General features: G+C 42.8%; 38 protein-coding genes. 22 read left to right on the forward strand and 16 right to left on the reverse strand.

From position 1 onward, the window contains the following. Window positions 1-81 precede the first annotated feature (81 nt). Window positions 82-507 (reverse strand): SGNH/GDSL hydrolase family protein, encoded by a 426-nt coding sequence (locus F6K46_RS22200; protein WP_075896049.1) that lies wholly within the window; start codon window positions 505-507, stop codon window positions 82-84. A 361-nt stretch (window positions 508-868) separates the two neighbouring features. On the opposite strand from F6K46_RS22200, the gene F6K46_RS22205 reads away from it, so the two are divergent. The 7 genes from F6K46_RS22205 (at window position 869) to F6K46_RS22235 (ending at window position 9,516) form a co-directional block, all read left to right on the forward strand. Further along, window positions 869-1,117, forward strand: coding sequence for a hypothetical protein (locus tag F6K46_RS22205; protein WP_008191425.1), 249 nt, complete (start codon window positions 869-871; stop codon window positions 1,115-1,117). After that, window positions 1,114-3,183, forward strand: a complete 2,070-nt coding sequence (locus F6K46_RS22210; RefSeq protein ID WP_075896051.1) for an AAA family ATPase — start codon at window positions 1,114-1,116, stop codon at window positions 3,181-3,183. Before F6K46_RS22205 ends, F6K46_RS22210 begins: the two co-directional genes overlap by 4 nt. Before the next feature lie 479 nt (window positions 3,184-3,662). Beyond that, window positions 3,663-4,289 carry a hypothetical protein gene (locus tag F6K46_RS22215; RefSeq protein ID WP_075896053.1) on the forward strand — a complete coding sequence of 209 codons (627 nt, stop codon included), beginning with the start codon at window positions 3,663-3,665 and terminating at the stop codon, window positions 4,287-4,289. A 655-nt stretch (window positions 4,290-4,944) separates the two neighbouring features. Next, window positions 4,945-6,345 (forward strand): TldD/PmbA family protein, encoded by a 1,401-nt coding sequence (locus F6K46_RS22220; RefSeq protein ID WP_293051760.1) that lies wholly within the window; start codon window positions 4,945-4,947, stop codon window positions 6,343-6,345. Between the two features lie 147 nt (window positions 6,346-6,492). After that, window positions 6,493-7,260 (forward strand): 16S rRNA (uracil(1498)-N(3))-methyltransferase, encoded by a 768-nt coding sequence (locus F6K46_RS22225; protein ID WP_293051756.1) that lies wholly within the window; start codon window positions 6,493-6,495, stop codon window positions 7,258-7,260. 401 nt (window positions 7,261-7,661) lie between these two features. Next, window positions 7,662-8,096 (forward strand): helix-turn-helix domain-containing protein, encoded by a 435-nt coding sequence (locus F6K46_RS22230; protein WP_293051754.1) that lies wholly within the window; start codon window positions 7,662-7,664, stop codon window positions 8,094-8,096. Between the two features lie 400 nt (window positions 8,097-8,496). After that, a complete protein-coding gene (locus F6K46_RS22235; RefSeq protein WP_293051752.1) occupies window positions 8,497-9,516 on the forward strand; it encodes a right-handed parallel beta-helix repeat-containing protein in 1,020 nt (339 codons plus the stop codon). A gap of 284 nt (window positions 9,517-9,800) precedes the next feature. On the opposite strand, the gene F6K46_RS22240 is transcribed toward F6K46_RS22235, so the two are convergent. Continuing rightward, window positions 9,801-9,944, reverse strand: coding sequence for a hypothetical protein (locus F6K46_RS22240; protein WP_293046807.1), 144 nt, complete (start codon window positions 9,942-9,944; stop codon window positions 9,801-9,803). 453 nt (window positions 9,945-10,397) lie between these two features. Here F6K46_RS22240 and F6K46_RS22245 point away from each other — a divergent pair, with 453 nt between their 5' ends. Next, window positions 10,398-10,598, forward strand: a complete 201-nt coding sequence (locus tag F6K46_RS22245; RefSeq protein ID WP_293051749.1) for a hypothetical protein — start codon at window positions 10,398-10,400, stop codon at window positions 10,596-10,598. A 398-nt stretch (window positions 10,599-10,996) separates the two neighbouring features. Here the strand turns inward: F6K46_RS22245 and F6K46_RS22250 are convergent, their stop codons facing one another. Beyond that, entirely contained in the window at window positions 10,997-11,203 is a 207-nt protein-coding gene (locus F6K46_RS22250) for a hypothetical protein (RefSeq protein WP_293048364.1), read from the reverse strand. Window positions 11,204-12,012: 809 nt separating this feature from the next. On the opposite strand from F6K46_RS22250, the gene F6K46_RS22255 reads away from it, so the two are divergent. Next, entirely contained in the window at window positions 12,013-13,119 is a 1,107-nt protein-coding gene (locus tag F6K46_RS22255) for a tetratricopeptide repeat protein (RefSeq protein ID WP_293046800.1), read from the forward strand. Between the two features lie 11 nt (window positions 13,120-13,130). Here F6K46_RS22255 and F6K46_RS22260 read toward each other — a convergent pair whose 3' ends face one another. Next, window positions 13,131-13,565 carry a hypothetical protein gene (locus tag F6K46_RS22260; protein ID WP_293051746.1) on the reverse strand — a complete coding sequence of 145 codons (435 nt, stop codon included), beginning with the start codon at window positions 13,563-13,565 and terminating at the stop codon, window positions 13,131-13,133. Window positions 13,566-14,053: 488 nt separating this feature from the next. Between F6K46_RS22260 and F6K46_RS22265 the strand changes: the two genes are divergently transcribed. Genes F6K46_RS22265 through asnS form a run of 3 tightly spaced genes read left to right on the forward strand, consistent with a single transcriptional unit; the run spans window position 14,054 to window position 17,174 of the window. Next, on the forward strand, window positions 14,054-14,557 hold the full coding sequence (locus F6K46_RS22265; RefSeq protein WP_293051743.1) for an IS607 family transposase: 504 nt from the start codon (window positions 14,054-14,056) through the stop codon (window positions 14,555-14,557). Continuing rightward, the gene (locus tag F6K46_RS22270) at window positions 14,484-15,740 is read left to right on the forward strand and encodes a transposase (RefSeq protein ID WP_366510651.1); all 1,257 of its coding nucleotides are present in this window, start codon (window positions 14,484-14,486) and stop codon (window positions 15,738-15,740) included. The genes F6K46_RS22265 and F6K46_RS22270 overlap by 74 nt, the downstream gene beginning before the upstream one ends. 45 nt (window positions 15,741-15,785) lie before the next feature. Continuing rightward, complete coding sequence (gene asnS, locus F6K46_RS22275) at window positions 15,786-17,174, forward strand: asparagine--tRNA ligase (protein WP_293052186.1); 1,389 nt, start codon at window positions 15,786-15,788, stop codon at window positions 17,172-17,174. A 145-nt stretch (window positions 17,175-17,319) separates the two neighbouring features. On the opposite strand, the gene F6K46_RS22280 is transcribed toward asnS, so the two are convergent. From F6K46_RS22280 to F6K46_RS22295, 4 genes are all read right to left on the reverse strand, one after another. Beyond that, the gene (locus F6K46_RS22280; RefSeq protein WP_070390908.1) at window positions 17,320-17,520 is read right to left on the reverse strand and encodes a hypothetical protein; all 201 of its coding nucleotides are present in this window, start codon (window positions 17,518-17,520) and stop codon (window positions 17,320-17,322) included. 122 nt (window positions 17,521-17,642) lie between these two features. Further along, the gene (locus F6K46_RS22285) at window positions 17,643-18,734 is read right to left on the reverse strand and encodes a glycosyltransferase family 4 protein (RefSeq protein WP_293051740.1); all 1,092 of its coding nucleotides are present in this window, start codon (window positions 18,732-18,734) and stop codon (window positions 17,643-17,645) included. A gap of 227 nt (window positions 18,735-18,961) precedes the next feature. Continuing rightward, entirely contained in the window at window positions 18,962-20,266 is a 1,305-nt protein-coding gene (locus tag F6K46_RS22290; RefSeq protein ID WP_293051737.1) for a HEAT repeat domain-containing protein, read from the reverse strand. A gap of 217 nt (window positions 20,267-20,483) precedes the next feature. Next, complete coding sequence (locus F6K46_RS22295) at window positions 20,484-21,473, reverse strand: EamA family transporter (protein WP_075896073.1); 990 nt, start codon at window positions 21,471-21,473, stop codon at window positions 20,484-20,486. Between the two features lie 327 nt (window positions 21,474-21,800). Between F6K46_RS22295 and sppA the strand changes: the two genes are divergently transcribed. After that, the gene (gene sppA, locus F6K46_RS22300) at window positions 21,801-22,625 is read left to right on the forward strand and encodes a signal peptide peptidase SppA (RefSeq protein WP_293020347.1); all 825 of its coding nucleotides are present in this window, start codon (window positions 21,801-21,803) and stop codon (window positions 22,623-22,625) included. 75 nt (window positions 22,626-22,700) lie between these two features. Then, entirely contained in the window at window positions 22,701-23,087 is a 387-nt protein-coding gene (aroH, locus tag F6K46_RS22305) for a chorismate mutase (protein WP_075896076.1), read from the forward strand. 312 nt (window positions 23,088-23,399) lie between these two features. Here aroH and crtR read toward each other — a convergent pair whose 3' ends face one another. From crtR to F6K46_RS22325, 4 genes are all read right to left on the reverse strand, one after another. Further along, a complete protein-coding gene (gene crtR, locus F6K46_RS22310; RefSeq protein WP_075896078.1) occupies window positions 23,400-24,302 on the reverse strand; it encodes a beta-carotene hydroxylase in 903 nt (300 codons plus the stop codon). 218 nt (window positions 24,303-24,520) lie between these two features. Beyond that, window positions 24,521-24,688, reverse strand: a complete 168-nt coding sequence (locus tag F6K46_RS22315; protein ID WP_158069357.1) for a hypothetical protein — start codon at window positions 24,686-24,688, stop codon at window positions 24,521-24,523. A gap of 629 nt (window positions 24,689-25,317) precedes the next feature. Beyond that, complete coding sequence (locus F6K46_RS22320) at window positions 25,318-25,485, reverse strand: hypothetical protein (protein ID WP_158516943.1); 168 nt, start codon at window positions 25,483-25,485, stop codon at window positions 25,318-25,320. Between the two features lie 82 nt (window positions 25,486-25,567). After that, the gene (locus tag F6K46_RS22325; RefSeq protein ID WP_293051728.1) at window positions 25,568-25,789 is read right to left on the reverse strand and encodes a 1-acyl-sn-glycerol-3-phosphate acyltransferase; all 222 of its coding nucleotides are present in this window, start codon (window positions 25,787-25,789) and stop codon (window positions 25,568-25,570) included. Window positions 25,790-26,397: 608 nt separating this feature from the next. Here F6K46_RS22325 and metG point away from each other — a divergent pair. From metG to lptC, 3 genes are all read left to right on the forward strand, one after another. Further along, a complete protein-coding gene (gene metG / locus F6K46_RS22330) occupies window positions 26,398-28,014 on the forward strand; it encodes a methionine--tRNA ligase (RefSeq protein ID WP_293052183.1) in 1,617 nt (538 codons plus the stop codon). 106 nt (window positions 28,015-28,120) lie between these two features. Further along, complete coding sequence (locus F6K46_RS22335; RefSeq protein WP_008182130.1) at window positions 28,121-28,723, forward strand: NYN domain-containing protein; 603 nt, start codon at window positions 28,121-28,123, stop codon at window positions 28,721-28,723. 878 nt (window positions 28,724-29,601) lie between these two features. Beyond that, window positions 29,602-30,744, forward strand: coding sequence for an LPS export ABC transporter periplasmic protein LptC (lptC, locus tag F6K46_RS22340; protein WP_293051725.1), 1,143 nt, complete (start codon window positions 29,602-29,604; stop codon window positions 30,742-30,744). A 209-nt stretch (window positions 30,745-30,953) separates the two neighbouring features. Here lptC and F6K46_RS22345 read toward each other — a convergent pair whose 3' ends face one another. Next, complete coding sequence (locus F6K46_RS22345; protein WP_293051722.1) at window positions 30,954-32,285, reverse strand: D-alanyl-D-alanine carboxypeptidase; 1,332 nt, start codon at window positions 32,283-32,285, stop codon at window positions 30,954-30,956. Between the two features lie 295 nt (window positions 32,286-32,580). Here F6K46_RS22345 and plsX point away from each other — a divergent pair, with 295 nt between their 5' ends. Continuing rightward, entirely contained in the window at window positions 32,581-33,630 is a 1,050-nt protein-coding gene (plsX, locus tag F6K46_RS22350) for a phosphate acyltransferase PlsX (protein ID WP_293051719.1), read from the forward strand. A gap of 779 nt (window positions 33,631-34,409) precedes the next feature. Next, window positions 34,410-35,408 (forward strand): beta-ketoacyl-ACP synthase III, encoded by a 999-nt coding sequence (locus F6K46_RS22355; RefSeq protein ID WP_293051713.1) that lies wholly within the window; start codon window positions 34,410-34,412, stop codon window positions 35,406-35,408. A gap of 86 nt (window positions 35,409-35,494) precedes the next feature. Here F6K46_RS22355 and F6K46_RS22360 read toward each other — a convergent pair whose 3' ends face one another. Together F6K46_RS22360 and cbiQ are read right to left on the reverse strand one after the other, a co-directional pair. Beyond that, the gene (locus F6K46_RS22360; RefSeq protein ID WP_081431032.1) at window positions 35,495-36,301 is read right to left on the reverse strand and encodes an ABC transporter ATP-binding protein; all 807 of its coding nucleotides are present in this window, start codon (window positions 36,299-36,301) and stop codon (window positions 35,495-35,497) included. Between the two features lie 330 nt (window positions 36,302-36,631). Beyond that, window positions 36,632-37,549, reverse strand: a complete 918-nt coding sequence (cbiQ, locus tag F6K46_RS22365) for a cobalt ECF transporter T component CbiQ (RefSeq protein WP_293051707.1) — start codon at window positions 37,547-37,549, stop codon at window positions 36,632-36,634. 538 nt (window positions 37,550-38,087) lie between these two features. On the opposite strand from cbiQ, the gene F6K46_RS22370 reads away from it, so the two are divergent. Continuing rightward, window positions 38,088-38,714, forward strand: a complete 627-nt coding sequence (locus F6K46_RS22370; protein WP_293051704.1) for a helix-turn-helix domain-containing protein — start codon at window positions 38,088-38,090, stop codon at window positions 38,712-38,714. A 490-nt stretch (window positions 38,715-39,204) separates the two neighbouring features. Here the strand turns inward: F6K46_RS22370 and F6K46_RS22375 are convergent, their stop codons facing one another. Then, window positions 39,205-39,390, reverse strand: coding sequence for a hypothetical protein (locus F6K46_RS22375; RefSeq protein ID WP_293051701.1), 186 nt, complete (start codon window positions 39,388-39,390; stop codon window positions 39,205-39,207). 125 nt (window positions 39,391-39,515) lie between these two features. On the opposite strand from F6K46_RS22375, the gene F6K46_RS22380 reads away from it, so the two are divergent. Next, window positions 39,516-42,227, forward strand: coding sequence for a peptidase domain-containing ABC transporter (locus tag F6K46_RS22380; RefSeq protein ID WP_293051698.1), 2,712 nt, complete (start codon window positions 39,516-39,518; stop codon window positions 42,225-42,227). A gap of 265 nt (window positions 42,228-42,492) precedes the next feature. After that, a complete protein-coding gene (locus F6K46_RS22385; RefSeq protein WP_293051695.1) occupies window positions 42,493-44,013 on the forward strand; it encodes an HlyD family efflux transporter periplasmic adaptor subunit in 1,521 nt (506 codons plus the stop codon). Window positions 44,014-44,142: the final 129 nt, after the last annotated feature.

Raw genomic sequence — 44,142 nt, forward strand, 5'->3', positions numbered from 1 at the left:
AACTTTTTTCAGAAACTTAAGCAATACAGGGCAATAGCAACTCGCGCTTGATAAAACTGCTCGTAATTTTTTGGGAGCCATTCATCTCGCCGCTTCTGTCATCTGGCTTAACTGACGACATGCCCTAGTAGTCCCACCATTGAAGAAAAAACTCACTCTAGGGCCATCGGGAGTGATAGTGATTGGAGAAAGTATCGGCGAATCTGGTAACACCACAGACAAGTCAGTAGATCGCTTGAGCTCTATTTCCAGAGAATCTGCTAGATAATCTACCCAGATCGGACCATTGCTAAAACGTCCCTGAAAGTAGGGTGGACTCTGGGGGGTGAGGGGAATGGTGGGATCTACCTGATTGCCTGCTTTACTGCTATTGAACACATTGCCAGGATCCGATAGGCTATCACCAAACACATAAAGATTACTGAAATCTAAATCATATGCCCTAGCTTCAGAGGGCAACATTAAAGTTAATAGAGAAAATCCGAAGGCCGTAATTGCGTTTTTCATTTTTGATTGTCTGTGATTGTGGGCAGGTTTCAATCGAAAACTAAAAACCTACAGAGATAGAGTACTGGTTTGGGTCACCCTCTTTATTAAGATATTGCAAAATTTTTGGGTTATAGTATAAATAAACAATAAAGTCTTACAATAAATTTAATCAGGCTATATATGGTATCATGTCCGGAAACATCGATAGTGTAAAGCGTGGGTAATTGATAATTGGTAATAGGGAATTGGTAAGTGTGATTAGTACTAAGCTATTCCCTATTAACCATTCCCGATTACCAAAACAAACAATAACAAAGAACACTACCTAAACAACCGGATACGATCTGACAGGTTAGTCGCTTTTTTCAAAAATACGGTTATGACATTTAGATACTCTACCAGTGGTGCTACATCAGTCATTTCCAGAAGAGTAGCTGAAAAATCTTCTACTTATTCTCCTAGCAAAAATGAACTCCATGATGTCCAGGAGCCGATTATCACTGCTCCCCTAGAAGTGCGCCGAATTATAGAGCGAGTATTGCAAGCAGAAAAGGATAAACTCTATATGAAAACTCCCCGTAATATTAATGATGATATCTTGAGAATTGTCAAGGAAGAAGTGCAATGAAGCTGTTATCGATTCAGCTATGTAATTTTCGTCAGTTTTATGGTAAAACTCCCGTGATTGTGTTAGCCAGTGGTGAGCAAAACACTACGATTATTCATGGGAATAATGGTGCTGGTAAGACTACCATACTAAATGCTTTTTCGTGGGTACTCTATGAAAAGTTTAGTGCTGCTTTTGCCTCAGAAGACCAACTGCTGAATAAGCGAGCTCTTGCTGAAGCTCAGTTCAATAAACCAGTAGACTGTTGGGTAGAAGTGGCATTTGAACACAATAATAAACGCTACCAAGTCAAACGTCTATGTCGTACTTACAAAACTGAGGTAGGAGTTGAGCAAAGTAACACGGAACTGTATCTCCAAATTGCTGGAGATGATGGACGCTGGTTATTGCCTCAACAACTACCTGAGGATATTATTGGTCAAATTTTACCAGCTAGTTTGCACCAATACTTCTTTTTTGATGGGGAACGAATTGAACAACTGGTACGCTCGGATAAAAAGTCGGAAGTTGCGGAAGCAACCAAGACCTTGCTAGGGGTAGAAGTTTTAAATCGCTCCATTAAACATTTAAGGGAAGCGAAAAAAACCTTAGACTATGAATTGTCTTTAATTGGCGACTCAGAAACTAAGCAATTGCTTAAACAACAGAGAAAATCGGAAAAGACGAGCCAGAGTCTACTAAAGCGTCAAAGGGAAATCAAGCAGGAGTTAGAGGATCAAGATCAGCTAAAGAAGACAATTGGTCAACGCTTATTAGAACTCGGTGGCGCTCAGGAGTTACAACAGCTGCGAGATGAACTAGAAGCTAGGGAAAAGTTAATTAGAGAACAGCTAAAACAAAGCCAACATATTTTGAAACGAGCTATATCAACTCGTGGCTATACGGTGCTGCTCTCAGAGGTAAGCTCAACTTTTCAAGAAATTGTCAAAGATTTAATCACCGAAAGAGGAGAATTACCTGTTGGGATTAAGCGGCAATTTGTTGGGGATTTACTCAAACACAAGCGCTGTATCTGTGGTGTAGAATTAACTGAGGGAACTCATGCTCATCAGCAAGTAGCAGCCTGGATGGATAAAGCCGGAATGGCTGAAGTGGAAGAAACCGCAATAAGGATGGGTTCCCAGGTTGATGAAATTAGCCAACAGGTGCCTGAGTTTTGGCAAGATGTTGACCAACAACAAGATACTATTGCTCAGGGAAGAACTGAGCTTTCTAGAATTGAGACCCAACTAGATGATATCAAGAAAAAGTTACGTAACTTTCCCGATGAGGATATCAGTCTGCTCCAACAACAGTTGGATGAGATAGATACTAGGATTCGGGAGCTAACTCTAGAACAAGGAGGGAATCAACAACAACTTGAACAGTTGGATACAGACATTGACTTAAAGGATAAGCAGATTGCTAAGCACAAAATGAATGAAAGTAAGCAGGCGTTGATACAGCGACGGATTGCTGCTGCTCAAGATTCTATTGAACGTTTAATTGAAGTTAGGGAACGTTTGGAAACTCAGTTTCGGACTTCTTTGGAAAAGCGGGTCCAGGAGATATTTATCTCAATTTCCTTTACACCCTACATTCCTAAGTTGAGTGATAAGTATGAGTTAACCTTAGTAGAAAGTACTCTTGGGGCAGAAAACCTAGTTGCTGCGTCTACGGGAGAAAATCAGATTCTAAGTTTATCCTTTATCGGGGGAATTATTGACCGAGTTAGGGATTGGAGTCAAGAGCATTCTCTGATGGGACCTGATAGTAGTACTTTTCCTATTGTAATGGATTCTCCCTTTGGAAGCTTGGATGAAATCTATCGTCGGCGAATTGCTCATATCTTGCCTAGACTAGCGAATCAATTAGTAGTTTTAGTGACTCAGACTCAGTGGCGAGGAGAAGTGGCTGATGAGATACTTCCTTTTCTTGGTAAAGAGTATGTGTTGACTTACAATTCTCCTAAGTCTGATTGTGAAGAAGATATTATTGAGCTAGCTGGAAATCGTTATGATTTGGTAAGGCGTAGTCCAAATCAGTTTGAATATACTGAGATTATCGAGGTCGATTATGATAGCTAGTTTGTTGAAGCTTCATGGTTGATTACCCAAGTAAGTGGGGAGTTGAGCGTGAATTAGACTGTGCGTTAAGGTGATACCGTTTTTTTTAACTAATTCTCCCTCTACCTATTTGGTATTATTCCGGTAATCCTTAAGCCAGTCTTATAAAGAGATAATTTTTGCTCTATGACCAACTAATGTTGATGCTACCATAATTAGTGACTATTTTGTTAGTATATAAAGTGAGTGTGATGCTCTTTAAGAGCCGCTACGCGATTGGCCGTAGGCCACGCTACGCGAACGCATAAAGTAATCCCATCTAGTAATCCGATTTGTTTTGTCAATAATACTACCCTTGACAATAGGTCAAATTTATGAAATATGAATCCTGACTCCCTACTCCCTACTCCCTACTCCCTACTCCCTAAAAACCATAAGCCATAACTTTCTGCATCAACCGATAACAAACAGCTATATATAGATATATATAAGCTAATAAAATGTCTTACAGTGAATTTACTCTAGATACACTTAAACATCAATTTAACTTATCGATTCAAGAACGAGTTAACTTGTTTGAATCAGTTGAAGCAGTTACTCCTAGCCCTTTATTAAAAGAGATTCTAGCAGAAAACCTACCTCTAGGATTGGAAATCGATACCGAAAAAGCCCGCTCTGAATTGATTGTTGCTCCTATTTTAGTGGAAATTCGCAAGCAATTTAACCGTCAAATCAGCCTTTTCTCTGGGACAGAGTTTACTATTGATAAAAGTAAAGGGCTAAACGGTAGGTGTGATTTTATGATTAGTCATTCTCCTGAACAGTTGGATGTTACTGCTCCCATTGCTATTCTAGTTGAAGCAAAAAACGATAACCTTAAATCCGCTATCCCTCAGTGTATTGCTGAAATGGTTGCTGCTCAACTTTTTAATGAGCAAAAAAATAATCCTATTCCGTTTATCTATGGTGGAGTTACAACTGGCAGCCTCTGGAAATTTATGAAATTAGTCAAAAATTCGGTTTCTATTGAGTCAGAAGAACACTTTATTGGTAATTTAGAGGCTCTGCTCGGTATTATGTCACATATTATTAATAGCACTCGCCCTCAATCTCTTGCTGAAAGTTAGTGATAATTATGGGATAGTGGCCAGAAAAGTCGGCAAGTATACTAGACACTACATCAAGAAGTAAGCAATAATATTATTGGTTTTAGATATTTAATTATGGTTATGATAATCAAAATATAAAGGATAATTATCCATTGAGAGGTAGATGATAATTATGTATAATAGAGCTGGGGGGGTGACATGCAAGCTAAAATCCTTACTGGGTAAGATATTCAGCTCATCTGTTACAAAAAGATACATGCTGTTTTGGACCGACCTTGGACGTAGTTATAAGGGTTTGAGCGTCCAGAACATCAAAGAAGGGTCAATTTGGGAGTTTATCTTTCCTGAAATAATTGGCATCAAAGCCTTACCTAGTAAGCTTTTCAGGGCTCATGTCACCCCCTCAGATAATAGAGTTAATTGTTAGAAGTAGTCAATCTTATTGAAGCGCTTAGGGTTGAGCGTTATCTGGCTGCTTATGTTGACTAATTTATAGTGTAAGTCTTAATATTATATCACGTAAAACTTACAACCTAAGCTGATAGGTAATAGCTGATAGCTGATAGCTGATAGCTGATGGCTGATGACTGATGGCTGATGGCTGATAGCTTACAATAGCGCTCGATACCCTAATCATTGCACAATAGAATAGTTCCTTGCTCTTTCCCCTACTATGTCCATTGTCCTAACCGATACCAAAAACTTACTCTGTGACCTAATTGCTCAATATGGCTCCCGTGTCGATTACTTAGCCATTCGCTTAGAAGAAGCGGAAGGAACTAGCATTTTATTGCGGGGCGACAAGATCGAAACCCTTAGTGAAGGTCTGTCTATCGGTGGACAAGTAAGAGCATGTTATAAGGGAGGATGGGGGTTTTCGAGTTTTAACCAGCTTAGTGCTATTAAAGAACGAGTCGAAGATGCGATCGCAGCAGCTCGGATTGTGGGTAATGAAGAAACCACCCTTGCTCCCATTGAACCAAGACAGGATGTTTGCCAGTTACCCCTGACTGGTACAGACCCTAGACAAATTCCCTTGGCGCAGAAGAAAGCATTATGCGATCACTACAATCAAATTCTCAGAAGTTATGACAATAGCATTGCTACTACTTCTGTCCGGTATGGGGATGTTAACCAGCGCATCATCATTGCTACTTCCGAAGGTACCTTGATAGAGCAGTCTTGGGCTGATATCGAAATGCGTTTTGCTGCTACTGCTCGTAATGGTGATACTGTTCATACTGGTAGAGAAACCATTGGCTCTCGCCAAGGCTATGAAGACCTGACCAATCTTGATCAACAAGTCCATGGAGCAGCTCAACGTGCTATAGATGCTCTGTTATTACCACCAGTTACGGGTGGTAATTATACAGTAGTCATTGACCCCATCCTGACTGGTTTGTTTGTCCACGAAGCCTTTGGACACCTATCTGAAGCGGACATGGCTTATGAAAATCCTGACTTACTAGAAGTGATGAGTATAGGGCGTCGTTTTGGCCCAAAAGAATTACAAATCTTTGATGGAGCTGCTCCCCAAGGACACCGGGGTAGCTATTTCTACGATGATGAAGGCACTCCAGCCACTACCACTCAGTTGATTAAAGATGGTGTATTAGTTGGACGTCTTCACTCCCGTGAAACTGCTGGTAGATTAGGGGAAACTCCTACTGGTAATGCTCGTTGTCTCAATTACCACTATCCCCCGATTGTTCGGATGACTAATACTTGGATAGGACCTGGAGCTACTCCAGTAGCACAGTTGTTCGATGATATCACAGTAGGAGTTTATGCTCGCAATTGGCTAGGAGGTATGACTAATGGCGAAATGTTTACCTTTAGCGCTGGAGAAGCTTGGATGATTCGCAATGGTCAAATTGCTGAACCTGTGCGAGATGTCACCCTTTCTGGTAACGTGTTCAAGACCTTAGCTGATATTGAAGCTATTGGTGATGATTTCTATTGGGATGAATCCGGTGGCTGTGGTAAAGGTGGACAAAGTGGCTTAGCTGTAGGTTGTGCAGGACCAAGTTTAAGGATTCGGAATGTGGTAGTTGGTGGAGAAGTTGAAGGTTGAAGGTTGTCTGTTAGAATGAAGAATTTAGAATTTAGAATTGAGAATGAAGAATAATACATTCTCGTTCTTCCGTGCTTATTATCCTAAATAAACAGTCTGTTAAGAGGGAAAAGCGGCTCTGGAAATAACAGTAGTCAGAGAATCAGTATGCAACGGTTGGTGATATCACCTACACAGTGTCAAGACCAAGGGATTGTTTTAACTGATGCCCAACAGCATTATCTAATTAGAGTGTTGCGGCTGAGAAAAGGCGATCGCTTTATTGCTATGGATGGAGAGGGTGGCTGGTACGTTAGCGAGCTAGAAGGTGATTTGACTCAAGCTAAAATTGTCGCATCTGAGCACATTCAAACGGAATTGCCTAAACAGGTAACCTTGATGGCGGCTATGCCTAAAGGGAGTGGATTTGAGCAAATTTGTCTGATGGCAACGGAGTTGGGAGTGACTCGGATTGTGCCGTTGAAAAGCGATCGCACGTTACTCAATCCTAGCCCTCAAAAGCTCCAGAGGTGGCGACGGATTACCCAAGAAGCAGCTGAGCAATCAGAACGGGAAGTTGTTCCGAAAATTCTTGACCCTGTTGACTTTTTCGATAGTCTTCAGTTACCGGAAACCCTAGAAGCCTATCGCTATATTTGTGTAGCTCGGGGAAAGGCTCCCCATCTACTCAATTGCTTATTAGATTTACGATTAGGATTGGATACTGGTCAAACAGACCCTGCTCAACATCCTGGCATTGTCATTGCTACCGGACCGGAAGGTGGTTGGACAACTCAAGAGCTAGAACAAGCCACTGCTGCTGGATTTATCGCTGTTTCTCTAGGAAGTCGTATTCTCCGAGCTATCACTGCTCCTATTGTTAGCTTGTCTATAGTAGCAGCAGTGTTGGAATCATCAGTTAAGGCAAACGGTTAGGATTTTGCTTAAGCAATTAATAACATCCATCGGCATCGGACATCGCTTTTTGAAAACTATAGTGCTAATATAAATTACCTTAAACAAAAATAGCGCTAGATAATCTTTGATCTGGATAACTATAGCGCTATTTTAACAAGAAAGATTAAATCCAATTACTTTATATATCCCTTAAATCCTAAATAAAATTAGCGCTATAGTAAAGCTTCCATAAATCCCAAAATAAAATTAGCGCTATAGTATAGCCATCAACCCTAATCATCCCATATACTCTTTACAACCCCTAAAAGAGTAGCGCTATTTAAATTCCCGGCATCACTTTGTAAATTTTTGTAAAAATTTTGCAAATACAGAAATAATGTGTTATTCTAAGTATAGCGCTAATTAAAGGAGCAAAAAAAATGACAGTGGTCGGAACTACCCAAGCAGCTTTTCTTCTAGGGATTTGTGTCCAACGAGTCCGTCAACTTCTCAAAAATGGCAGAATTAAGGGCGCTCAAAAAGTTGGTAGATTTTGGCAAATTCCCCTATTTAATGGCTTGCCCAAGGTCAGTCCCGGTCGCCGTGGACCAAAGGGAACCTGGAGAAAAGGTTTCCAAAAGGTAGCCACTTACATCCATGTCAACCAGAACGTGATTAGGCAAAATAAAAAGAACAACACCTACGAGCCTGTCCTAACCGTCAAACAAGGTAATCGCAACACCTACGGTCATTATGTGGAAATCAAAGGACCGTCTCGGTTGGTTTATCAACCCAATTGTCCCAAGGATTGTGGAGCTACAGTGTGGCTGGAAGTTGATCCTTCTGTGGAAATTTTGACTAAACTTTTTGGCTAGTGGGACTTTACTATTTTTGGGTCTGTTTAGGGGAACTAGCAGTGAATCGTTCTCCCAATCTGGGGTGAGCGCTCATGTCAGTGTAAGCTTGTGTTAAATTTTATTGGCGCTGATTGCTTTTAAGACCTTCTTGCCTTGCTGCCCTCTGCCTTCTGCCTTAAAAAGATAAGCAAACTACTTCACCCAATTAAAAACTGCTATACTATTTATATATCTAAGTATACTTGTGGAATGTAGGATAGAGTTCCATCAGCAATCTTTATTTATATAAAAATTTATCAGAGCAGCTTCAATTTGGGATAGAATATTTGGTATAGAAAGGGTGAAGCTTCTTCTATCAATAAATTTGGAACTGGTTATAAAGTTATTTTTGTCGTTTTACTGAAAATACTTTTAGACTGTGACAAGTAATTTTTATTCAAAGAAAACCGTAGTTGTTGCTAAATCGGATCCGGCTGACTATACAACAATTGGCGAGGCGATTAAAAATGCCCAACCTGAAACCATAATTTTAGTAAAGCCAGGGATTTATAGAGAAAGCATTGTTATTGATAAATCCCTAGAAATTTTAGGAGATGGGAAAGTCTCCGATATTGTTATTGAGGGCACTAACCTGAACTGCATTCTGATGCAAACAGACTATGCAATAGTGCGAGGCTTAACTTTGCGAGAATGCACTGTAGGTGTGTGTGTCCCCAAGGGAGAGTTAATCCTTGAAGATTGTGATCTGACTGCCTATGACTGTGGTATAGTTATTTGTGGTTCTAAAGCAAATCCCATTATTCGTCGCTCCTGTATTCATGATGGAAAAGGTAGCGGGATTCAGATTAAAGATAATGGTCAAGGAGTAATAGAAGACTGCGACATCTATGGCAATACTGATACAGGAGTTGAGATCTCTAAAGGTAGCAATCCCACTATCCGTAACTGTCGGATTTATGATGGTAAAAGTTGCGGTATTTCGATTAAATATAATGGATTAGGAACTATAGAAGACTGCGACATATATGGCAATACTTATTCAGGAGTGTATATTGACAAAGTTGGCAATCCCACGATTGGTCGCTGTCGTATTTATGATGGAAAAAAAGACGGAATTTGGATTACAGACAATGGATTAGGAACCCTAGAAAACTGCGATATCTATGGCAATACTGCTCCAGGAGTTGATATCAGTAAAGGTAGCAATACCACTATCCGTAGCTGTCGGATTTATGATGGTAAAAAAACCGGGATTTTGATTACAAACAATGGATTAGGCACTATCGAAGATTGCGAAATCTATGGCAATGCTGCTCCAGAAGTTGAGATTGCTAAAGGTAGCAATCCCACTTTTCGTCGCTGTCAACTCGAAAACCATCCTTTTCCAGGAAGTAAAATTGAAAAAGGACGTAATCCATTCTTTCGTCTATTCTTATGACTAATAAACCCTTATAGTTAGGAATTGCTGGTATACTAGGTCTTTCTATTGCCTTATGCCCTAAATTTTGAGGCATGATCAGTTTGAAAGAGTGGGCAATTCTCAATAATGAGAGGTTAATGACATAAGGTTGGGATAACTTTTTCAGTCCAATTCGTTGACTGTCGGAAATTTCAGCAATTTTGGATGATTGTGCGTACGCCTTCAGCCGTGTTGATCGCCCTATCATTCACATTGGCAAGCTTAAGCTGTGGATAACTATAACAGTAGTTAAATTTTTCCACTCAATCCTCTGACTGTCGTAAATTCCAGCAATTTGGGATAATCGCGATCGCGTAGCGTGACTGCATGTCAATCGCACTAGCAACAGCAACAAAGCCGTGAAAATCCTTGGATTGTCGGAAATTACAGCAATTTGGGATAATCACGATAGCTCCTTGTTGAGCAACGCGCGATAGTTATCGAAAATTACAGCAATTTGGGATAATCACGATAGCACCTTGTTGAGCAACAAAGGGTGAAAATCCTTTACTGTCGGAATTTACAGCAATTTTGGATAATCGCGATAGCGCTAACTTGAGCAACGCGCGATAGTTATCGAAAATTCCAGCAATTTGGGCTAATAACAATAGCGCTAGCTTAATCAACGCACGATAGTTATCGAAAATTACAACAATTTCGGATGATCACGATAGCGCTAGCAACAGCAACAAAGGGTGAAAATCCTTTACTGTCGGAATTTACAGCAATTTTGGATAATCGCGATCGCGTTAGCTTGAACAACGCGCGATAGTTATCGAAAATTCCAGCAATTTGGGCTAATAACGATAGCGCTAGCTTAATCAACGCGCGATAGTTATCGAAAATTACAACAATTTCGGATGATCACGATAGCGCTAGCAACAGCAACAAAGGGTGAAAATCCTTTACTGTCGAAAATTTCAGCAATTCGCGATCGCATAAGCGCGGAAGCTGAGCCCTTGGCCTTTGGGCCACGCTACGCGAATGGCCACGCTTTGCGTTCGCGTAGCGTCGGCTTTGCCGAAACGCGTGACTCGCGTAGCGTGACTGCATGTCAATAGCGCTAGCTTAATCAACGCGCGATAGTTATCGAAAATTCCAGCAATTTTGGATAATCACGATATTGCCAGGTTAATCAATTTCCCTGGTTATCGGAAATTTCAGCAGTTTTGGATAATCACGATAGCGCTAGCAACAGCAACAAAGGGTGAAAATCCTTTACTGTCGGAAATTTCAACAATTTTGGATAATCATGTTCGCGTAGCGTGACTGCATGTCAATCGCGCCTTGTTGAGCAATTTCTTTAGTTATCGAAAATTACAGCAATTTTAGATAATCACGACAGCGCTAGCAACAGCAACAAAGGGTGAAAATCGTTCACTGTTGGAAATTTCAACAGTTATCCTAAATTCCAACAATCTAAGAAATTATGCGATCGCTTGTGCGATCGCATTCAATCCTACTCCCTAGTCTCCTCAGGTTCTTCATCCATAGGCTCAGGCAAATCAAAAATAATAATAAATTTCCCATCGGGCATCAGTCGTTTGAGTGCCTGCAAGTGACCCTCGGCATCGGACCGGTTCCGGTAACGACCAACAACGACCCGTTGCATTTGTGGCAATAGGTGAATGACCGCCCATGGATAGAGGCGTTCAGAGTACGTCATAATTTTAGGTATCTCCTTAACTGGGGGACTAGAGCCAGCCCTAGACCCTGGAAAATCGTTGGCTGGCTCTTAACGTTTTCACGTCTATAATACTACTATAGCATATAAATAATCTTTAATTATAACATATTTGAAAAACTTTTGTAACAAACTTGTCAGGGAGTAGGGAGTAGGGAGTAGGGAGTAGGGAGATAGAGAAGATTCTGATTAACGGTAATTATCTTGATTTACAGCAATTTTCGCCCCCCTAGCCCCCCAATTTTGGGGGGAAATTGAGTTAAAGTCCCCCAGAATTGGGGGACCCACGGGGGCTTGTAGCTAAAGGGAGTGAGGTCGATTCATCTGAAAACAGCTGTAAATTAGCGCTAGATAAATTCGACCAAAGTATAGCGCTAATTTAACCTACTCCCTCAATTATCCCAAATACTCCTTAACACCCCAAAAAATCAGCGCTAGATAAATTCGGCTAAAGTATAGCGCTAATTTAAACTACTCACTTAATTATCCCAAATACCCCTTAACACCCCAAAAAATCAGCGCTAGATAAATTCGGCTAAAGTATAGCGCTAATTTAAACTACTCACTTAATTACCCCAAATACCCCTTAACACTTTAAAAAGTGAGCGCTAGATAAATTCGGCTAAAGTATAGCGCTAATTTAACTTAATACCTTAATAATCCCAAATATCCCTTAAGACTACAAAAAGTCAGCGATTTTAACTGCTCCCTAGGAGCATCTGATTTTACACTTAAGTTAAAGGCGAGAGACCGAATGTCTAACACTTGGTGATCTAACACCTAACGCTATCATGCTTAAGCAAATTGCTGATGCTTTTGAGCACCATGATTATCAAACTGCTGCGCGATTAATTAAACAACTTCTGAAGCAAGAGCCCAATAATCCCTGGACACAGCTTTATCTAGGACGGCTCCAGGAAGTCAGAGGTAAGCTAGAAGCAGCTGAAAGAATCTATCGACAGTTACTGAAAGGAACACCTGTTCCTAAAATTATGGCGCAAGCTCGTCAGGGACTAGCACGCTTAGAAGCTACGGCAAAAGAACAGCGCCGACAAGCCCTAGCCCAAGCAACGGCTGACCCTGAAAGTAATCAATTGGGAGTATTAGTCCTAAAGCCGATCAGCCAACAAGATAAACCAAAAGCAGCTCAACACTTAGCTCGTATCCTGGGGATAGACCCTTACACGGCAAGGCTACAGCTACCTACGAGAGGCTGGCGTTTATACCGCACTGGACCTGTGGGAGAACTTAAGTATTATGGCTCCTTACTGCGAGAAGCATCAATAAAATGTTTGTGGGCATCTGTAGCAGATATCAAAAGAATTAATATCTATCAAGTTAAGTATTTTTCTGACAGTAGTGACCAGGAAACTACTGTAGTTTGTCACAACTCTCAGGGACAGTTGGGGTCTTTTAGCTTTAACTGGTCGGAAGTTACCCAACGAGTAGACGGACGGTTGCCTTTGTTTGAGAAGGTAGTAGACTTAGATGCGCGACGGAATTTAACTCGTAAAACCCAAACCTTAGACTATGCCATGGTTTGTGACTTGCATTTACCACAGCGCCACAGTATTCTCAGACTATGCGATCGCAATTATCAATTTCAGCAAGGAATTGCTCTAACCCTCAAGCCAGTTTCTCATCAGAACAAGCAATCCCAAGACTCTCGTATACACCAAAGCACTACAAGAGTCAACTGGAACAACTTAGCTGATTATTTAAATGTTCGGCTACTTGAGAAACCAGTATGGTCTGACTTTACCACCTTTGCGCAAACTGCACTAGACTACCAAGATCTGCTAGAAAAACTGGAGTCTCATATCGACTTATTTCGCCTGGTCGAGACTCCTTGGGATCCAGCATTTCAGTTATATAGTGGACTAGTGTTTCTTGACTAATGACTAATCTATTAACGAGGGGTCTGCATCTGAGCAGCCATGTCCATAAACTTATTCATGCTAGGACCAGGACGGCGACGAGGCATGATCATTGGTACATATTTGGTGGCAAACGTCATTTCCGGCTGCCCTTTTGCCTTTTTGCCGAGAAGTGCTGCTGCTGAATTGATTGGCGCTACTGGTGTTGGCTCAGGAGCAGCTGCCTTTTTTTGAGCTTCTGCTTCAGCCTTCGCCTTAGCTTGTTTTTCTTTCTTGGCTTGACGAGCAGATTTGGGCTTAGAAGCTTCAGGTGTTGCTACTGGGGTCGGAGTTTCCACTGTTGCCTCAGCTTTAGCCGGTTCTGGCTTCTGTTCTACCGCCGCTTGCTGGGGGGTGCTAGTTTCGCTTTCGTCTAGCTGCATGTAGAAGCCCTTGGATTTTTTTTTGCCCTTAAACAAACCTACCATTTACAAATACCTCTCTAAATTAGTTTTAATGGAAGCTATTACCAGAGTGCGATCGCAACTGGGGCTACAAGCTTGGCCCAGGACATATATCGGTAATCGGTAATCGGTAATCGGTAATTGTGCTTAATCCTTACTGATCACCTTTACCAACTAACCATTTACTGACAAACCCGACTCTGTCCTGGCTTCAGTGAATAGCCCCACTGCTTATCTTGGGTGACTAGTCGTTTGATGAAACTTAACCAAACGTTGCATTTGTCTAATAATTATGAGTGATTACTTTACTTATTGCAACAATTTAGAGATTTTTGTTCATCAAACTTTACATTAAGCCCTTGATAAGTATATTTACTTAGATTTTTAGAGCTAAAGACCACCAGTTAATTTAGAAAGGTTTACAATTCTCTCAGAATTTTGGGGTAAGTGGATAGTTAGAGAAAGTGTGCCATCTGCTACCATATTCCCAAACATTTTGGTAGAGTAGAGACATGGCACTAGTTCCACTCCGTAAGGCGGTCGAACTTACGGGACTCTCCCGAAACACCCTAAGGAAGTATGCAGACAATGGCACAACTAAATGCGAACGAACCCCAAGCGGACTTAGGCTCTTTGAGAAAGAAAGCTTGCTCAGCATTGGGAAAAAGCAAACAAGCCAGTCAGCTACCATCTGTTACTGCCGAGTCAGTAGCAACAAGCAAAGGGACGACCTTGCCAGACAAGTTGCTTACATGCATTCCTTGTTCCCACAAGCCGAAATCATCCAAGACATTGGCTCAGGTCTCAACTACAAACGATTTGAACTTAAAGCCATATTGGAACGGGTCATGCGCGGAGATAAGCTCACGATTGTTGTTGCCTGTCGAGACAGACTTACCCGATTTGGGTTTGAACTCTTTGAATACTTGGTCAGTCTCAACGGTGGAAAAATCCTGGTTCTCAGCAACCCTGAAAGTTGCCCCGAATCAGAACTTACAGCCCCTCGCGAAGCGTGACCTTTGGTCAATCTTCTCTGAATCATTCACGTCTTCTCTGGTCGAGTCCACGGACAATGAAAGTACGGGACAAAAATCAAAAAAGATCCGACTATTGCTAAGGGCTGACCAACGTTCACTTGTTCGCAAGTGGTTTGGAGTGTCCCGTTATGTCTTCAATAAGACCGTAAAAATTATTTCCGATGGTAGCGTCAAAGCTAACTGGAAAGGGATCAAGACGGATATCATCAATAGCCTCCCAGACTGGTGTAAGTCAGTACCTTATCAAATCAAATCAATAGCGATAAAGGATGCTTGCACCGCTGTCAGAGAGGCTAAGAAAAAATACAATAAAACTGGACAAATTAACCGAGTTAGATTCAGATCTCGCAAAAATCCCGTTCAGTCTTGTTACATTCCAAAGTCAGCAGTTTCAGCAAAAGGCATTTACCATACAAAACTGGGAAAAGTGGTTTTTGCAGAAGCATTGCCTGACAATATTTGTGATTGTCGATTGACTAGCACCAATGGGGACTACTACTTGACAGTCCCCCACAAGACAACTAAGAATACTGCCGAGAACCAAGGTAGAGTGGTTGCCTTAGACCCTGGTGTTAGGACTTTTTTGACCTTTTTTAGTGAGAATTCCGTTGGCAAAATTGGCGATGGTGACTTTTCTCAAATTCAGCGACTTTGCTCTCATCTCGATCAACTGATATCCAAGATCAGTAAAGCAAAAGGAAAGCAGAAATATCGAATGAGAAAGGCAGGTAGAAGGATGGTCATCAAAATCCAGAATTTAGTCAACGAATTGCATCACAAAGCTGCCCGTTTCTTGGTCGATCACTTTGATGTAATATTGCTTCCCAGTTTTGAGACTGCTCAGATGTCTAAAAAGAAACAGAGAAAGCTTCGATCTAAAACAGTTCGCAACATGCTCTCTTTTGCACACTACCGATTTAAGGAATTTCTGAAGCATAAAGCTCAAGAGACGGGAAAGCTTGTCGTCGATGTCTGCGAAGCCTATACTAGCAAGACTGTTAGCTGGACTGGTGAGCTGGTGAATATCGGCGGTAGTAAAATCATCAAGTCAAAGATTGATGGCCAAGTAATGGATCGAGACATTAATGGCGCTCGCGGGATATTCCTGAGGGCTTTGGTAGATACACCCTGGATGCGAGAGCATCTTGCATTGGCGGGCTAAAATTTACCAAGGTAAATTTTGGTAGCTAAAAAGTATCGGAAAGCTATGGAAATTCGACGGATTGCTGAAGTTTTGCGCAATGGTCAACCAGATCAGTCTTTGACCATTCAAGGCTGGGTACGCACAAAACGGGAATTAAAGGACTTTGCCTTTATGGAAGTTAACGATGGCTCTTCCATGGCAAATTTACAGGTAGTGCTCAATCCAGACCTGTCAGATTATGAGACTATCCTGAAACGGCTTAATACTGGCTCATCAGTAGAAGTCACTGGTATACTAGTAGAGTCTCTTGGCAAGGGACAGCGAATTGAACTCAAAGCATCCTCGGTGACAGTGTATGGGGAAGCAGATGCCAATTATCCCCTGCAGAAGAAACGCCACTCCTTTGAGTTTTTACGCACCATTAGCCATTTGCGATCGCGTACCAATACCCTAGGTGCAGTGTTCCGAGTTCGGAATGCCTGTTCCCATGCCATTCATCAGTTTTTCCAAGAACGAGGCTTCTTGTGGGTTCATACGCCAATTATCACCGCTAGTGACTGTGAAGGAGCGGGGGAGTTGTTCAGTGTCACTAACCTAGACTTAAAGAACATTCCCAAAACCGATAATGAAGCAGTCGATTACACTCAGGACTTTTTTGGACGACCGACTTACCTAACCGTCAGTGGTCAATTACAAGCAGAAATTATGTCAATGGCGTTTCGGGATGTGTACACCTTTGGTCCTACATTCCGAGCCGAGAATTCTAATACCTCTCGACATCTAGCAGAATTTTGGATGGTGGAGCCTGAGATGGCATTCTGCGATTTGAAGGGGGATATGGATTTAGCAGAAGCCTTTCTCAAGCATGTATTTAAGTCAGTATTGGAAAACTGTCCAGAAGATCTGGAATTTTTCAACAAGCGGATAGATAACAATGTTCTCGCTACTGCTGATAATATTATCAATAATCAGTTTGAGCGGATTACTTATACAGATGCGATCGCATTACTGGAGAAAACGGATCGTAAGTTTGAGTATGCGGTAAGTTGGGGTGTAGATTTGCAGTCAGAACACGAACGGTATCTAGCCGAAGAGTTGTTTAAAAAGCCCGTGATTGTCACGGATTATCCAGTAGAGATTAAAGCCTTTTATATGCGCTTAAACGACGACGAAAAGACTGTAGCAGCAATGGATGTGCTTGCGCCTAGGATTGGGGAGATTATCGGTGGTGCTCAGCGGGAAGAACGGCTGGATATATTAGAGAAGCGAATTCAGAATCAGGGGATGAATCCAGAAGATTTATGGTGGTATTTGGATTTGCGACGTTATGGTACAGTGCCCCATGCTGGATTTGGTTTAGGATTTGAGCGATTGGTGCAATTTATGACTGGTATGGCAAATATTCGGGATGTAATTCCGTTTCCCAGAACTCCTTTAAGTGCAGAGTTCTAAAAATCAAAACTATGGTTGGTTCTGCCCACAGCCGCCAAAGATGGGTAGTGGTAAAGATGTCGTGGTTTGGCTACGGTCTGGTAAAGGTAACGGAAGCTAAAATCACGAATTGTTTACCACTACCCAAAACTAGATTGACACAGTACTAGCTAAGTGCAGCATGGCTACGGTCATAGGTAGAGCGGAAACTAGGATGGGGTTTGCCTTGGATAGTACCCCAGTAGTCAGAATCTAAGCTATCTAGTCCTACTTCGGAAGCAACGCGACCGAGCATAGATTGCTGACGATTTTTGATCATGTGATGGTGATTCATCATCAGAGCCCTAGCTTTTTCTTGAGTAGACATTTTCCTTTCTCCGATTGCTTATATAAGATTGTTATGGAATTAACTTCCCTTACATTTATAACTATAGCAGTTATTCTGTATCAAAAACTACAAAATAACTTTTATTTACAAATCTTAATGAACTAGCAACTATCACGACTTTCCTTTAAAATATCCCAGAGCCACTGCTCTACGCGATCGCCCATGGCCTGATTAGAGTATTTAACTTCGAGGAGGCGACGGCATTCACGGCGGTCAATTCTATCCAAATTTCCCAAGGCTTCTACCAAGCCTTCCACAGAATCGGGTTCTACCAAAAAGCCATTTTTACCATCTTCGATAATTTCTGCTGATCCACCACGGTCATAGGAAATGACTGGCACTCCACAAGCGAGGGCTTCCATTGCCACAGTACTAAATGCTTCCACCCAATGAGGCGTCATCAGTAAGGCTCGACACTGGCGCAAGTGTTTTTGGAGTTGATCAGTTGGGAGAAAACCCAGGTATTCTATAGGGGCATTGGGGTAATCGTTGAGAATCTGCTGCCAATAGGGTTGATTTTGTATAAGACCCATAATTTTTAGTGGCGTAGCCGTTATATCTGATGCTGCCACTGCATCTTCTAAGCCTTTTTCTGGAGAAATTCGACCCACCCAGCCGAGCCAGGGTGAGGGAGAGTCACAACAGGAATACACAGACAAATCAATGCCATTGCCCAAACAACGACAGCGATTCTTGAATGAAAATGTTGCCCCTTGAGCCATTGAATGAACCCCAATTGTGCCAGGAAAATTAATGGCAACTTGTTCGATGATCTGATCCATCGCCTCGGTTAATGAACCCATACTCACTAGGTGAGCAATGGGACGAGTGAAAAAGGGGGTTAGGTAAAACGGTAACCAGTCGTAGGCAAAGTTTACAATCAAGTCATAGTCAGTTTGAACTTGCCGCCCATAGTCCCACATATTAGCCAATACCGAGGATGGGGGGATGATAGTAGGAGTGTCTCTTGTTTGAGTTTGAATACTAGTTTGCAGAACACCATCAATTTCTACCAGAGGCATTCCCCAAGCTGTAGATCCTTTAGTTGCCACAATTGTGATCCTGTGACCCCGATTAATCAATTCCGTAGCAATGTTACGTACAGTCAACTCAACGCCACCACCTAACCCTGAACCCAACGGACCAACTGGGGTGGAAATTAATAGCAATTTCAGGGAATTTAATTGGCTCATTAATTGAAAATTAACCCTGGCAATTTGATAATAAAAACGATAATTATAAACTTGTAATTAATCAAATTTAACTTCAAAATATTTATGATTTTAAACTTAAAGCACGGTAATTAAAGCTGAGTAAACTTTTATTACCTGCTATTCCATCTTAACGGTTTACACTTCCCTATCATAGCACGGTAAGTAAAGGTTACTAAACTTTTATTACCTGTTATGAATTTCCCTAACTAGTCGCTATTATCTTGGTAATGGTTTGAATTATTTTCTGATGAATTCAGGTAATTTTGTGCTGGTGGCAAACTATCCAGTTTAGTGGAAGGGCGCATTTTATTAAACTGATCGATTGCCCATTTTGCCGTTTCTCGCACTTCGGAATCCGGGTCATCGGTAGCGTGACGCAACATCTGCAAGACTTGGTTTAGTAATTCATAAATTCGCGTTGCATCCCGAATCGCATTTTTCCGGACTTGGGGGTTGTCATCCTGCAAAGAAATGGCTAGGGCTTTGTTAATCGGTTTGAGAGTTTTGGTGCTAATTTGGGATAAGGCTTCCAAAATCAAACCACGCTGCTTAGAATCAGAATCTACCATTAAGTTGACTAGGGGCGTTACTGCCCTAGAATCACCCTTTTGGGCTAATTCCCAGATAGCTTGTTGTCGCTTTTTTGGATCTGGGTCTTCTAATTCTCTGATTAATTCCTCAACAATACTAAATTTAGTCAGGCGAGTGGTCTTTTTGACATGTAAGGAATCAGCTAAGGACTGAGGTTGAGGATTGCTAGAATTGGCAACCTCATAACTAGCGCTATGGTTATAACCGCTCTGAGGATGGTGGTTTTGGGAGTCAGTTGACACTTGGACTTTGAGGTTATTGACTGTAGTATCTTGTTTAGCTTGGTTTTCTGTGGAGGACGCTAATTGTGAGTCTACGGGTCGTTTTGGTTTAGTCAACCACTTGAATAGGAAAAAACCACAACCAGCCATGATGATGGCTGGGATAATCAGCCATGATGACGGGCTCTTTGCCTGGGTGGAAGGTTCGGTAGTAGTCGATTCTGCAGTAGTCGATTCGGCTGCCACTAATTGACCTGAGTTTGGAGCTGAACTCGTGCTGGTGGTTGTGGTCTTAGCAGCGTAGGCTTGCTCCAATTCCTTCCTAGTAACAGAATCAACAACACCCAGTTTTCTCAATCCAATAGATTCTTGGAATAAAGCGACTGCTTTCTCTGTACCCTCACCATAAACACCATCTTCAAGCCCATCGTAGAAGCCAAGATGCTTTAGCTTGGCTTGCACAAGAGCCACCTCTTTGCCCCGACTCCCTTTGAGCAGAATTGGTGGGTCAGTTTCTGTGGCAGAAGGAGATTGAGCGATTAGCAACGGGTCAGGGAGGTTGTTGGGTGAAAATGCGTTCGCGAAGCGGTTCCTAAGGAACATCGCTTTTTCTAATTTCACCGCTTGGCTGGGTGCTGGGAACCAGCCTAGGCAGTTCAAACAGGTAGCTACAAGTATGATAGACCAATGGCGAGTCATAAAATTTTACAGGACTCGAATGTGAACGCCAATTCTAGCTTACGCACTTAACACACAACGCTAAATCCCATGTGCTTTACTCGTTCGAGCAACATAATTTTGGCTCGATTAATCTCAATTGTATCAAATCGGCTTCACTGCTGGGTTTATGCTAGCTTAGCACTACCTTCTTCAGACGATCTCAGTTGTTGTTTCCACTGCCAGTTTTCCCCTTTGGCTAGCCGCTGTTGTTTGCGAGCCTTGCTTTGATCCGAGTGGCTATTTGTTCCCGCTGATTGACTAGATAAACGCTAAGCAATGTCACGCACACACCAGTCCACTGTAGGGAACTGAGTACCTCAGACAACACTAAATTCCCAAATAGCAGGGCAAATACTGGTGTCAGAAAGGTTAAGCTACACAGACTAGTGAGATTCCCCTTGGAGGCAAAGTAGAAGAATATACCGTATGCGATCGCACTCCCGAAAACAGTGGAGTAAGCTAATGCGATCCAGCCAACTCCATCAATATTCACCCATTGCTGGGATTCTATGACACTAGAGAGGGCAAATAACGGTAATCCTCCTAGGATCATATGCCAACCAACTGCAGCAACTGGGTCAGCATAGCGGCTGATAATGGGAACCATTACTGTTCCTACTGCCATGGAAAGGGATGCTAAGAGCATCAGCCACTCTCCATGATCAAACAGCTGTTGCCAGCTTAATTCTATAGCTTGAGCGTTGCCAGTAAAAAGGCTGAAAATCCATTGATCGGGCAAGCCAATCAAGCTGATTCCTACTATACCAAATCCTAGTCCTAACCAACCCCACAGTCCAATAAGTTCACCAAAGAGCAATGCTGATAGCAGGGCGACCACTAGGGGTTGACTATCAATCATGACCGAACCCAAACCCGCACCAGTGCTAACCAATCCCTCGGCTAGGAAACCCTGAAACATTGCCCCATCCACTAAGGCAAATAAGCTAATCCACAGCCAGGCTAGCCAACCTTTCGGCTGGGGGCGACCCATCACAGTTGCTGCTCCTAATACTAAAACTCCTGCTGGTACTAACCGCACCCCAGCCATAAACAGAGGGGTTGTGTTGGGGATCACCCCTTTCATGGCTACCATAGCTGTACCCCATAGAAAAAAGGGGGAAATCAGCAGTAGTGAACCTAGTAGTGACCCTATCGGTGGCAGTATTGTGTTGGCTTTTAGTTGCATAATCCTGATTTATGGTGAAGAACGAAAATAACCGACACTCAAGCAGCTGTCAGAAATTTAATTTAGATATTGACTTTACCGATTGACTTGGCTCTGGAGCACGGGGGCTCTGGAGCACAGGAGTGAGTTTTGGAGTTTTTCTAGCTTACTGAGTAACATACAATTTCAATGGGCGACAGCTTAAACGAGCTTTTCATATTTGGTTAAACACTTGTTTATTTATTTATTTTGAGCAGCTTAGGAGCTGATCGCTTTATAAAATGATGCAAACTATATATACAAGCTCCAGTAATCAGTTAAATCTAGACTAGATACTCACAATCACCTATGCCTTGGCCGTTTAAACGCAAATCTCTCAAACAAATTGCTCGAATTGAAATCACGGGGGCGATCGCTGGTGGTACCCGTAAACGGGTCCTCGAAGCCCTGAAAACTGTTGAAGAAAAGAAATTTCCTGTCTTACTATTACGGATTGACAGTCCTGGTGGTACAGTCGGGGATTCTCAGGAAATCTATAGCGCCTTGGTGAAGTTGCGAGAAAAGGTGAAGATTGTAGCTAGCTTTGGCAATATCTCCGCATCCGGGGGTGTGTACATTGGCATGGGAGCGGAACATATAGTAGCGAACCCTGGTACCATCACTGGAAGTATTGGTGTGATTCTACGGGGAAATAATATAGAGCGCTTGTTGGATAAAATCGGTGTTTCCTTTAAGGTTATTAAGTCAGGTCCGTACAAAGATATCTTGGCCTTTGACCGGGAACTGACTGAGCCGGAAAAAACTATTCTTCAAGAGTTGATCGATACCAGTTATCAGCAGTTTGTACAAACTGTTGCCCAGAGTCGCAAGCTAGATGTAGATGTAGTAAAAAGTTTTGCTGATGGTAGGATTTTTACTGGTGAGCAAGCACATAACTTGGGGGTGGTTGATCGCCTGGGAACTGAAGAAGATGCCCGTTGCTGGGCAGCGGAATTGGTGGGTCTTGACCCAGAGAAAACCAAGTCTTTCACCATCGAAGAACCCAAACCATTGTTGAGTCGCTTGCTACCGGGTAACCTTATTCGCAATAGATCTCAGATATCTGTTGGTATAGATTGGTTAGAGTTTGAACTATCAACTAGCGGTCAGCCCCTATGGTTGTACCGACCATAAGATAACATGGAGATTTGAGATTTCACAAAGCGTGTAAGATCTCAAATCTCCCAGGGAAATTCGGAGGATCTTACCTTGCACTGGAGAGTTAGAGCAATTCGAGGCGCAACAACTGCCTCAGAAAATACAGTAGCAGCGATTAGAGAAGCAGTGATAGAACTGCTAGATCAACTCGAAGCTCATAATGAAATCGACCATCAAGAAATAATTAGTGCGATTTTCACCACGACCCGTGATTTGGATGCTAAATTTCCAGCTGCGATCGCACGAGAACGTCCGAATTGGGATCATGTTCCTTTACTTGATGTGCAACAGATGCATGTCGAGGGTAGCCTAGAGCGTTGTATCCGGTGTTTAATCCACATCAACACTCCTGTTTCTCAACTTGAAATTTATCATCCCTATTTACGTCAGGCAAAAAATTTAAGGCCTGATTGGACTCTAGCTCAAGTCAGCCGTTAATTGTCAGGTTATATCTAGTAACCACGCGCCTTCTACCAATTAGCCAGTGGTAATTTAAAGTTGTCATTAGACTTCGTGGAAGTTGTCGGGAACAGCTGATCTGCGGATCTCGGAACAGTGGACAAGAATTGACGTAAACACTATCAGAAAAATACTTTTGCAAGAGGTCTATTAGTCATTAGTCAAAATAAAATTGTTAATTGTTAGCTGTTAATGCTTAATTAGCAACTAACAATTAACAGCCATGGGATTTTATTTACTGAAATGTATCAATGGTCAACCGTCCATGGTCAACCATCAACAGAAAAATTTTCAGGTTGATTCCGTTTTTCTATCAGATGATTTGTGGTGGAAACGAATTCCTAAAAAGATATCGTATACAAAGTTCCAAAAACTCTTTTGGGCCAGAAGTCCCAGAGATTGATCACAACCTTTTTCATCTAAAAGGGGTTTAACAGCACGGTAGGCGGACTGATACTTGTACCAGGGTATATTCGGCCACAGGTGATGAATTAGATGATAGTTTTGTCCCATAATTAGCAGGTTGAGGATGGGACTGGGGTAAATTCTAGCATTTTTCCAGCGATCACGTTCTTTAAATGGACGATGGGGCAAATAATCAAAGAACAATCCTAGCGCCATACCTACAACTAATGCTGGTACAAACCAATAGTTCAGGATGTAGTCTAAAAAGCCGTATTGACAAGCAAGATATATGATGATGGCGATGAATAGACGGCTAAAAAACCACTCCCAGAGCTCATACTTACGCCACAAACGGCGCTTGAAAAAAAATATTTCGTGATAAAAAAAGCGAACTGCAATTAACCACAGCGGACCACCAGTGGAAACAAAATGATCGGGATCATTTTCGGGATCGTTAACATTGGCATGATGCTGCATATGAACCCGCGTGAACACTGGGAAGGTAAAACCTAACATCAGGGCGCTACCATGACCCATCAGGGCATTGACGTAACGGTTTTTGTGGGCAACATGGTGAGAGGCATCGTGAATGACTGTTCCTACCATGTGTAAGGCAAGGACATTAATGCTAAAGCAGCAAGCGTTAGGCAAATCCCAAAGCCAGTAACCACTGGTGGAACAGACCACCAAGATGATCGCCGCCACAAACATAAGTAACGTTAAGTTAAACTTATCCGGGGCACCCAGGAACTCCTTGGGTACTGTCAGCGGCTTGATGGCCTCCGACATACTTGTTTTTTCTCCTTTCTACTGTCTTTTGGTAGTATAAGGTAAAATGGCTAAATCATAAAGATTTGTTAAGATTAGAACTTCTAATCAGAAACTAAAGTCAATTTCAGGAAAATCACTCTCGTCACCAGGGGAGCCCCTCCCCACTCGCGCTTTGCATCAAGAAAGCTCGTTGGTTAAAACAAGTAGCTCGGTTACTCAAAATAATCCGGTCAATCCTATGGGGGGTTTTCAGAGCTACCTTCACGCACCAGACAGACTTCCTTTCGACTCACCATACAGATAACGTCCTGTGAAGCTCCCTCGTTGAGTTCCGCTTCAATCAGGTTAACCACTACCCCTGCCAACTTCTCCAAGTTGCTTAAATCATCGGTTGGGATCGCCAAACAACGGAAATCAAAATCAGTTTCTCAATGTTGAGCCTGTACTGCCAACAGCTCACCCATTGGAACCATCTCTGGTAAATAAACAAATAGTGGATAATCACCGATTAGATTGTCCCGGACTCAAGAAACACGAACAACTATTAACGTTTGGCATTCTTTACTTTCAGTATGAAGTATTATAGCCATCAACATTTTTTTTGCGTAAGTATAACGAATAATGCTTCATATCAAAACCGCTTCATTATTGAATGTTTAGGACATTTTATTGTATTTATTAAATCTGTATAAAACTATATTTTATAAATATTAAATAGGAAATTTTATAGATAAACTAGGTAGTTTAAATTATGGTGATTGAGCAAGTTTTTAGTCAAGCATAAGTGAGACAATAACAAGCCTATTTTATCCTTGAGCCTTAATACTTGATACTTCATACTTTATCCTTGATACCCTGTACTAATCTAGCAATTTAATACCGGTATATCTTACTAATGGAGCACATAATCTGTTTCCCTTGATAGTTCCGCTGTTTCTGTGTAATCCAATAGAAATGTCCAAGTAATACTGCCAAACAGCGATGAATTACCATCGGATGCCAACCCATTTGTTCAAATCGGGGTTCAGATGGGTCAAACAAACGTAACCATCCCAGCGGTATCACTGAGTGTACGATTTCTTCTTGGGAAGCGATCGCGCTTTAGGCGCGGCGCTGCCTGTTTAACTGATGTCCACAAAGCTAAGTGGGTAAAGCCTTTATGAAAGTTGCCTATTTCCAAAGGCTGAGTAAAATTCACCATTGGTTAGGCTCGGAGTATACAAACCCCAACCCAATGATGATGTTCGCGAAACTGACTTGCCTGTTGTAACAACACCCACAGTCTATATTTTGGTTTTTATAGAGAGAAACAACCCATCTGCTTGACAACCCACCCCCATCACTGGTGCTTGTCCCATGCCATGATCACAAGCAATGGGGATTCGTTGCCCCAAGGCTACCATCAACAACGGGACATCTAGAAAGCCACGATGGTTACTCACTACTACAACAGCAGATTTATGAGGAATGCGATCCTGATCGATATTGGAACAATTTATTCCCATTGCAGCAAGAAGCGCATCAGAAACCTGTAGTGGAAGATGGTCAGACTTCAGTTTCAGTCATCAATTTCTAATATAGATTAACATTTCTTAACATTTTTTTAAAAATAGATCTATTGACAGATGCCTTAAAGTAGAGATAATCAGGTGCAAAACAACTAATGGTGATAGACTGCCAGTGACTACAAGTGTGTAGCTTGACACATTAGGCATTAAGCCAGTAGTAGAAAAAGCCTGTTAAATCTAAACTAGACTACTAACTTATGTTAATAATTAATTTTCCTTATAATCAAGTGACAGAAGGTGGCCTTGATTCCATTCCTTCAAGGGAGTGGGATAACTTATCGGCTGCTTATCATTACTCCTTACTCATAAGTAACAGACTAAGGAGTAATGACTCGAAACCCCACAACTAAAATAGGTGGAATGAGTTACAAGATAATAAACAATTTTGAGTAACGTCAACTAAAAAGTAGCGACAGATACTTTTTATAAAAGGTTAAAACTTAAGTAAATCTGATTAGATAAATACTACATATAGTAACAACTAAAATTAATACTAGTAGCCATACACTAGGTTATAAATCACTTAAATAAGTTAAATCAGTTGGCTGGAGGGCGTTTTTAACACTCATATGATTCATACGAATACTACTAAAAATACATTTGCCATTACAACACCCCTTTACTATGTGAACGACTTACCCCATATCGGCAGTGCCTATACCACCATGGCATCTGATGCAGTAGCTCGTTTTCAACGGTTACAGGGCAAAGACGTACTGTTAATTACTGGTACAGATGAACATGGACAAAAAATTCAGCGGACTGCTGAAACTCAAGGGGTCGATCCTCAAGTACATTGCGACAAGATAGCTGCTGGATTTGATGTCCTCTGGCAAAAGCTCAATATCCAGTATGACCGTTTCAGCCGCACTACCGCTAACCGCCACCAAGCCATTGTCAAAGAATTTTTCATGCGGGTTTGGGATAAAAGTGACATTTATCTGAGTCAACAACAAGGGTGGTACTGTGTCTCCTGTGAGGAATTTAAAGAGCAACGGGAACTTCTACCTGGAAACCGCTGCTCGATTCACTCCAATCAAGAAGTGGAGTGGCGGGATGAGCAAAACTACTTTTTCCGGCTCTCTAAATACCAAAAACAGCTAGAAGAACTTTACCAACAGCGACCGGATTTTATCCAACCGGAAAGTCGCCGTAATGAAGTGTTGAGTTTTGTCAGTCAGGGACTACAGGATTTTTCGATTTCCCGATTGAATGTCGATTGGGGTTTCCCAGTACCGGTTGATCCCAGCCACACCATCTATGTCTGGTTTGATGCCTTACTAGGCTACGTGACTGCCCTATTGGATCCCGATAGTGAAGCAACTCTTGATAATGCCTTACAAAAATGGTGGCCGATCAATTTACATCTTATCGGTAAGGACATCCTGCGCTTTCATGCTGTATACTGGCCTGCCATGTTAATGTCAGCCTCTCTACCTGTTACAGGTCAAGTATTTGGTCATGGCTTTCTGACCAAAGATGGTCAAAAAATGGGAAAAAGTCTAGGCAATACCCTAGACCCAGTGGAGTTGGTAGATAAATACGGTGCTGATGCAATTCGCTATTATTTTCTAAAAGAGATTGAATTTGGGCGAGACGGGGATTTTAGTGAAACCCGTTTTATAGATATCGTCAATGCGGATTTAGCCAATGACCTAGGTAATTTGCTCAATCGCACCTTGGGGATGGCTAAAAAGTATTGTCAAGGTATTGTTCCAGGTTTAACTGGCTCAGATATTTCACAGGTCAATCCTCTGCTCGAAATTGGCTTAGATCTCGGTTCACAAGTCGCTAGGGCTTATGAATCCCTAGCGTTTAGCCAAGCTTGCCAAAAAATATTTACTCTGATTCGAGCCAGTAACAAATTTCTAGATCAGCAAGCTCCCTGGAGCTTGTATAAACAAGGAAAACAGCAAGAGGTTGAACAAGTGTTATATACAGTTTTAGAGTCAGTGCGCTTAGCTGCCTATCTATTATCACCGATTATTCCCAGTATTAGTACGGAGATTTACCAACAACTAGGTTTTGCCATCGACTTTAGCCAAAAAGAACACATCTTTTTGGCTGCGCCCTATGTATCCCATGCATCTTGGGGGGTTTTACCTCAAAACCAGAAGCTAGGAAAACCCAAACCGGTATTTGCACGACTGGAACTCACCTAATTTGGTTCCGTCTTATTAACCAAAAACTTAATCGGCATATTACCTTAATGCTGATTAAGTAAAAAGTTTTTTAATTTTTTTTTTTTAACAAAGAGGTATAATAAAAATGCTGAGCCATTATAATCATGACCCAATTTTTACACCTGAACAAGTCTTAGAAAACCGTGGTCGTGTTGCCATCTTTATCGATGGTTCAAACTTATTTTATGCTGCCCTACAACTAGGGATTGAAATTGACTACACTAAGCTATTGTGTCGTTTGACAGCAGGATCTAGGCTACTACGCTCTTTCTTTTACACTGGTGTTGATCGTACGAATGAGAAGCAGCAGGGCTTTCTGCTCTGGATGCGTCGTAATGGCTACCGAGTAATTGCCAAAGATTTAGTGCAGCTACCAGATGGCTCAAAAAAAGCTAATCTGGATGTAGAAATTGCTGTTGACATGATGGCACTAGTGGGTTCCTACGACACAGCAGTTCTAGTCAGTGGTGATGGGGATCTTGCCTATGCAGTCGATTCTGTCAGTTATCGGGGAGTTCGGGTTGAGGTGGTCAGCCTACGCTCCATGACCAGTGATAGTCTAATTAATGTAGCCGACCGCTATATTGACCTTGATACCATCCAAGAAAGTATCCAAAAAACACCCAAACAAAACTATACTTACCGTCCGTTATCTGGGTTCAATGTGATGGATGAACAGCACAAATAGTTTGGTGATTAGTGATTAGTAATTAGTAATTGGTGATTAGGGCCTGTCTGATGGGGTCCAAACTACGATTTAAGTGTGTGGGCGTTTCTTTCTCATGTCTTGTAGCATTCGGGCAGTAATTAGTGGCTGAAAACCTATAGTTTATGTCCGATGCTTTCCCCTCCTATAGTTGACATACAGACTTTATTCATGGAGTAGGGTAAAGCATCTAAAAACTGAAAGCTAAGCAACTAAGTCAAGTATAGCTGAGAGGAGAACAGGTCGCCTATAATCATTAACTCATCTGGGTTTGGTCAATTCAGTTACAAAACTTATATCCAACTTGAAGGAAATAATCAAAGATTGAGTTCTCAGTGATTGAAAATCTTCTGCCGAGGGCTGAGCGGGTGAAAGGTAGGCTATAATCCTTATCTGGTCAGGATGCGCGTCAATTCAGTTACCCAACTTATCAACTCGATTTTTCGACCACTTGGACGAAATAATCAGGGATTGAGTTCTCAGTCATTGAAAATCTGCTCATGATTATCTAGGTATAGTTTGGGATAATAGTGACCTTAAACCTAGAGCTGGCAAGGAATTTGGGGCGCTTGTTGTCCCCCAGGAACTATAGAGGTTATAAAAACTTCTAATAACTAAGGAGCCATGTAAAAATAAGTTGTAAAAATTTTATCTAGAATAAATTGTGGGATATCGCTCCCAGAAAAAAAACTGTTCAGGTTATTTTTACAGGAATCCTAAGGAGTAATAACTAGTATAGCATTTCCTAGAAAGCAATTTTTATAAAAATTACTTTTTTAAATCGATACAAGTCTTTCTGAGTAAGCTTTGTATCGATTATTTTATAGTCATTTATCCTAATCACACGCTCCTTTTGCCATATGTTTTTATACTCCAAGAGATGTCTGATTTTTTTTATTTTGATTTTCACGGTTTACTCATTATCTGGCTGTAAGAGTGAGCCAAAGCCATTAAATCAAGTTCAGGAAGACACTAACGTTACTGAAAAAATTGAAGGAAGTCTAGTCTTTAAAAACGTCACTCTAGATCAGTCAGATAAGCAAGGTCGTCCTCTATGGAAAGTTACAGGAGATAAAGCGACTTACTCTCCAGATAGAAAAATCGCTTACATTGAGAAACCCAATGGGGATTTGTATCAAGATGGGAAACTGATTTTACAGGTTTCAGCCCAGAGTGGGGAAATCCTAGAGAATGGTGAGATAGTGTTTCTCAAAGGTCAGGTCACGGCTACAGATCCCCGTAATGGTGCTGTGTTACGAGGTGATGAGTCTGAGTGGAAACCTAAGGAAGATTTGTTAGTTATCCGCAATAACGTTAAAGGTAATCACCCTAAACTACAAGCATCCGCAAAGGAAGGGCGTTACTTAAGTCGAACCCAGAATTTGGAATTAATTGGTCAAGTAGCAGCCATATCAAAAGACCCAAACTTGCAAATGAAAACGGAACGTTTGGTCTGGCATATCGAACAGGAGAAGGTAATTGGTAACAAAAGCATACTGATTGAACGCTATAAAAATAAGATAGTAACAGAACGAGTGGAAGCAGATAAGTCTGAGGTAAACCTTAAGGCAAAGATAGCAACTCTCAAGAAAAATGTGCAGTTGACTTCGGTCGAACCACCGGTCGTGATATCGACTAATTCAGCAGTTTGGAATTTGAATGATAAAACTGTTGTGTCCGATCAGCCGGTTAGAATTGTTCACCAGCAGGAGAAAGTGATGGTAACAGCTAACAGGGGACGGGTAGATTTGGGTAAGAAAGTAGTTAGGTTAACGGGAGGAGTACAAGGGGAGGGAAGCCGTAAGCAAGCCAAACTATACGCTAATCAGCTAACTTGGGATATCCCCACCCAACAGATGGAAGCCTCAGGTAATGTAATATATGAACAAGTTTCACCCCAATTTAATACGACTGGTGATAAAGCAGTGGGTAACCTTGAAGCTCAAGATATTTTAGTAACTAGTGGTGTTGGGGAAAGAGTGGTAACAGAAATTATTCCTTGAGCTGGTTGAAGGTTGTTCGCGTAGCGTGGCCTTTTGGCCAAGGTTGTTCGCGTAGCGTGGCCTTTTGGCCAAGGTTAAAGGTTTAAGGTTGACTGTAGCCTAAATTAATTTATTGCTGAGACTGGCTTTGGAGCCGTTGCTCAACCGTTGACCGTTGACCAAAGTTGACCGTTGACCGTCAACGGTCAAGCCAACTCGATATCTATTTGCTATTTTTTATTTTCAATGAGCAAGGCACTGCTGATTTTTTCAATACGCTTGGGATCACCAATGATCAATGGTTTATGGGTTTGATTGCTACTCTTTTGGGTAAGGGTACCCCACTCGACAGACAGGCGTTGCAGTAGCTGATCCTGTTTTGCCCGAAATTCTAGGATATCGTTGCCACCGTTAATGATGGCAAACCACACTAAACCGCGATCGCGTGTTGGGAGAAAACCAGCTAGAGCACTAACTTCTCTGAGAGTTCCGGTTTTAATCACAGCCCCTGGGGGAATGTTACGGTCGAGCATGGTTCCCTTAGTATCCCGTCCAGCTAGGGGGAAGACATCCCTAAGATTAAGCTCGTAAGGCTGTAAAAAGCGCTCAATAGCCATGAGCATAGCACAAGCAGCACGGGGGGAAATTCGATTCTCCATACCTAAACCAGAGCCATTAATCAACTGAATTTCGCTACCGGGTACACCAGCTGACCTAGCCGCCAACCGAGCGGTTGTCTGAGCACCCCCAATGGCTTGAGACAACATCTGAGATACGTCGTTGTTACTGTAGATGTTCATCTCTCTAAGAATATCTACCAGGGGCAAGGACTTGTGGAGTAACAGATATTCCTGCTTGGGAATGGGAGTATCAGATACGACTACATTACCAGCAATTTCTAATTCGGGTTTCTCGGTTCCTTTGGCCATCGATTGATACTGGCGGACAATCTGCCAAGACCAGCTGCTGGATTTTAAGGCTTGCAAGAGTTGCCCACCAGCAATTTCTGGGTTGTCCTGATCATTCATAGTGAAATTGCCAATGATCACTAAATTTCCAGTGACCCGGCGGATTCCCAGTTGATTTAGACTATTACCCAATGCGATCGCTTCTTCCCACACAAAAAACGGGTCGCTACCACCAGTAATCACCAAATCTCCCTCCAATACCCCATCTTTAACTATTCCGGTGGCACTGACTCTAGTTTCAAATTGATGAGCTGGTCCCCATTGCTGTAATGCCGCTAGACTAGTGGCAATTTTCGTGATTGAAGCTGCGGGTATTGGAACATTTCCCCGGTGGGTCGCGAGTCTAGTCAGTCCCGATTGAATCCATACTCCTTGCTTAACTGCTGAACCTTGAACACGCCATTTTCCTATGAATTCAGCCACAATCGCTTCAGCAGACGGGTCTGGTTCAGCTGGCAAGCTAAACAAGGAGGTATCCCGCCAAGCCATCAGTTGAGCTTGATCAAGGTTGATCGGTTGTAGAATTCTCCAAAGTTTGACAGATATAACGACAAAGGCACCGGCAAGGATCCCAGCAGCAAGTTGTTTTAGCATTCACTACACCACATTTGTTTCTTGAGGCTGCTCTATTTTAGATAGTGAATGCTGCTACTGAACAGTTCTGTTGAGAAGACGAAACCTTAGAATAGTGGAGCCTTTATGGTTGGTCGGCTATGGGAAAAGGGTTAAAACTGTTGTTATAAGGCTCCACTATTCTTACGGTAACTTTAAGAACATGTCAGCATGCAAGTCTTTCGGGTACCAAACCTCAAGTTAAACAGATCACATTGTTTACTATTCCAGGTAATGGTCCTGGTAAGATGTGGAAGGTTTCTATAAACTTTGAGCAATGGCATCGACTGGCGCACGAATCGCAATAGACGCTATGGGCGGGGATTATGCCCCCCATGAAATAGTTGCTGGAGCTATTAGAGCACAAGCTGAGTTAGGGGTAGAGGTATTGTTGGTAGGGGATCCTGAGCAAATTAGATCCTCTATTTCCCAACACCACGGATCAAGTCAGATAGAAATTGTAGCTGCTGATGGTGTCGTTGCCATGGATGAAGAACCCTTGGTGACCTTGAAGCGTAAGCCCAAGGCTTCTATTAACGTAGCCATGGACTTAGTCAAGCAAGGACGTGCTGACGCTGTAGTCTGTGCTGGGCACTCTGGGGCAGCCATGGCAGCGGCTCTATTGCGCTTAGGGCGTCTGCCAGGGATTGACCGTCCCGCAATTGGCGCAGTGTTTCCTACCATCATGGCTGGCAAGCCAGTAATTATAATGGACGTGGGGGCAATTGTGGATTGTCGCCCTAAATATCTAGAGCAGTTTGCCATCATGGGGTCAGTATATAGCAAGTATGTCTTGGGCATGGAAGAGCCTAAGGTGGGTCTGCTAAACATTGGTGAGGAAGAGTGTAAAGGCAATGATTTGGCCATCCGTACTCATCAACTGCTACGAAAGAATTCCAGAATAAACTTTATTGGCAATGCTGAGGGTAGAGATGTACTCTCAGGTCAGTTTGATGTAATTGTGTGCGATGGCTTTGTGGGCAATATACTGCTCAAGTTTGCCGAAGCAGTAGGGGAGGTGATGCTGCAAATTATCCGAGAAGAACTGCCTCAAGGGATACAAGGTCAGCTAGGTACAGCGTTGTTAAAACCCAACTTGAAGCGGATTAAGCAGCGTATGGATCATGCCGAACATGGCGGTGCTCTACTCTTAGGGGTGGCAGGAATTTGTATTATTAGTCACGGTAGCTCCCAAGCTCCATCGATTTTTAACGCCATTCGGTTGGCTCAAGAAGCCATTGATCACCGAGTACTAGAGCGGATTAAAGCTAATCACTTCAAAAAGTCCCCCGAATCAGTGGCTAGTAATTATAGCAGTCAGGAGTAAGCCATGATAGGTTGATCGGTATTTCAAGGCCACCATTAGCGCAACAGTTTTTTTGTTGACGGTTGGCGGTTGACGGTTGACAGTTCATAGTTAACTGTTATTCTAGACAATGTCAACAAAATGTGACCACAACAAAATGCCGACTAAATTTTTAGCTGTCCGGCAAAAGAAGCCCCACACCTATGCTGCGCATTAGGTGTGGGGCTTCTTTTGCACAGGGTATGCATGGAATTGCTATAATATATGTACTGATAAACAAAGCCGAAAATGCTGGTTTGTCAGGCACCTACGTTCCTTAAAAATAGAACTTATTGTATTGTTCCGGCGCGGAGGGGCATCCCGTGTCGTTAATAAAGCTTGCCGAGTATCCGAACCGTTGGGTGGAGTTGGCAAGAAGCCTACACGCTCACTCGTTCGCGAAGCGGCTCTGTAAGAGCAGAGTCAGTGTAGGAGTATGTCACTAGCTGATCAAGTCTGGTGTTACACTCATCCTTATAGCCATTTAGGTAAACTCCGGTAGCTTTAGCAGCAAATTCTGGTATTTAACGGATAACTATAATGGAGAAAATCAACCAAATAACATCTAGGGTTTCGTTAAACTAGGAAGTTTTGAGCTTGAGCGTGGCACAAGCCCCACACCATAACCGTGTAAGGCTTGTATAGTGTAGTTTACAGTGGCTGTGATGGCAAGATTGACCAATGACCAGTCTTTCCGCCTTCTCCCTAAGCAGCGAACTTGGGAAGAGAAAAACATGGGATGCAACTGATGGAGAAGAGCCTTGAATCAACTAGGAACAGGCATTGCTATTACCGGAAGCGGTTCCGCAGCGTCAGAGGTTACCCTCGATAACCATCAACTAAGCCAAATGGTTGATACATCGGATGAGTGGATTACCACCCGTACCGGAATTCGGCAAAGGCATCTGGTGCATGCACAAGGGAGTCTAAGTGAGATGGCTACTGCGGCAGCAAAGAATGCGATCGCTATGGCTGGAATTGCTCCTGAAGACCTAGATCTGATTATCCTAGCCACCTCAACCCCGGATGATCTGTTTGGCAGTGCTAATCAAGTTCAGGCACTCCTGGGAGCATCAAAAGCAGTTGCCTTTGATATAACCGCAGCCTGCTCTGGGTTCGTCTTTGGACTGGCTACAGCGTCCCAATTTATCCGCACTGGCCTTTACCAAAATGTCTTACTGATTGGTGCGGATATTCTCTCAAGGTGGGTAGATTGGTCAGACCGAAGTACTTGTGTACTATTTGGAGATGGTGCTGGGGCTGTAGTTTTGCAGGCAAATCAATCCGATCGCTTACTGGGATTTGCACTGTGTAGTGATGGTACCCAAAATAGCTGTCTTCAGTTAGCCTACAAATCACAACAGCAGGAAATTGTCAAGGGCTTGACTGTTGCGAAAGGCACTTATCAGCCCATTACTATGAGTGGCAAAGAGGTTTATCGCTTTGCGGTGCAAAAGGTACCAGAAGTGATTGAAAAAGCATTATTCCGAGCCGATATCACCACTGAACAGGTGGATTGGCTGGTCTTGCATCAAGCTAATCAGCGGATTCTTGATGGAGTTGCCCAACGTCTAAAGATTCCTAACCACAAGGTTCTCAGTAATGTCGCCCAATATGGTAATACCTCAGCGGCTTCTATACCTATAGTGTTGGATGAAGCAGTGCGGCTTGAGAAAATTAAATCAGGAGATATTATAGCTACCTCCGGCTTTGGTGCAGGATTGACTTGGGGAGCGGCGGTTTTTCAGTGGGGAAGGTAATTGATGTACTCCAGCACCATCCTGCTGACCAAGTTAATCATTGTTGACGGTTAACAATCAACAGTCAACCGCCAACGACTAACTTTTCAAGGGTTACTGATAACAGACACTATAGAGTGAGGCTTTTCCAAACCATGAGACTCCATCAGCTGCTGATTAGCCATCACCTGTTGAGGAGGACCATCAGCAATAATTTGCCCTTCGTCAAGTAGCAAAACGCGATCGCATACTTCTAAAATCAGTTCTAGGTCATGGGAGGAAATCAGTATTGTCTCCTCGGACCCTTTCAAAAAGCTAATCAAGCGACGCCGGGAACGAAGGTCAAGATTGGCACTGGGTTCATCGTAAAGCACTAGGGATGGACCCATGGCTAAAACCCCTGCGATCGCTACCATACACTTCTGACCCCCAGACAGGTTGTGGGGAACTCGAGCCGCTAAGTGTTCCACACCCGTCAGGGATAGGGCTTGTTGAACTCGCTGCTCCACGTCAACCGCTGGTAACCCCATATTCTCTGGTCCAAAGGCTACGTCATCCCAGACCGAGGGGGAAAATAACTGGTCATCGGGATTCTGAAACACCAGACCAATTTCTGGGCGAAACTCACCCGCTACCACGGGTTTGCCAAATAACAGCATCCCTCTTGCCCTAGTTGGTTTTAAAACGCCGCAGATGGTCAGAAATAGGGTAGTTTTACCAGCACCATTCGGCCCAATCAAACCTATCCGTTCCCCTGGCTTAATGGTGAGATTGATATTGCGTAAACTATCCGGTTGGTCTGGGTAGGAAAAATACAGACTATCAATGGCAAGGGCGTAGTGTAACGAAGTAGATGACTGATAGGGTTCAATGTAATCTTCTCGGTAAAAAAATTCTTGTTTTTGCTGGGTCACGGTAAAAGTCTGAAGGATGAAGTCTGTTCGCGTAGCGTGGCCGTTCGCGCAGCGTGGCCTACGGCCTTAAGGCCAAGAATGAAGTCGTTTCGCCTGATAGCGTTCGCTGTAGGCTAGGATAAATTCTCAGCCATATTAATTACGGCTAATCACTTATAGTCGGGATGAGGGAATTTTGTGAAGTGTTAATTTAAGTGTTAATTTTATTTAATTTAAATTAACAAAACTCCAACCCAAACCCTAAACTTATAAGTCGTTAACCGGAATCAATATTACCTTGATTTGATGACCATTAATTATTCATCATTGATCAGTCTGAATTCGCTTCGGTCATGCTTCTGTTAACAGAATTTCTGCGATCACAAATCCTACTGAAATCAAGCTAGTGAGTCCCAGAGCAATGTAGTGGTGGAAACCAGCAGTGTTTGTACTAGACGACCTACGCTTTCCCCTAGGAAGGGGTAATGAAAAGCTCTGTGTTCTACTCCCTATTGTCACACCAGAACTCTCAGAAACCATAAATTGAGAGGTGTTACTATACCCTCGTAAAATCATCGCTTGATAGACTTGCTGGGATTGCTGGTAACTGCGTACCAAAAGTGTTCCGGTTAGGGAAGCTAAAACTCTCAGGTTACGGTAACTACGGGCGAAGAATTCCAGTAACGAAGCAACTGGGTGACCTCCAAATTCCTGCCATGAAAGCTTTGGTCCTTTGCCACGAAAACCTCGCAGCTGCATTGCCCGCTTCATTTTAGCTAGGTCGTTACTAAATTGCTCAATATAGCGGTAAGACAACAGAGTCATATCCGCAACCAGTGAGGGCAGACCAAGCGATCGCATAGCTTTGATGTTGGTCAAAAAGGGTGCGGTCCCAAATAAAATCACACTAATGGTGAGAATACATAAGAAACGGGTGGCAATCAGCACTAGGGTTAGCAGTCCTTCCTGCCGCACGGCGATTGGACCGAGCTGAATGATCACGGTAGTGCCTACTGTGAAGGGGAGTAGCAGTGTAATCCCTAACAGAAACAATCCCGGATAGCGCAACCGATTCAACAGAAAAGACAGTGGCAGGCGAGAGACTCGATAAAAAATTAGGGTCAGAGCCACCATCGGTGGTAGCACTATCAAATGCTGTACAAAGGAAAACGCGAAAATTAGGGTCAGTAGGGCAATTAGCTTGGCACGAGGTTCCCAACTGTGGATGGGGGAGTCCAAGTGAGCGTAGGCATCAAGTCCATGTTTCATTTAGTCATTGATTGTAATTGGTGATTGCTAATTGGGTCTAATCAACATAGGAGCCATAGGTTCTATCGCTCCACTTCACCTTTGATACTTCATACTTGATACTTCATACTTGATACTTCACCCTTCATCCTTCATCTTTTCTCCATGACCTATGACTCACTTAGGATCAATCCCTAAGCTAATCAGAATTTAAACGGAATATATTACGTCAATAACTCTCCCCATGCCCCCATGCCCCCATCTGCCCATCAGCTGAGATCGGCAAATTAATTAGATTCGCCCACATTAGATTTTCCCACAACTGATCACGAGGATATGGGCAAGCACCATATCATCAAATTGCTGTGCTTTTGTCTTAAAGATTCAGCATGATTATATCACTTTAGTCTACAAAAATAAATAATTTTCATTATAAATTAATTTTTATTAATAAAAAAAAGTGCCAATTTGGCAACAAAGTTAGTTTATATTGGTGTATTAATGTGCAACTATAGACTTTGGCCGATTGTTTCTCCCTACTTATGCCAACGTCTAATCAATGAAACCAATATCACACCATCAATTGACATCGGAAACTAAGAGCGATTGGCCTACGGCCACGCTACGCGAACGCATTTCTGTAGGTCTTTGTTTGACACCGTTTCAGCGCAAACTGCTACAAAAAAATCTGCAATCGGATTTACCACAACAGTATCGTCAGCGTATCGAAATTATGCTGCTAGCGGATGAAGGGAAAAGCCAAGTTCAAATTTGTAAAGCCCTAGGGTGTTGTGCCGCTACAGTACGCCATTGGATTTTTATGGCTCGTATGGGTCAAGCCCATAAGTGGAATGATCATCCCATTGGTCGCCCTAAAGCAGTAAATGATCACTATCTGGCACGGTTGCGAGAACTGGTCAGCCGTGGTCCAAAAGAATTTGGTTATGCCTTTGAGCGTTGGACAGCGGGGTGGTTAAGTAAACATCTAGCGAAAGAGTTGGGAATTAAAATAACCCCTCAGCATGTGAATCGGCTGCTTAAACAAATGGGGCTGTCTACTAAAGGGAAACCTATCCAAGAAAACGAGAGTAGCAATCTCAATCAGCCTAGTAATCGGATTGCGATTCGGGACCTGGATGCTCTTGAAGTATCCGATCTAAAGTCCGCTGACTGGCTTCGTTTATAGTCTTGGTTTTTTGCCTAGCGATAGTAAAAACGCTTTTCACAGAACAATCTTCTGTTATATAATACCCAGACTACCGGTAAGAATAGGATTCTTCTTCCATCTTGGTTATTTAATTTCCTTGAAATTGGTTGATATTGACATCTTAACGGGTTAAAACAGTGTTGATTCTGTGGTTAGCCCAACGCCCGAGGGTTAAAACCACGTTGACTTTAACCCTGTCAACAGACTCCTACATCCGGCAGGCTCTTCTTAACAACTGTGGGTTTACTTCAATTTTTAATTTCGCGCCTTTCTGTTGGTGCGCTTTCCAGTGGGGGTTTGAACCTCGCGCCTTGTCGCACCGCAACCATCATACTTTGATTGATTAGTTTGGTGGTGGCAAAACCCTACAAAAATTCTGTTGTTTCGGTATGAAGCTCGAATGGCAACCCAAATATAAAGCGATGCAGAGGTTCGACCCGTGGGGAATTTTCGCCTAGGTCAAGGGCACCTAAGCGGTCTTGGGGAGCCAGTGCCGACCTGTGGGGGTCTCCCCCATGAGCAACTGGCTTGGTTTCCACGGGGCTGGAGAGCGATGCAGCGCCTTCATGCGGGGGTTCCCCCCATGAGCGACTGCATCAAGACAGGTGCGGACGCAGGTTCCGCACACAGACCCATGGGCCATGAGCGACTGCATTAAGACAGTGAGTTTTTCATAACTTTACATTGCCTTCATATTACCACAGGATTTTGCCTGGATATAGCGACCCTGCCATCTAGATCGCTAACTCTCCCTCGAAGATTTTTTAGGTTTAGAGGATTATGGTTCAAAATTTAGCCCCAATTTCTTCTCAGCAGCTGAGGGATACCCTAGGGCATTCCTTTAATGATGCCGAATTTTCCCGGATTCTCAAACAGATAAAATTTATCGAACCAAAAGTCGGCCAGTTTTGGCAAGCTGAACAGGCGGAAGCTGGTATTTATATCGTGATGACCGGCAAGGTTAGATTACTCAACAGTGCTGGGGAAAAATTTGCCACCTTGACAGAGGGAGACTCGTTTGGGGAATCTACCTTTTTTCCCGATGCATCCTTTTCGCCTTACTCAGCGAGGGCTTCTCGGAATCTTCAGCTTTGCTATCTCACCCCTGAGTTGTTGTTTCCACTAATTAGCAAATATCCTCGCATCCGAGACCATCTGTATGAGTACGCCCGTAGGCAAAATTCAGTACTGGTTGACTCCGACACCCAGCCCACTCCATCACCCCAGCCCATAACCCCATCAGCGACTGCCCCATCCACACCTGCCAAAACGATTAGTAAAGCCTATTTTCCCAATCCTAATCAACGAGTGGGACATTTATGGCAACGGGTAATCCGACGCTATCCATATTTTGCCCAGCAGAGTGGTTCTGACTGTGGTGCCGCCTGTTTGGTAATGGTATCTAGCTATTGGGGAAAACGGTTTAGTGTGAATCGTTTGCGAGATATCGCTAATGTAGACCGTAATGGTGCATCACTGCGGGGATTATCAGCAGCAGCAGAAAGTATTGGCTTTTCTACTCGTCCGGTTAAAGCTAGTCTTGACCAGCTAGCCAAACAAAAACTACCAGCCATTGTTCACTGGGAAGGTAAACATTATATTGTTGTTTATCAAATAACCAAAAATTCCGTTATTGTTGCTGACCCAGCCATTGGTCAACGTACCCTCAGCCACCAGCAATTTAAAGCAGATTGGAGCGGTTATGCACTGCTGCTACAACCGACTGCGTTACTCAAGGATGCTAAAGAGACCACTACTACCTTCTGGCAATTCTTTGAGTTAATGAAACCCCATGGGGTAGTGGTGCTCGAAGTGTTTATCGCTTCCTTATTTATCCAGATATTTGGATTAATTACACCTCTATTTACCCAGCTAATTTTAGACCGAGTCGTGGTGCAGCGCTCTGGGCTAACCTTAATGGCGGTAGGGTTAGGGCTACTGATGTTTAGCCTATTTCGAGTCGCGATGATGGGATTGCGGCAATATCTACTAGACCACACGGCTAATAAAGTAGATGCAGCGCTGATTGTAGGATTTATTCGCCATACACTGCGGTTGCCTCTTTCGTTTTTCGAGTCCCGCTATGTTGGTGACATTATATCACGAGTCCAGGAAAACCGCAAGATTGAGCAGTTCCTGACCGGTGAAGCCTTATCAATTCTGCTGGATTTACTAACGGTATTTATCTATGTAGGATTGATGTTTTGGTACAGTTGGAAAATGGCGTTATTGGCCTTAGTGATTGTGCCGCCATTTTTCCTACTAGCCTTAATCGCGACACCGTTTTTACGGAAGATTTCCCGGGAAATATTTCAGGCTTACGCCAAAGAGAATAGCTATCTGATTGAAACCCTTTCTGGTGTCCGAACGGTAAAATCAACAGCAGTAGAACAAACAGTACGTTGGCATTGGGAGGAGTTATTAAATAAGGAGATAAAACAGGGATTTACTGGGCAAGTTATCAGCAATCGCCTCCAAATTTTCAGCAATGGGATTGAAGCCGTGGCCACAACAGCCCTACTCTGGTATGGAGCGTGGTTAGTAATTCAAAATCAGCTAACGATTGGGCAATTAGTGGCTTTTAATATGCTGCTAGGAAATGTGATTACTCCCTTCCAGCGGTTAACCGTGTTATGGAATGAATTCCAGGAAGTAGTAATTGCTATGGAACGGATTAATGATGTGTTGGATGCTGAACCAGAGGAGGATTTGCAGCAGCAGGCGCGTCAATCGTTACCCCCAATTAAAGGTCACATTTGCTTTGATAAGGTAACCTTTCGCTATCACCCAGAAAGTGAGATAAATGTACTGGAAAATCTTTCCTTTGAAGTGAAACCAGGACAAATGGTAGCCCTAGTGGGACGCAGTGGGTCTGGGAAAACTACGATTTCTAAATTGATATTGGGATTGTATCCTCCTACGGATGGTAAAGTCTTAATTGATCAACTCGATATTACGAGTTTGTCCTTAGGGTCTTTGCGATCGCAAGTGGGAGTAGTAGACCAAGATACGTTTTTGTTTGGTGCAACCATTCGGGAAAATATTAGCTTAGGTCATCCCGCTGCTAGTTTAGACGAGATTATGGAAGCAGCACGATTAGCGGGTGCTGATGAATTTATTAAACAGTTGCCCATGGGCTATGAAACCCAGATTGGGGAAGGGGGAGGAATGTTGTCTGGTGGACAACGGCAACGGATTGCGATCGCAAGAGCTTTATTAGGGAATCCTAAGTTATTAGTTTTAGATGAAGCCACCTCCCATTTAGATGCCGAATCCGAACGGATTATTCAGAATAATTTAAATCAGATTCTCAAAGGGAGGACAACATTAGTCATTGCTCATCGCTTATCTACAGTCCGGAATGCGGATTTAATTTTAGTGATGGATAGAGGAGTATTGATTGAGAGGGGAACCCATAAAGAGTTAATGGCAAAACGGGGACATTATTATTATCTGAATCAACAGCAATTTAAGGCTGATGAAATTGAGTGATGAGTTATATAGCAATTCTCTCTCCCATGAAGGACAAAGGGATCCCCCTAAATCCCCCTTATTAAGGGGGACTTTCAGGCTGATCAGCGTACCTCATAAATGCAATAAACGCTATAAAATAACGTCTAACAGTTTTGAGCAATAACTAATCACTAGTTACCTACTCCCTACTCCCTACTCCCTACTCCCTACTCCCTACTCCCTACTCCCTACTCCCTACTCCCTGTTTTATTTGCTAAATCACTAATTACTAATCACTAAACCCATGCCAAATACATTAAACAGACAAGTAAACGGAGATCCTGCCACCCAACAACACCAAGAAACCTTGACTTCTCCAACACCAGCTTCATCTCGGGATGATTGGTCTGAGGCCACTCAAGAACTACTCGATAGTTTACCCCAAGTTTGGACAAGGGGACTGATGTACTTTCTAATCACATTTGTTGGCCTGATTTTGCCCTGGGCTATACTATCTCAAGTAGATGAAACCGGTACGGCTAGGGGACGACTAGAACCGAAAGGAAACACGGTGAGGCTGGATGCAGCTGTGGCGGGAACCGTAGAATATATTAAGGTAAAAAAGGGAGATAAAGTAGACGCTGGACAACAGTTATTAGTATTAGAATCTGAGTTAGTTAATTCAGAGCTAAGGCAAGTACAAGATAAGTTAAAAGGTCACTTAAATCGCTTGTCTCAGTTAGAGTTGCTGAAAAATCAATTAGTGGTAGCATTGGCAACTCAGCAGCAACAAAATCAAGCTCAAGTGTTGGAAAAACAAACACAAGTAGACCAAGCGCTACAGAATCTGGAGGCTCTGAAGAATTCCTATGATTTACAACAAGAAGAAAAGTTAGCTCAAGTTAATCAGGCGCGTCAGACCTTTAAACTTAGTCAAAAGTCTTTTAATATAATTGAGAATCGTTTGGATAATGCTGAGCGGGAGGTGAACCGTTACAAGGATGCCTATCAAGAAGGCATTGTTTCGGAAATCCAAGTAGTAGATCGGGAAGATTTGCTACAGGAGAGGCAACGGTTGTATGAACAAACCAAGTCAGAGATTGAGCAGAGTAAGTTACGTCTAACTGAACAACAGAGTAGTTATGAACGAAGCCTTCGACAAGCGCGAGCAGAGATTGAACAGGCACAGTTACGACTAAAGGAACAACAAAGAAGTTATCAGACTCTGAGCCACTCGGGTAAATTAGCGCTGCTGAGGGTGGAGGAACAATTGAAGAATTTGGATACACAAATAACTACCCTCAATTCAGAAATTGCTCAAAGTAAGGGTGAGATTAACTCGTTGCAGCTTCAGTTAAAGCAACGAGTATTAAAGGCACCGGTCAGTGGTACGGTGTTTGAATTACCGATTCAAGCCGCTGGAGCGGTAGTTCAGTCAGGAAGTATGGTGGCGGAAATTGCACCCTCAGGTTCGGTGTTGGTAATTCGAGGGCAGATGGCAACGACTGAAAGTGGTTCTTTAGAGACAGGAATGCCAGTGAAGCTTAAATTTGATGCCTATCCCTTTCAGGATTATGGAGTCGTAGCAGGAGAGTTAGTAGACATTTCTCCTACTACCTCTGAGGTGGATACTCCTAATGGTAAAAGAGCAGTTTATGATTTAGAAATTGAACTGAAGCAGGATTGTATAGCTTCGGCTGATAAGTGTATTCCCTTGCGTCCTGGAGATACGGCCATGGCTGAGGTGATTGTGCGCCAGCGTCGGATTATTGATTTTATTCTCGATCCCTTTAAGAAGTTACAGCAGGGAGGGTTGAAGTTGTAGATGTTGGGTGCATTTCATATTTGTAAATCTATAACTAAAAGAAGTGTGGTGAGGGTGGGGAGGGTGGGGAGAGGGGGAGATAGGGAGATGGGGAGAGAGGGAGATAGGGAGATTGGCGAGGACATCGTT

The sequence above is a fragment of the Moorena sp. SIO3E8 genome (assembly GCF_010692445.1).
Lineage (GTDB): Bacteria > Cyanobacteriota > Cyanobacteriia > Cyanobacteriales > Coleofasciculaceae > Moorena > Moorena bouillonii.

What these genes read in the sequence shown, in the direction of transcription:
- F6K46_RS22290 (WP_293051737.1), bottom strand. Translation starts at nt 20,266, where the DNA reads ATGACTCGCCATTGGTCTATCATACTTGTAGCTACCTGTTTGAACTGC.
- cbiQ (WP_293051707.1), bottom strand. Translation starts at nt 37,549, where the DNA reads ATGAAACATGGACTTGATGCCTACGCTCACTTGGACTCCCCCATCCAC.
- F6K46_RS22335 (WP_008182130.1), top strand. Translation starts at nt 28,121, where the DNA reads ATGCTGAGCCATTATAATCATGACCCAATTTTTACACCTGAACAAGTC.
- F6K46_RS22380 (WP_293051698.1), top strand. Translation starts at nt 39,516, where the DNA reads ATGGTTCAAAATTTAGCCCCAATTTCTTCTCAGCAGCTGAGGGATACC.
- F6K46_RS22345 (WP_293051722.1), bottom strand. Translation starts at nt 32,285, where the DNA reads ATGCTAAAACAACTTGCTGCTGGGATCCTTGCCGGTGCCTTTGTCGTT.
- F6K46_RS22225 (WP_293051756.1), top strand. Translation starts at nt 6,493, where the DNA reads ATGCAACGGTTGGTGATATCACCTACACAGTGTCAAGACCAAGGGATT.
- plsX (WP_293051719.1), top strand. Translation starts at nt 32,581, where the DNA reads ATGGCATCGACTGGCGCACGAATCGCAATAGACGCTATGGGCGGGGAT.
- F6K46_RS22230 (WP_293051754.1), top strand. Translation starts at nt 7,662, where the DNA reads ATGACAGTGGTCGGAACTACCCAAGCAGCTTTTCTTCTAGGGATTTGT.
- F6K46_RS22255 (WP_293046800.1), top strand. Translation starts at nt 12,013, where the DNA reads ATGCTTAAGCAAATTGCTGATGCTTTTGAGCACCATGATTATCAAACT.
- F6K46_RS22265 (WP_293051743.1), top strand. Translation starts at nt 14,054, where the DNA reads ATGGCACTAGTTCCACTCCGTAAGGCGGTCGAACTTACGGGACTCTCC.
- F6K46_RS22200 (WP_075896049.1), bottom strand. Translation starts at nt 507, where the DNA reads ATGAAAAACGCAATTACGGCCTTCGGATTTTCTCTATTAACTTTAATG.
- lptC (WP_293051725.1), top strand. Translation starts at nt 29,602, where the DNA reads ATGTTTTTATACTCCAAGAGATGTCTGATTTTTTTTATTTTGATTTTC.
- F6K46_RS22260 (WP_293051746.1), bottom strand. Translation starts at nt 13,565, where the DNA reads ATGGTAGGTTTGTTTAAGGGCAAAAAAAAATCCAAGGGCTTCTACATG.
- F6K46_RS22245 (WP_293051749.1), top strand. Translation starts at nt 10,398, where the DNA reads ATGATCACGATAGCGCTAGCAACAGCAACAAAGGGTGAAAATCCTTTA.
- F6K46_RS22285 (WP_293051740.1), bottom strand. Translation starts at nt 18,734, where the DNA reads ATGAGCCAATTAAATTCCCTGAAATTGCTATTAATTTCCACCCCAGTT.
- F6K46_RS22205 (WP_008191425.1), top strand. Translation starts at nt 869, where the DNA reads ATGACATTTAGATACTCTACCAGTGGTGCTACATCAGTCATTTCCAGA.
- crtR (WP_075896078.1), bottom strand. Translation starts at nt 24,302, where the DNA reads ATGTCGGAGGCCATCAAGCCGCTGACAGTACCCAAGGAGTTCCTGGGT.
- F6K46_RS22295 (WP_075896073.1), bottom strand. Translation starts at nt 21,473, where the DNA reads ATGCAACTAAAAGCCAACACAATACTGCCACCGATAGGGTCACTACTA.
- F6K46_RS22375 (WP_293051701.1), bottom strand. Translation starts at nt 39,390, where the DNA reads ATGCAGTCGCTCATGGCCCATGGGTCTGTGTGCGGAACCTGCGTCCGC.
- sppA (WP_293020347.1), top strand. Translation starts at nt 21,801, where the DNA reads ATGCCTTGGCCGTTTAAACGCAAATCTCTCAAACAAATTGCTCGAATT.
- F6K46_RS22215 (WP_075896053.1), top strand. Translation starts at nt 3,663, where the DNA reads ATGTCTTACAGTGAATTTACTCTAGATACACTTAAACATCAATTTAAC.
- F6K46_RS22220 (WP_293051760.1), top strand. Translation starts at nt 4,945, where the DNA reads ATGTCCATTGTCCTAACCGATACCAAAAACTTACTCTGTGACCTAATT.
- F6K46_RS22325 (WP_293051728.1), bottom strand. Translation starts at nt 25,789, where the DNA reads ATGGGAATAAATTGTTCCAATATCGATCAGGATCGCATTCCTCATAAA.
- F6K46_RS22385 (WP_293051695.1), top strand. Translation starts at nt 42,493, where the DNA reads ATGCCAAATACATTAAACAGACAAGTAAACGGAGATCCTGCCACCCAA.
- F6K46_RS22320 (WP_158516943.1), bottom strand. Translation starts at nt 25,485, where the DNA reads ATGGTGAATTTTACTCAGCCTTTGGAAATAGGCAACTTTCATAAAGGC.
- asnS (WP_293052186.1), top strand. Translation starts at nt 15,786, where the DNA reads ATGGAAATTCGACGGATTGCTGAAGTTTTGCGCAATGGTCAACCAGAT.
- F6K46_RS22250 (WP_293048364.1), bottom strand. Translation starts at nt 11,203, where the DNA reads ATGACGTACTCTGAACGCCTCTATCCATGGGCGGTCATTCACCTATTG.
- F6K46_RS22370 (WP_293051704.1), top strand. Translation starts at nt 38,088, where the DNA reads ATGAAACCAATATCACACCATCAATTGACATCGGAAACTAAGAGCGAT.
- F6K46_RS22210 (WP_075896051.1), top strand. Translation starts at nt 1,114, where the DNA reads ATGAAGCTGTTATCGATTCAGCTATGTAATTTTCGTCAGTTTTATGGT.
- F6K46_RS22280 (WP_070390908.1), bottom strand. Translation starts at nt 17,520, where the DNA reads ATGTCTACTCAAGAAAAAGCTAGGGCTCTGATGATGAATCACCATCAC.